This window comes from Ruminococcus bromii (genome assembly GCF_002834225.1).
GTDB classification, from domain to species: domain Bacteria; phylum Bacillota; class Clostridia; order Oscillospirales; family Acutalibacteraceae; genus Ruminococcoides; species Ruminococcoides bromii.
The window spans coordinates 115,344-173,014 of the sequence record NZ_NNSR01000026.1 but is presented as its reverse complement, the minus strand read 5'-3'; the positions used below and the strand labels follow the sequence as shown (position 1 = coordinate 173,014).

Below are 57,671 nucleotides of genomic sequence, written 5' to 3'. Positions count from 1 at the left end.
ACCGTGCATCTAACCAGCCGCTTGTTATGCGATATATTCAGGGTTCAATCGGTATTGCAAGCAACGGCTCAATTACAAACTTCAATGAAATAAGACAGGAACTTGAAACAGGCGGTGCTGTTTTTCAGTCCAATTCTAATGCTGAAATTATGGCTTATGTTATCGCAACCGAAAGATGTGTAACAGACACGCTTGAAGATGCTGTTCTTTCTTCAATGAGAAAGCTCAAGGGCGCTTACTCAACTGTAATTTGCGCACCGAGCCGTCTTATCGGCTTTCGTGATATGCACGGATTCCGTCCGCTCTGTATCGGCAAACTCAAAAACAGCTGGATTTTCACTTCAGAAAGCTGTGTTATCGACAGTCTCGGCGGTGAATTTGTCCGTGATGTTGAGCCGGGTGAAATGGTAGTAGTTGACGAAGAAGGCTTTCACAGCTACAAATTAAAGCTTTTGCCCGATAAAACATCTTTCTGCCTTTTTGAATATGTTTATATTGCAAGACCGGACAGCGTAATCAACGGTGTCTGCGTACATAATGCAAGATTCAAAGCCGGTGAACTTCTTTATGACGAGTTCCCGATTGATGCAGATATGGTGTGCGGTGTTCCCGATTCGGGACTTATTGCCGCACAGGGTTATGCAAAGGCTTCGGGTATCCCGTTCAGCACAGGTTTTGTCAAAAATAAATATATCGGCAGAACAGTAGGTTCGGGTAAAGATAAAAAGAAAAGACTTCTCAGAACAAGACTTACCGCTTTGAAGGCTAATGTTAAAGGCAAGAGAGTTGTTATTATTGATGACTCAATCGTCAGAGGTGAAACCTCAAAGCATATTGTTCGTCTTATGCGTGAGGCAGGAGCTGCCGAGGTGCATATGCTCATCAGCTCACCGCCGTTTGTATGTCCGTGCTACTTTGGTGTGGACATTCACGATAAAGAAAGTCTTATTGCAAACAAGTTGACAACAAGTGAAATCTGTGAATATATCGGTGCAGATTCACTTGGTTATCTCAGTATAAACAGTCTCAGAAAAATTGCTGAGGGTGCAAATATAGAATTCTGTGACGGTTGTTTCACGGGCAGCTATGACGCTGAAATTCCGAGAACAATCTTTGTAGATAAATACGCTAAAAAAATTAACAGAAAGTGACGGAGTGATTACAATGAACAACAGCTTTTCCGAAAGCTACAAAGCGGCAGGTGTTGATGTAACAGCAGGCTATAAGTCTGTAGAGCTTATGAAAAAGCATGTGGCACGCACAAAAATCGACGGTGTTATTTCAGGCATCGGCGGTTTCGGCGGACTTTTTGCCCCTGATTTCAAAAATATGGAAGAACCTGTACTTGTCAGCGGTACCGACGGTGTAGGCACAAAAATCAAGCTTGCTTTTCTTCTTGACAAGCATGACACAATCGGTATTGACGCAGTTGCAATGTGCGTAAACGATGTAATTTGCTGTGGAGCAAAACCTCTTTTCTTCCTCGATTATATCGCAATCGGCAAGAACTATCCCGAAAAGGTAGCTGAAATTGTATCAGGCATTGCAGAAGGCTGTGTTCAGTCCGGTTGTGCTCTTATCGGCGGTGAAACTGCAGAGCATCCGGGTCTTATGCCTGTTGACGAATATGATGTTGCAGGTTTCAGTGTTGGTATTGCAGACAAGCCAAAGATGATTGACGGTTCAAAGCTTTGCGAGGGTGATGTACTTTTAGGACTCCGTTCTTCGGGTGTTCACTCAAACGGATTTTCACTTGTCAGAAAAATCTTTGATATCAACGAGGAAACAATCAACGCCGAGTATCCTGAGCTTGACAAAACTCTCGGTGAAACATTGCTCACTCCTACAAAAATTTATGTAAAACCTCTTCTCGCTCTTATGGATAAGGTTGATGTAAAGGCTGTATCACACATCACGGGCGGCGGTTTCTATGAAAACATTCCCCGTATGCTTACAGACGGTCTTTCTGCCAAAATCAAAAAGGACAATATTCCTGTTCTTCCTATTTTCAAGCTTATGCAGAGAGTAGGTAATATCCCCGAGCACGATATGTTCAACACATTCAATATGGGTGTAGGTATGATAATTGCTGTTGCCAAGGAAGATGCAGACAAGGCTCTTGAGGTTCTTGCGGCTAACGGTGAAGACGCTGTTGTACTCGGTGAAGTAATCAGCGGTAATGACGGAGTAGTGTTTGAATAATGAAAAATATTGCAGTTCTTGTGTCGGGCGGCGGCACAAATCTTCAGGCACTTATTGACGCTCAGAACAGGGGAGAGATTAAAAACGGAAAAATCTCTCTTGTTGTGTCCTCAAATCCAAACGCTTATGCACTTGAAAGAGCAAAAAATAATTCGATTGCAACTGAGGTTATCAGGAGAAAAGACTATGACGAATTTGATGAGTATGATTCTGCTGTAACCGAGCTTTTGAAATCCAAGGATGTTGACCTTGTTGTTCTTGCGGGATTTATGACTATTCTCGGAAAGCAGTTTATTTCTGCTTTTGAAAACAGAATAATCAATATCCATCCGTCGCTTATTCCGTCATTCTGCGGCGAGGGATATTACGGACTCAGAGTTCATGAGGAGGCTCTTAACAGAGGCGTCAAGGTAACGGGTGCTACCGCACATTTTGTAAACGAAGTGTGCGACGGCGGTCCCATTATCATTCAGAAAGCCGTTGAAATTCAGAACGGTGACACACCTGAAATTCTTCAGAAAAGAGTTATGGAACAGGCTGAATGGAAGATTCTTCCAAGGGCGGTTTCGCTTTTCTGCGAAGATAAAATTATAGTAAAAGACAATAAAACCGAAATTCTTGACTAACGGAGGAAAAATATGAAACCTGTATCACTTTACAATGACATTGCTTCAACTTCATATCCGGGCAGAGGCATTGTAATCGGCAAAAGTGCAGACGGCTCAAAGGCTGTTATTGCATACTTCATTATGGGCAGAAGCGAAAACAGCAGAAACAGAGTGTTTGCAGAAACCGAGGACGGCATCAAAACTCAGGCTTTTGATCCGTCAAAGCTTGTTGATCCGTCACTTATCATCTATTCTCCCGTAAGAGTTCTCGGCAACAAAACCATCGTTACTAACGGTGACCAGACAGATACTGTTTATGATCTTATGAATGAAGGTCAGACATTTGAACAGTCCCTCACAACAAGAGAATTTGAGCCTGACGGTCCTAACTACACTCCACGAATTTCTGGTATCGTTGAGTGTGAAAACGGCAATATGAACTATGCAATGTCAATTCTCAAAAGTGCAGACGGCAATCCCGATTGCTGCGAAAGATACACATTTACATATGACAAGCCGATAAATGGTCTTGGCAGATTCATTCACACATATATGAGTGACGGCAATCCGCTTCCGAGCTTTGAGGGTGAACCTACACTCGTAGAAATCGGTAACGATGATATTGACACATTTGCCGAGAAAATCTGGAATTCTCTCAATGAGGATAACAAGGTTTCACTTTTTGTACGCTATATTGACATTGCTTCAAATAAGGCAGAGTCAAGAATTATCAATAAAAACAAGTAATTTATTTTTCGGAAAGGATGAATCCAATGAACGAACTTGCTTTAAAATACGGCTGTAACCCGAATCAGAAGCCTTCGAGAATTTTCATGCAGGACGGCAAAGATCTTCCTGTTGAGGTTCTCAACGGCAAACCCGGTTACATCAACTTTCTTGATGCATTTAACTCATGGCAGCTTGTAAAGGAACTCAAAGCGGCAACAGGTCTTCCTGCAGCTGCGTCATTCAAGCATGTAAGTCCTGCCGGTGCGGCAGTTGCAACTGAGCTTTCTGACACACTCAAGAAAATCTACTTTGTAGATGACCTTGAACTTTCTCCAATTGCAAGCGCATATGCAATGGCAAGAGGTGCAGACAGAATGTCGTCATACGGTGACTGGGTGGCTCTTTCCGATACTTGCGATGTTCAGACTGCAATCCTCCTCAAGAGAGAGGTTTCTGACGGTATTATTGCTCCTGACTATACTCCCGAGGCTCTTGAAGTCCTCAAGTCAAAAAAGAAAGGCAACTATAATGTTGTAAAAATCGACCCGAACTATGTTCCTGCTCCTATTGAGCATAAGGATGTTTTCGGTATTACATTTGAACAGGGCAGAAATGAACTCAAAATTGACGAAGAAATGCTCCTTCAGAACATTGTAACAGATAATAAGAATTTTACAGAGGATGCTAAGCGTGACCTTCTTGTTGCTCTTATCACTCTTAAATATACTCAGTCTAATTCTGTTTGCTACGCAAAGGGCGGTCAGGCAATCGGTGTAGGCGCAGGTCAGCAGTCAAGAATTCACTGCACAAGACTTGCAGGCAATAAGGCTGATATCTGGTATCTCAGACAGCATCCGAAGGTTATGAACCTTCCGTTTGTTGACAACATCCGCCGTCCTGACAGAGATAACACTATTGATGTTTACATCTCTGACGATTATGAGGATGTGCTTGCCGACGGTATATGGCAGCAGTTCTTCAAAACTAAGCCCGAACCTCTTACAAAGGAAGAGAAAAAGGCTTGGCTTGCAACATTTGACGGTGTTTCACTCGGTTCTGACGCATTCTTCCCATTCGGTGACAACATTGAAAGAGCAAAGCGTTCAGGCGTTAAGTTTGTTGCACAGCCTGGCGGTTCAATTCGTGATGATAATGTTATTGAAACCTGCAATAAGTACAATATGACAATGTCATTTACAGGTATTCGTCTTTTCCATCACTGATAGAGGTGCGGTTATGAAAATTTTAATGATTGGTTCGGGCGGCAGAGAGCACGCTTTAATTAAAAAGCTTCTTGAAAGTCCTAAATGCACAAAGCTTTATTGCGCTCCCGGCAACGGCGGTATTTCAAGAGATGCCGAGCTTGTTAATATCGGAGTTATGGATAAAGAAAATATGGTTAAGTTTGCAAAGGACAATGCAATTGACCTTGTTTTTGTAGCCCCTGATGATCCGCTTGCTGACGGTATGGTTGACGCTATGCAGGAGGCTGGAATCAGAGCATTCGGTCCTAATGCAAATGCCGCTATTATTGAGGCGTCAAAGGTTTTCTCAAAAAATCTTATGAAGAAATACGGCATACCTACTGCAAAGTATGAAGTATTCAATGACGCTCAGAAAGCAATTGACTATATAAAGAACGAAAATACCGCTCCCGTTGTTGTAAAGGCTGATGGTCTTGCACTCGGCAAGGGTGTAATTATTGCTCAATCTGTTGATGAGGCAATTGAAGCAGTCAAAGAAATTATGGAGGACAAGAAGTTTGGCGACTCAGGTAACAATATCGTTATCGAAGAGTTTCTTACAGGTCCCGAGGTTTCTGTTCTTGCATTTACAGATGGTAAGTGCGTAAAACCTATGGTCAGCTCAAAAGACCACAAGCGTGCTTTTGATAATGACGAAGGTCTTAACACAGGCGGTATGGGCACAATCAGCCCGAACCCGTATTATACAGACGAGATTGCCAAGGAATGTATGGATACAATCTTTATCCCTACAATTGAGGCGATGAATAAAGAGGGCAGACCTTTTAAGGGCTGTCTGTACTTTGGACTTATGATTACACCAAACGGTCCAAAGGTTATTGAATACAATGCCCGTTTCGGCGATCCTGAGGCTCAGGTTGTTCTTCCAAGACTTAAAACTGACCTTGTAGATATCTGTGAGGCTGTTATTGACGAAAAGCTTTCCAACCTCGATATTGAATGGGACAACGGTGCTGCAGCTTGTGTTGTTATGGCAAGCGGCGGATATCCTGTTTCATATAAAAAGGGTATAGAGATGTTCGGTCTTAATGATAACGGCGGTGTCGATGGTGCAATCGTTTATCATGCCGGCACAAAGTACGAAAACGGAAAGTTCTATACAAACGGCGGTCGAGTTCTCGGTGTTACTGCAACAGCGGATACACTTGATGAGGCACTCGAAAAGGCATATGCCGCAGTAGAAAAAATTTCCTTTGAAGGCGCTCATTACAGACACGATATCGGAAAAACTAAATAATATATTAAGAGCCACTCTTAACGAGCGGCTCTTTTTTTAGCCTGCATTTTTAATCTGCAGTCTTAATTTGTCTGAAATCATGGCAATAAATTCGCTGTTTGTGGGCTTTCCTCTGTCGTTGTGGATTGTATATCCGAAATATGAGTTCAGAACATCAATGTCGCCTCGATCCCATGCAACCTCAATTGCGTGTCTTATAGCTCTTTCAACCCGTGAAGAAGTTGTTTCGTACTTTTTGGCAACCGACGGATAGAGCTGTTTTGTCACGGCATTGATAATTTCAGGATGCTCAACAGACATAATGATTGAATCACGCAGATAGTGATAGCCTTTGATGTGAGCCGGAACTCCTATTTCATGGAGAATATCGGTCACTTTCATTTCAATTCCGAAAGCGTCAATAATTCTTCCTCTGCCAAAATTATTTTTCTTGCTCAAATCCGACAAATCGCTGATAATGCTGCTTAATTCGGAAATGTTATACGGCTTCAACACAAAATATGATGCACCAGAATTCATAATTTCACGCTCCAGAACAGGACTGTGAAAAGAGGAATATACCATAAAAACAGGTACTTTTGTGTTCTGCCTTGTGACGCTCCTCATTACTCCGATTGCGTCAAGCCTTGTCATAAATGAATCCATCAGCACAACATCAGGGTTTTCTCTTTTAATTTTATCGCACAATTCTTCTCCGTCTTTTGCGCAGAAAATAACGGAAATATTCTTACTCTGTAAGATATTAAGATTTTCCTGCGTAAATTCGGAAGCGTCATCAGTTACGATTAGTTTTATTTTGTTGTTCATTGTGATTTCCCCCAGTAATTTTTGTTGTACTAATATTACCACAAAATGGTAAAGTTGGCAATACCTTCCACAAAACTTTTTTAAAAAATTGGGAAATTCTTTTTTAATGTTGCTCTATACAATATGAAACGAACAAGTAATCATACATTTAGTGCTGATTATTGTAACATTCTGCCATATATTGTGCGAAAACGCCGTAGCCTTCTCTCGGATTGTTGAGAAAAACATGAGTAACGGCACCCACAATTTTGCCGTTTTGGACTATCGGACTGCCGCTCATACCCTGTACAATACCGCCGCAATTTTCGAGCAATCTGCTGTCGGTTATTTTTATGACAAAATTTTCATTTGATGTCATATCACGGTTGCAAATTCTTTTGATTTCAATTTCATATTCCTGCGGCGTATCTCCGACAGGCGTTGTTACCATAACAGCCTTTCCTGTTTTAACTTCATCGTCATTCGCAATCAGATATTTCTTGTTTCTTTTATAATTTTCACTCGTTAAATCTCCGAAAATTCCTAAAGGAGAGTTTACGCTCAAATTACCAAGCCGAACATCTGTAAAATATCCGCAGAAGCTGCCGGCTTTACCGCAGACGCTTTTATCAATTCCGCTGATTTGAGCCTGAACTGTTTCACCTGATTTTAACGGTAACAAAGCAGCCGTGTCACAGTCGCATATTCCGTGACCGAGTGCGGCAAAATAATTATTGCTGTCATCATAATAGGTCATAGTTCCGATGCCTGCACAGCTGTCACGAACCCACGCACCGAGGAGATATACTCCCACGGTATTTTTAATCGGTAAAACGGTTTTATTTTCGATTTTGCCGTTTCTATCAATTTCAACAGTAATTTCATTGCCGTTTGATTTTTCAATTTCAGACTTTAATTCTTCATTTGTGCTGATTTTTGTATTATTTACTTTCTTTATAATGTCGTTTACTTTAAGTCCGCCCTCTTTTGCGGGGCAAACATATTTTTCACCGTCATAGTAGCTTTCAAGCTTGATTATCATTGCTCCGTTAGCATAAAATTTAACTCCGAAAGCCTCACCGCCAATGTAAACCTCATTTTTATCATCAGCGGCATAAGGCGAAAAAGTCGAAACAGTAAATAATAATGTGAAAATCAGGGCAACTGATATAATTTCTTTAAATTTTCGCAAAAAATTCACCTTCTTTCCGTTGCCTTTATTATGATTTGCATTTATAATATAGATTAGTGCGTTGATGAAAATATTAAAAATGTTACTGGCAGAGGATTTTACGAAAAGGCGATAAACAGCCGTGCATTGTAAATTATTTTCTGAAATTATATCATTTTCTTATTATGAGGTATATATGGAAAACACAAATTCTAACCTTGTCGGTCTTACCAATTCCGAAGTTCAAAAGCGTATAGATGAAGGAAAGGTAAATATTTCAACTAATATTAAAACCAAATCAATCAAAAGAATATTTTGTGATAACATTTTTACGCTTTTCAATCTTATAAATGTAATTTTGCTTGCGGCATTGATTTTTGTGGGTTCACACAAGAATATGCTTTTTATCGGTGTTGTTATAGCAAATATAATTATAGGTATAGTTCAGGAGATTCGTTCCAAAATAAGCGTTGACAAGCTGACTATTTTGTCTGAGAAAAAAATCAATGTTCTCAGAAACGGTAAAATTGCAGAAATAAGTAAAGATGAGATTGTTCTTGATGATATTCTTGTGCTTTCAAGAGGAAGCCAGATTCCTGCCGACTGCATTGTATGCGACGGTAGCTGCAGAGTCAACGAAAGTTTGCTTACAGGCGAATCAAATCTCATTGAAAAAAATGTCGGAGATGAACTTCTTTCAGGCAGTTTTATTGCGGCAGGAAAATGCTATGCTCAGGCTGTAAAGGTCGGAGCCGATTGCTATGCCGCAAAGATAAATAACGAAGCCAAATATATTAAAAAAGTAAATTCTCAGATTATGGAGTCATTCAATTTCATTATCAAAATCTGTACATTTGTACTTTTCCCGATTGGCATTGCATTTTTTATTCGACAATTCACCCTGCCCGATGCAACATTGCAGTCTGCTGTAATCAGCACTGTTGCGTCGCTTGTCGGTATGATTCCAAAGGGAATGATTCTTCTTACAAGTTCTGTTCTTGCAGTATCAATTATCAGGCTTTCATCCAAAAAGGTGCTTGTACAAGAGATGTATTGCATTGAAACACTTGCAAGAGTTGATGTGCTATGTCTTGATAAAACGGGAACGCTTACAACAGACGAAATGACAGTAACAGGCGTTATTCCATTTGGGGCTGATGACAATAAAATCAAGAAAGCACTTTCTTCAATTGTAAAAGCGTCCGATGAACTGAATGCAACTTTGTATGCACTGCGTGACTATTCGGATTCCGTTTCACCGTATGAGTGCAGTAAATTCTGCGATTTTTCGTCCGAAACAAAATGGTCGGGTGGTACATTTGAAAACGGCAAGACCTACATAGTCGGTGCGACTGAATGTATTTTAAAAAGCAGGGAAAAGTATTCCGAGGTGTATTCTGAGATTGAAAAGATAAATCAAACCGTCAGAATCCTTGTTCTTGCCGAAAGCGATAGTGAACCGGACAAAGACTCATTGCCTGATGATTTAAAACCGCTTGCACTCATTCTTATCAAGGATAAACTTCGTGATAATGTAAATGAAACGGTAAAATATTTTAAGGAACAGGGTGTCACCTTAAAGGTAATTTCAGGCGACAGCGTTAAAACTGTTAAAAATATTGCAATTGATACAGGGATCGAGGGTGCAGAAAATGCAATTGATATGTCAACCGTGACAACAGATAAAGAGCTTGAAGATGCGGCAGAGCGTTGTAATGTGTTTGGCAGAGTAACTCCGGCTCAAAAGAAAAAGCTTGTGGTTGCCCTTAAAAAGCACGGACATTCGGTTGCTATGACAGGTGACGGAGTAAATGATGTTCTCGCACTCAAAGAGGCGGATTGCTCCGTAGCTATGGCGTCAGGCAGTGATGCCGCACGAAATGTGTCACAGCTTGTACTTGTCAATAATGATTTTGGCGCGATGCCGAGCGTTGTGGCAGAGGGCAGACGAACAATCAATAACCTTGAACGAAGCTCTGCACTCTATCTTGTAAAGACAATTTATTCGGTTATACTCTCAATTTTCTTCATATTCTTCCGCACAGGATATCCCTTTGAACCGATACAGCTTACGCTTGTAGGTGCATTAACGGTTGGATTGCCATCATTTGTTCTCGCACTTCAGCCGAATAAAGATATAGTAAAAGGTAATTTCACCGTAAATATAATAGCAAGATCACTCCCAACAGCTTTTTGTATTTCGGCAGATACAATATTACTCGCAATTTTAAAGTATATGACAGATATGCCGCAGGCACAGTTTTCAACTCTCTGCGTATATCTTACTGCATTTTCATGTATGCTGCTTGTAATCAGATTATCAATCCCGTTCAATCCGCTCAGAGCCGTTATGGTCATCGGATGTTCCGCGGGAATAATAATCGGTTCAATCTTCTTCGGCGGATTGTTCTCAATTGCACCTCTTACATTTGAAAACATCATATTGCTTGTAATCTTTGCTGTAGGCACATTTGTTGTATTTAATATATTCTACAATATAGCACAGCACTATATAGAAAAATTCAAAAAGGAAAGTCATCTTAAACTGACTGCAAAAAGAAATGCAAATAAACAAAAACGCTGAAAAATTAATCAGACAACTGAATAATCAAGGCTATGAGGCTTTTATAGTAGGCGGTTGTGTTCGTGATTATCTTCTCGGTTTGACTCCGCATGATACAGATATTTGCACAAATGCTTTGCCCGAGCAGACAAAAAAATGCTTTGAGGCTTATCATACTTTTGACACAGGTATCAAACACGGCACAATTTCCGTTGTATGCGGCGGTGAAGTCTATGAAATCACAACCTACCGTATTGACGGTGATTATTCCGATAACCGTCATCCGGACAGCGTAAGCTTTACACGAAACATAAACGAAGATTTACGACGCCGTGACTTTACGGTAAATGCAATGGCATATAACGCTGAATACGGTCTTGTCGATCCATACGGCGGTAAAAATGACCTTAAAGATAAAATTATCCGTTGTGTCGGAAATCCCGATACACGCTTTAATGAGGATGCTCTGCGAATCTTGCGGGCATTACGCTTTGCCTCTGTTTACGGATTTTCAATTGAAGAGAACACATCAAAGTCTATATTTAAAAATGCAGACTTGCTAAAAAACATTGCAACAGAGCGTGTGACTTCGGAATTTCTAAAGCTCATCTGCGGTAAGGATGCCGTAAAAATTCTTGACGCTTACCGAAAAACTATTGCTGTTATTATTCCTGAAATTACCGCTATGTTCAATTTCGATCAGAACAACATACATCATTCGTATGATTTGTGGCAACATACCCTGACTGCACTCGGTACAATTGAGCCGAATCCCATACTTCGTATGACAATGCTTCTGCATGACATCGGCAAGCCTCCTGTTAAAACCACCGACAACAGCGGTCAATCGCATTTTCAGGGACATCAGCTTGAAAGTAAAAAAATTGCAGACAAAATTCTGCACAGACTAAGATTACCGTCTGATTTTATTAACAAAACTCTTCTGCTAATTGAATATCATGATGTCCGCTTTAACGGCAGTAAAAAGCTTATGAAAAAGGTTATGAATGTACTCGGTACAGAACTTACAAAGCAGTTGTTAGAGGTCGAATACGCCGATATATCTGCCCAGTCTGAATATCAGCGAGAAGAAAAGCTCGGATATCTTGAAACGGCTAAAACACATCTTAATGAAATAATCAAAGATAACGAATGTTTTAAGCTGAGTCAGCTTGATATCAACGGTAAAGATGTGTTAAACCTTGGCGTAAAAGAGGGAAGAGATGTCGGAAATATTCTCGATTATCTGCTAATGCTTGTAGTAGATGCAAATGTTCCAAACAAAAAATCAATTCTCATATCAAAAGCCAAAGAATATATTTACGGTAATCAAATAAATAAGTAATTAAAAAAAGAGGATTTCAGCGAAAACTGAAATCCTCTGATTTTTGTTTAAAATTAAAGAACCTTTGATAAAAATTCCTTTAAACGGTCGTCCTGCGGATTATTGAAGAACTCCTGCGGATTGTTCTTTTCTTTGATAACACCGTCGTCAATAAATACAACATCGGTTGCAACTTCCTTTGCAAAGCCGATTTCGTGAGTAACAACAACCATTGTCATACCTGCCTTGGCAAGCTCTTTCATAACATCAAGAACTTCGCCGACCATTTCGGGGTCAAGCGCAGATGTCGGCTCGTCAAAGAGGAGAACATCGGGATTCATTGCAAGTGCTCTTACAATTGCTATACGCTGTTTCTGACCGCCTGAAAGCTGGTTCGGATATGCGTTTGCCTTTTCGGCAAGTCCTACTCTGTTCAAAAGATCCATAGCGTCTTTTTTAGCCTCATCTTTGCTCTTGCCAAGAAGCTTGACGGGAGCCATTGTAAGGTTGTCAATAACAGTCTTGTGGGGGAAAAGGTTAAACTGCTGAAACACCATTCCCATTTTTTGACGGTGAACATTTATATTAACCTTTGGATCCGTAATATCGGTACCCTCAAAGAAAATGTGACCGCCTGTCGGTTCTTCAAGTCTGTTAAGGCAACGGAGAAAAGTTGATTTACCCGAGCCTGACGGACCGAGAACAACAACTACATCGCCTTTAAAAATGTCAATATCAATACCTTTAAGAACCTGAATATCCTTACTGAATGATTTTTCAAGTCCTCTTACGGAGATTAATGCGTTATCTTTCACTCTTTTTCAATCTCCTTTCAAATCTTCTGAGGATGTACGAAAGCACAAGTACAATTACAAGGTAAATCAATGCAACCGTAATAAGCGGGAAGAATGCCTCGTAAGTTCTTGAACGAATCATATTACCAATATATGTGATATCTGCAAGTGCAACATAACCTGCAACCGAAGTTTCTTTGAGAAGCGTAATAATTTCATTGCCGAGTGCAGGAAGAACATTTTTAATTGCCTGCGGAAGAACGACCATTGTCATTGTCTGTCTGTTGTTAAAACCGAGTGAACGGCTTGCCTCAGTCTGTCCGATGTCAACAGCCATAATGCCCGAACGAACAATTTCTGCAACATAAGCGGCAGAGTTCATGCCAAATGCAATGATTGCGGCAAAGATACCGTTTCTTACAGATGCAAGAATAATGTAATACATAATCATCAACTGAACTACAACAGGTGTGCCTCTGATAACAGTAATGTAGATGTTGCAAATCACATTAAAGAATTTCAGAACGCAATCACCGAAGCTCCTGCATTTTCTCTTTCCAAGCTGAATATCGTGAGTAGCTCTTACAAGAGCAATGACAAAACCGATAATAACACCGATAATACCTGCAAACAATGTGATTTCAAGGGTTACAAGCAAACCGCTTAAAAGCTGCTGCCATCTGTTATCTGTGATGAATGTGTTTTTAAAGCTTTCGCCGAGATTGCCGAACAAACTGCCCGACGCACTGTCGTTTACGATAATAACCTGAGTTGTGTTTGCATATGAAGTTGAAAAGTCGATATTTTTTCTTCTCTCCGGTGTGTCGGTCATACCTGCCATACCGAAATCGTCTTTGCCTGTCTGAACAGCAGTGATAACAGAATCAAATTCCATATCATCAATAACAAGTTTTTTACCGAGCTTGTCACAGATTGCTGTAGCCATCATCGGATCAAGACCGACAATTTCACCGCCTTCAACATATTCATACGGTGGAAAAGCAGCGTTCGTAGCCATATGAAGTTCACCGTCATACTTGATATCCTTAGGTGATTCGTAGGGTACGGTATCGGTGTTGCCCTCTATGTAGTAGCTTTTGATTTTGTCCAGAACGCCCTCGTCTTTAAGCTCTGCAAGAGCTTTGTCGATTTTTTCGGTGAGTTCATGATTTTCCTTTGAAATGCAGATTGCATACTGCTCTTCTGCAAAAGGTTCATCAAGAATTTTTAGTCCTGCATTTGCTTTTACAAATTCCTTTGCCGGTTCACTGTCAATTACAACACAGTCGATTTTATTCTGTGTAAGAGCTACGATAGCGTCGGCACCCTTGCTGTAACGCATAACCTTGGTGCCGTCAGCCTCATAGTCAGATACAAAAGTATCGCCTGTTGTACCTGTCTGAACACCTACGGATGCTCCCTTGATATCATCGGCAGTCTTAATTTCCTTAACCGATGAATCACCGCATCCGGTGAACAGAAAAACAGTGGAGAACAGCATTGAAATCAGTACCAATAAAGTAACTGTCTTTTTCATTGTTTTCCTCTTTTTCTTTCTCTTAAAATATTTATTTGCAAATCTTTATCAGATTCTTGCAACGCCTGATTCAATTGCAGCCTTCTTAACAGCCTCAGCAACAGTTTTGCCGATTCTCTTGTCAAATGCCTCTGGAAGAATATAATCTGCATTAAGCTCTTCATCGCTCACGAGTGAAGCAATTGCAAAAGATGCGGCAACCTTCATTTCTTCGTTAATATCGCTTGCACGGCAGTCGAGAGCACCTCTGAAAATACCCGGAAAAGCAAGTACATTATTAATCTGGTTAGGAAAGTCACTTCTGCCTGTACCTACAACAGCCGCACCTGCCTTCTTGGCAATGTCAGGCATAATCTCAGGAGTCGGGTTAGCCATAGCAAAAAGAATAGGATCTTTAGCCATTGACTTAACCATTTCTTCGCTTACGCAACCTGCGGCAGAAATTCCGAGGAATACATCAGCACCTTTCATTGCATCTGAAAGCGAACCCTCAAGGTGAGAAAGGTTAGTAATTTCAGCCATTTCCTGTTTAACAGCGTTAAGTCTCGGATCACCCTTGCAGATAATGCCCTTACTGTCGCAAAGCGTAATGTCCTTTACACCCATATTAAGAAGGTGCTTTGCAATTGCAATACCTGCCGCACCTGCACCGTTCATAACAACCTTGATTTCGTCAAGTTTCTTGTGAACAAGCTTGAGTGAGTTGATAAGACCTGCTGCAACAATAACGGCTGTACCGTGCTGGTCGTCGTGGAAAATCGGAATATCACACTTCTCTTTGAGCTTTCTTTCAATTTCAAAGCATCTCGGAGCGGCAATATCCTCAAGATTGATTCCGCCGAATGAACCGCTGATAAGGTAAATTGCGTTTACAATTTCGTCAACATCCTTGCTCCTTACGCAAATAGGGAATGCGTCAACATCGCCGAATTCCTTAAAAAGCGCACATTTGCCCTCCATAACAGGCATACCTGCCTCAGGACCTATGTCACCAAGACCGAGAACAGCTGTACCGTCGGTCACAACGGCAACAAGGTTGTTTCTTCTTGTGAGTTCAAAAGACTTGTCATAGTCCTTCTGAATTTCAAGACACGGTTCTGCAACACCGGGAGTATAGGCAAGAGAGAGGTCTTCAGCCGAGTTAATCGGAACTCTTGAAACAACTTCAATCTTACCGTTCCACTCATAGTGTTTTTTGAGTGATTCTTTTCTGATATCCATATCGGTAACTCCTTATAATAAATTCCCTTTCATTATACCCCTAAAAAGCTGTTATATCAAGTAAAAATCACAAATTTCATTTGACTTTTGCACAAAAAAGGTATAAAATAAATGTGCGAGTGTGTTGAACAGCTGCGAGCAGCTGCCGAAAGGTACTGTGCGAGGAAAGTCCGGGCTTCACAGAGCAATAATAACGGCTAACGGCCGCCGGAGGCGACTCCAGGGATAGTGCAACAGAAAATTACCGCCATTATTATGGTAAGGATGGAAAGGTGAGGTAAGAGCTCACCGGAGGGCAGGAAACTGCTCTGCCGTGTAAACCCTATTTGAAGCAACACCGTGGTAGGACATTATGCGCTTGCTCGGCGTGTCCTTAGGAGGTGGCATCGAGCAGATTCGGTAACGGTCTGCCAAGATAGATGGCTGTTCACGACAAAACCCGGCTTACAGACACAGTCGCATATTAAGGCACCTTTTATGGGTGCTTTAATATTATTGTCGAATCTTGGTAATTTGTATAAAAATTATGTGCTTTTGCAACCTGCTGTTTTAAAGCGCTGTATTTGTGTTGCTCTTTACCGTACTTTATGTCTGAAACCTATTGAAATTGATTTAATTTATTGGTTTCAGTCGACTGATTCGACACATTGTAGAGTTTTGAAATTAATTTGAAAGGTGTGTAAAAATTTGAAAACAAAATCAAAAATACTCAGCGCAATATTGAGCGTGAGCATCCTGTCGGCAAGTCTATCTGCCTTTGTATCCGGTTCACTCGGTGTTCAGGCGGCAGAAAGCTCGCCAACCGTATCGGCTAATAAGTACAGACTCAAAGATAATATTCAGGACGGTGTAATTTTACATTGTTTTGACTGGACTTATAACGATATTAAGGCTGAATTGCCTAAAATTGCAAAAGCCGGATTTACAAGTATACAGACTTCTCCGGCACAGCCAAACGGAACAGGTACTTGGTATTGGTTATATCAGCCAATTTCATTCAGTATCGGAACAAATGGTGTCGGCACAAAGGCTGAACTTCAGTCGCTTTGTGATGAGGCAGAAAAGTACGGAATCAAGATTATTGTCGATGTTGTCGCTAACCATTTGAGAGGCGATCACAACAACATAGACGACGATTTAAAGCCATCCGAGTATTGGCATACCTTCGGCGGAGGTATTGACTGGAAAAACCGTTGGCAGGTAACACACGGCTCGATTGGTATGCCGGACATTGCAACCGAAAATCCATATGTTCAGCAAAAAGTCTGCAACTATGTTCAGGAACTCAAGTCGGTAGGCGTTGACGGACTTCGTTGGGACGCTGCAAAACACATTGGTGTTCCGAGCGAGGGCGACGATTTCTGGAAATCGGTAACACAGTACGGTCTTTATAACTACGGCGAAATTCTCGGTGGTCCCGATGACCGTTCGACAGGCAATGAAGACATTATGAAAGAGTATACCGATTATATTTCTGTCACAGACAGTAATTACGGCAAAGAACTCCGTGATTCGTTTAATTCGGGCAAAGCTCCTAATTCAAGCGGAAACTGGAGTGAAAAAGGCATTTCAAACGATAAGCTTCTTTATTGGGGTGAAAGCCATGATACATGGTCAAACAACAAAGACTGGGGCTTTTCAAATGAAATGAGCCAGAATGTTATTGACCGTGCCTATGCGGTTGCTGCAAGCCGTAATAAGGTTACTGCTCTTTATTTTTCCCGTCCTTCTTCAACCAACAAAGAAAGTATCAAAATGGGAGAAAAAGGCTCAACTCATTTCACCAGCAGAGAGGTTGCCCAAATCAATAAGTTCCATAATGCAATGGACGGCAAAGCCGATTACTACACTGTATCAGACGGTTGTTCTGTAATTACCCGTAAAGACGGCGGTGCTGTTATTGTAAAAGGCAGCGGAAGCGGCGAAGTATCGGTAGAAAACGGCGGCGGTTACGCTAAACCCGGCACATACACAGACGCTGTTTCAGGCAACACATTTACAATTACATCAAGCACCATTTCAGGTACAATAGGTTCATCAGGTATAGCTGTTGTCTATGAAGCAGAACCCGAAGAACCTTCAGCGTCGGTAACTCCGGGTTCAACAAACTACGATACTGATGAGCTCACACTTACACTCAATTTCAAGGACGCAAAAAATGCTCAGTATTCAATAGATAACGGTGAATTTGTAAACTATACAAACGGTCAGCAGATTACAATCGGCACAAACCTTCCATACGATACAGTAACCACAGTAACAGTAAAGGCAAGTGACGGCAAGACAACATCCGATCCGGAAACATATACATATACAAAAATAGACCCGAATGCCGTAAAGGTTGTTGCTTATGATAACTCATCAACAAAGTGGTCAAAGGTCAATGCATATTTCTGGAGTGATGACAATAAAGAAATGACATCATGGCCGGGCAAGAAAATGACCGACAAGGGTAATGATATTTTTGATATTGAAGTGCCTGATGGTGCAGAATATGTAATTTTCAACGATGGCAACAGTCAGACTGATGACCTCAGGATTGCGGACGGTAATAAAATTTACAGCAACGGTTCTTGGCAGAACTATTCGACTGTAAAACCTACTCAGCCGACAACAGCTCCAACCACAACTGTTCAGCCAACAACCGCATCACAGCCTGTTACAACACAGCCTGCTACAACTCAGCCTGCTACAACTCAGCCTGTTACGACTCAGCCTGCCACGACTCAGCCGGTAACTGAACCTTCAAACAGGATTCTTATCGGTGATGTTGATTTAAACGGAACAATTACAATCAGCGATTCAACAGAAGCACAAAGATATATTTCTCACATATCGACTTTAAGTGATGATGCTCTCATTGCGGCTGATGTAAACAAAGATTCTGTTATTTCGGTTAAAGATGCAACTTCAATTCAGGCTTATGTTGTTAAACTTACTGTTGAAGACTCATACTGCGGTACTTACACAGGCAATATTGAACCTACTCAGCCTGCAACAACCGTGACAGAGCCAACGACCGAACCGACTTCAATTCAGACAAAGAATTATGTTTATTTCAATAATACAGATAACTGGTCAACAGTGAATATTTATGTATGGAGTTCAACAGATTCTAATTATATGAGCTGGCCGGGTGAGGCTATGGAAAGTATTGGCAACAATACATACAGATTTGAACTTCCTGACGGCGTAGATTACGCTATATTCAATGACGGTTCAAAACAGACAGGTGATTTAAAAATCCCCGATGTGAATATGATTTACTCAAACGGACAGTGGAGTAAATACTCTGAGTAAAATTTAATAAGATTATATAAGTTATATAAGAGCCGCCCCATTGATTAAGTGCTTTTTGCCTTTTTGATTTTTCATTATATTGGGGCGGCATTATTTCTTGGTGAAATCACAATACAAAATAAACCGGCAGTAAACAATCCGATTAGTTTCTGCCGGTTTATTTATCTATTCGATTTTTCAATGATTTTTTCGGCACATTTAATGCCGTCAACTGCGGCGGAGATAATTCCGCCTGCATAGCCTGCACCTTCTCCGCACGGATACAGTCCTTCAATAAGTACACTTTCGAGTGTATCTGTTTTTCTCATTATTCTGACGGGAGAAGAGCTTCTGCTCTCAACGCCAGTCAAAACAGTGTCACCGTCATCAAAGCCGTGCAACATTCTGCCCATTTTTACAATGCCCTGAGCCATTGAAGTGCTGATATATTCGGGAAAAATTTCATTTAGATTTGAAAATTCATAATTCGGACCGATACTCGGCTTTACATCACCGAGATGTGTGGATTTTCTGTTATTAAGAAAATCGTCAACTCTTTGTATGGGCGCATTATAATTTTCACCGCCGGCAACAAATGCTTTTGATTCAAGCTTTCTCTGTAAATACATTCCGGCAAGCGGATGGTCAGATTCATAATCATCCGGGTTTATTCCTACAAGCAACGCTGAATTTGAATTTTCGGCATCTCGAGCAAATTCACTCATACCATTGGTGCAAAGTTTGTTTTCTTCGCTTGACGCATTGACAACCATGCCACCGGGACACATACAAAATGTATACACACCCCGTCCGTTATCAAGATGCGTATTAAGTTTATAATTTGCCGAGCCGAGTTTTTCGTTGCCCGCAAATCTGCCGTATTGTGCCTTATCAACTTTTTGACGAAGATGTTCAATTCTTGCTCCTACCGAGAAAGGCTTTGCCTCAATCGGCAATTTTAAATCATAAAGCATTTCAAAAGTATCCCTTGCACTGTGACCGATTGCAAGAATAACATTGTCTGTTTCTATAATTTCATCGCCGTTAGCCGTTTCAACAGTTATAGATTTCAGCTTGTTATCACTAAAAGCCATTGAAACAAGCTTTGTTTCAAACATAACCCTTCCGCCGAGTTCAATAATCTCGTTGCGGATATTTTTTATTGTGCCTTTTAGCATATCCGTTCCGATATGCGGCTTTGCGTTATAGAGAATTTCATCGGGTGCGCCGTGGCTTACAAATTCTTCAAGCACCTTGCGTTGTCTTATATCTTTTGTACCTGAATTTAGTTTGCCGTCAGAAAATGTTCCCGCACCGCCTTCGCCGAACTGAACATTTGAAGTTATGTCAAGCTTACCGCTTGTCCAGAACCTGTTCACATCAGCAGTTCGCCTGTCAACATCACGACCTCTTTCAATAAGAATTGGATTTGCACCGCTTCTTGTCAGAATAAGTGCCGCAAACAATCCAGCCGGACCTGCTCCGACAACAATGGGGGATGGCGCATTGCCAAATTTCATCTGATTATATTCATACTTTCTCGCAATTTGAGCGTTACCGCATTTTTTACATACCTTTTCCTCGTTGATATTAAGTTCAGCGTCAACGGTTGTAAGAAAGTAGATATTATCCTTTTTTCTTGCGTCAACCGATCTGCGAAAAATCTTACAGCTTTTTATGGATTTTTCTTCAATCCTCAGCTGTTTAGCCACTGCCTTGCGAACCGATTTATCATCGTAGTCAAGGCTTAAATGTATATTATTCACTCTGATCATAAATTTTCTCCTGCAATAATTCCGCCGGCAAATGCAAAATGAAGATTAAATCCTCCGCATTCACCGCAAATGTCAATCGCCTCACCGCATACAAAAAGATTTTTCACAATTTTACTCATCATAGTGTTTTCGTCAATTTCTTTGCCTAAAACACCGCCCAAAGCACATTGTGCGTGTGAAAAATCTTCTTTTCCGCTTACTGTAAATGACATCGATTTTATTGTTTTGCAAATTCCTGATACTTCGTCCTTTGAAAGCTTGGAACAAATCTTTGACAAATCAACTCGGCTGATTTTCAGAATTGCCTGTCCGATTCTCTTCTGAAAAATCCCTGTCAAAAGCTGTTCACACGGCAAATCAGAAAACAATGATATATGTTGTCTGATTATTTTAATCAGCTCATTTTCCGAATAATCGGGCAATAAATCAAGCACTATTTTGTCGTTCGGTTTAGCAAACAATGAAAGATTGAATACACAAATTCCCGACAGCGAATTCTCGGTAAATTGAATTTCGCCTGTTTCTTCCTTGATTAATCGACCGTGTTCACCGTATAACTGTGCCTTGCCCGTAACTCTTAGACCTTTTAATATTTTCAGAACATCGCTTTTAACCTTAACAGGGCATAAAGCAGGGGAGAACGAAACAACCTTGTGACCGAAATTTTTAAGATAATCAATTGCACTTGCATTTCCGCCAAGCTTAGGAGCGGCTTTTGAACCGTTTGCAATCACAAGCTTGTTACATATGAAATCGTACTTTTTCTCGCTGTCATCAGATGAAATTTTAAAACCGTTTGAAAATTTTTTTATAGAATTGACATTCTGTTCCGTGAAAACATCTATTCCGAGTGTTTCAACCTGTAAGCGCAGAACATCCAGAACAGATGCGGCGTGTTTGCTTATCGGGTAGTATCTGCCCTCGTTATCGTGAAAGCTTAAAAGACCTAAATCTTTAAAAATATTCGCCATCTCATCACCGCTGAATCTTTCAAAAATCTTCTCGCTTTGCTTTTTGAATGAACCGACATATTTATCGGGGGATATACAGTGATTTGTCAGGTTGCATCTGCCGTTGCCTGTTGACATCAGCTTTTTGCCTAATCTGTCATTTTTTTCGATTATTGCAATTTTCTTTGAACGGTCATGTTTCTTTGCTGTGATTGCACACAGAAGTCCCGATGCACCGCCGCCGATTATAATTGCGTCATATATATGTTTCTTTTCCATTTTATAAATTCACCAAAAAATAAGGGCAGCGATGTGCTGCCCAAAATTATTTACGGAGCAAAAATAAAGTTGATTCCGTTTGCTACAAGTACCGAACCGATACCCATTATAATGCCTGCGATAACAACACCGCACATAACGGCTATAACGCTTTTCTTAAATCCGAGGTCAAGAATACTTGCCGCAAGTGTTCCTGTCCATGCGCCTGTGCCGGGAAGAGGGATGCCTACGAAAAGCATAAGTGCAACAAACATTCCGTTGCCTGCTTTTGCCTCAAGTTTTCTGCCGCCTTTTTCGCCTTTTTCAAGACAGAAAGAAAAGAATCTGCCGATAAACTTCTTGTCAGAACCCCAAACAAGAACCTTTCTTGCAAAGAGGTAGATAATCGGAACCGGGAGCATATTGCCTAAAATGCAGATTACATATGTCCAAAAAAGATTTAAGTCATTTGCAACCGCAACAGGCACAGCACCTCTGATTTCTACTATCGGAACCATTGAAATAAAAAATACTATTAAATACCACATATTTGCTCCTTAGAAATTATATTTTGCCAATACCTGATAAGTATAACAGATTTAAAAGTTTTTTTCAATATTTGAGCAAGATAAAATCTTCCATAATAAAGCCTTAAAATTTGATTTATTTGTACATTATGATAAATAATTATTCAAAAGTTGACATTGACTGAATAATCTGTAAAATATATTATGGAGTGATTTGATGAAAACGAATTCCTGTTCAATGCGATTCAGAATAATTATGTTTGTTTTGACCGCGTCAGTGATTGCATTTGCGTTTATTCATTCTTCAATGCCGTCAGTTGAGTCGGCACAAGAGAGTGAAAGCGTCCTTGATTTTGTCACAGTAATTTTGAAATTTTTCGGAATCGATCCGAATCTTTCGGACCACATAATCAGAAAGATTGCTCATTTTACGGAATATACCGTTCTGGGAGCATTGCTCTGTTCATGTGCCTATTCATTTGACCGAATCAAGCCGATAAAATTTGTACCCTACACCGTTTCTATCGGACTGTTTACCTGTTTTGTTGATGAAACAATTCAGCTTGGGATTGAGGGAAGATCGGGACAGGTGAGCGATATGTGGATTGACTTTTTCGGTGTGTTGCTTGGTACGGCTGTAATGCTTGTTGCATTTTGGATTTACAGGAAGATACGAAAGATCAACTAACTATATGTATGCGAATAAGAAAGGAATCAGTATGGGAAATATGGAAAATTCAGTAAAGCCCCATGAAAACAAAATGGGAACTATGCCAATGACAAGGCTAATTCTGACAATGAGTCTGCCTGCAATTTTTTCAATGACAATTCAGGCAATGTATAATGTTGTTGACAGTATTTTTATCGGCAACTATGACGCAGACGGACTGACCGCAACTTCGCTTGCGTATCCTCTGCAAATGCTTTTGATTGCGTTTGCAGCCGGTACGGCAGTCGGTGTAAACTCGTTTGTTTCAAGAAAATTAGGTGAGAAAAATTTTGTTCAGGCAAACGACGGAGCAACTCACGGTTTTGTAACCTGTATTTTTAATTATGTAATATTTTTATTGCTCGGACTTTTTGCGGTTCGCCCGTTTATGGCAATGTACACGCAGAATGAGGCTATTCTAAATTACGGAATCCAGTATCTGACGGTTGTACTTTGCTTCTCGTTCTTTTCAATTGTACAGATTATGATTGAAAAAACGCTTCAGGCAACAGGCAATATGATATTCCCGATGTTATCCCAGCTTTTCGGTGCAATTGTAAATATTATTTTTGACCCGCTCCTGATTTTCGGTATAGGAATTTTCCCCGAACTCGGTGTTCTTGGTGCGGCAATTGCTACTGTATTCGGTCAATTCTGCGGTATGGTTTTCTGCCTTTGCATTCTTTTCTTTAAGAATAACGAAGTTAAAGTTTCGTTCAAACATTTCAAATTGAATGGTTCTACATTAAAATCTATCTATGTTGTAGGCTTTCCGTCAGTAATTATGCAGTCAATAGGTTCCGTTATGATTATCGGACTCAATGCAATTCTTGCTGTTTCGGAGGCTGCCGTTACTGTTCTCGGTATATATTATAAATTACAGAGCTTTGTATTCATGCCTTGTTTCGGACTCAATCAGGGCGTAATGCCGATTATCGGTTATAACTACGGTGCAAGAAAGAAAAAGAGAATGTATTCCGCTTTAAAGCGTGGCATCATCATTGGCGTAATTATTATGGCGGTCGGCACAATTCTTATGTGGACAATCCCCGAACAGCTTATTGCTATGTTTGGCGGCACACAGGATATTATGGATATCGGTGTCCCTGCATTCAGAATCATCAGCCTTTGCTTTATTCCTGCCGCTGCCGGCATTATCTTTACAACACTTTTTCAGGCAGTCGGAAAGGGACTGCGCAGTCTTATTATGTCATTCTGTCGTCAGCTTGTACTCATTCTTCCGATTGCGTGGGTGCTTTCTATGGTGTTTGATTATACAGCCGTATGGTATGCATTCCCGATTGCGGAATTTTTCTCGTTAATGCTTGCAATTGCATTTTTTGTCAACCTTACAAAAGGCGATTTTAAAAGACTTGACCAAAAGATTGAATGATGCAGTTAAATTTGTTCACCTCATTGCATATATTGCATTGAGGTGATTTTTTTGACAGAAAATAATGATGACAGAAATACCATTACATATGACGATGACTGGAAATCTGTTTCGTATTCGGAATACCCGAAGGTATCGGAGGAGCTTGATTCAGGTGAGGAAGATGTGAACTCTTTATCGGCTGAAAATAGTGATGAAAAGAAAAATTCTCCGAAACAGCTTGTGATAACAATTCAACTTGTGTGTTGTATTATTATAGCTCTTGCGGCTTTTTTGCTTAATTTATTCGGCGGTGAGGTCTATGCCGCAACACGGGAATGGTACTATTCAAACCTTGAAAAATCCGTTGTTTTTGATACGGGCGATAATAAAATAGATTTATCAAATCTGTTTACTGCAACAAGCGATGAAGTTTCGTCTGCTGAACATTGATTTTACGGTTTCGTATTCACTCATTTGTCTTGGGGCAATATGTGTGATACTGAACATATTTTTAGAATTTCTATGTTGCATTATGGCTGTGATTATTCATGAATGCGGTCATCTTTTTGCAATGCTCATTTGTAAATCTCCGCCTGGTAAAATCAAAATTTCGCTGTTTGAAATCAAGATTATCAACTCTTCAAGGCAGTTAAACACAACCTGTCAGAACATTTTTATAATTTTTTTCGGACCTTTAGTCAATTTCATTTGTTTTATTCTGTTTTATCTGTTATACTTATGTAATAGTGAATTTTTATTGCCGATTGCCATGGCGAATCTCTGCACAGGGCTTTTTAATATGCTGCCGGTTATGTCGCTTGACGGCGGACAGCTTATGTATGTTATTCTGTGCGGAAAATTCTCGGGAAAATCAGCCGAAAGAATTATAAATATAACTGCTCTTATAATTCTTTTTCCGCTGACGGTACTCGGCTTTACGGTCTTGCTAAATTCAAAATATAATTTTTCGCTGTTGTTTGTGTGTATATATCTCATTGCGTCACTTTTGTTCAGAAACAACGGCTACTACTGACGGAGGATTTCTATGGTCAGCAAAGAAGTTGAAAAATTACTTCTGAAGGTTCAAAAACCCGGCAGATATGTCGGCGGTGAACTCAACGAAGTAATCAAGGATAAAAAGAAAGTAGATTGCAGATTTGCCTTCTGCTTTCCCGATACCTATGAGGTAGGTATGTCCCATCTCGGAATGAAAATTCTTTACAGCCTTATGAACGCTGTGCCGTACATTTGGTGCGAAAGAGTTTTTGCCCCATGGGTTGATATGGAAGAAGAGATGATAAAACACAATATTCCGCTTTATGCGCTTGAAAGCGGAGATCCCGTGTCCGATTTTGACTTTATCGGTTTCACTCTCCAGTATGAACTCAGCTTTACAAATATGCTCAATATGCTCAGGCTTTCGGGTGTGCCGATTAAAAGCTGTGACAGAAAAGAACTTAAAAACATAGTAGTTGCAGGCGGACCGTGTGCCTGCAACCCCGAGCCGATTGCAGATTTTGTCGATATTTTCTTCATCGGTGAGGGAGAAGAGGTTGACCTTGAGGTTATTGAACTTTTCAGAAGGTGCAGAGCTGAGGGTAAATCAAAACAGGAGTTTCTAGAACTCTCATCTAAAATTGAGGGTGTATACGTTCCGGCACTCTATGATGTAACATATAACGAGGACGGCACAATCAAGTCATTCACTCCAAAAGGAGATGCTCCCGCTAAAATCCACAAGCGTATTATGCTTGATATGGACAAGTCGTTCTATCCTGATAATTTTGTAGTTCCGCTCGTTGAGATAGTTCATGACAGAGCGGTTCAGGAAATTTTCCGTGGCTGTATAAGAGGCTGCCGTTTCTGTCAGGCAGGTATGATTTACCGTCCTGTCCGTGAAAAATCTCCCGAAACTATAAATAAACAATGCAGAGCATTATGTGATAACACGGGTTACGATGAAGTTTCGCTATCTTCACTCAGTTCAAGTGACTACAGTCAGATTGTACCGTTGCTTGACAAGCTGAATGAGTGGAGCAAAGACGAAAAAGTCAGCATTTCACTTCCGTCACTGCGTGTTGACGGCTTTACAGATGACATTATGAATAAGATTAAAACCGTACGCAAGAGCGGACTTACCTTTGCTCCGGAGGCAGGCAGTCAGCGTATGCGTGATGTTATCAATAAAAATGTTCGTGAAGATGAACTTTTGCAGACTTGCACAACTGCATTTGCAGGCGGCTGGACTACGGTAAAACTCTATTTTATGATTGGTCTGCCTACCGAAACAATGGACGATGTCGCCGCAATTGCCGGCCTCGGTCAGTCTGTAGTTGATGCATATTACAAATGTCCCGACAAGCCAAAGGGCAAGTCGGTGCGTGTAACCGTGTCTGCATCCTCTTTTGTACCAAAACCGTTCACCCCGTTTCAATGGGAACCGCAGGATACAATCCCTGTTCTTCATGAAAAGCAACAGCACATCAAGGACAGTATTACAACAAGAAAAATTCAGTTTAACTATCACGATGCCGATACAAGCTACCTTGAAGCAGTATTTGCAAGAGGTGACAGAAAACTCTGTAAGGTTATGGAACTTGCATGTGAAAGAGGTTTTCATTTTGACGGTTGGAATGATTGTTTCAGTCTTGAAAGGTGGCTTGAACTCTTTGATGAATGCGGTGTTGATCCGTCATTTTATGCAAACAGACACAGAAGTTTTGATGAAATTCTTCCGTGGGATCATATCGACTACGGCGTAACTAAGGATTTCCTTATCAGAGAATGTAAAAAAGCGTACGCAGATACAACAACACCGCATTGCAGACTGAAATGCAACAACTGCGGTGCGGCTAAATACGGAAAGGGTGTGTGTTTTGAAAAGCGTAAGAATATGGTTTAAAAAAGATTTTGAATGTCGCTATATTTCGCACCTTGACCTCAATCGATGTATGCTCCGTGCATTGCACAAGAGCAAAATCCCTATCTGGCATACAGAAGGATTTAACCCACATCCGTTTGCAACATTCCCGTTGCCGCTTTCGCTCGGTTTCAGAGGTGTGAATGAATGTATGGATGTCAAGCTTGAGGATGATAACTTCCCATTTGAAAAAATTATTTCAAGACTTAACGGCTGTCTGCCAAGAGGGCTTCGTGTGTTTGATGTAACGGAACCTGTTATGAAAGCCGGAAAGATTGCTTTTGCATCATTTACAATCAAGATTTCCTGTGACAGCGAAAATTCCCATACAATATGCGAACAGTTTAAAGAACTGCTTGCAAGCGAAAGTATTGAAATTGAAAAGAAATCAAAAAAAGACATAAAAACCGTTGACATAAAACAGGGTATAAAGAGCTTTGCAGTAACCGATAAGTTCGACTTTGCAGAACTTGATGTTGTTTTGTCGGCAGGCAGTTCCGACAATGTAAACCCGAATCTGCTTATATCAGCTTTTGAAAACCGTTTTTTGGTTTCCTGTGATACCGACATCACAAGAAATGACCTCTACAACGCAGATATGGAATTATTTAGATAGGTGAATATATGTTTGAATTTACAATAAGAGAAAACGATTTTTTAAACGGATTTTTAAATTTATTGAGTGACTATGTAAATAAGTCGTATAAATTCACTATGTCGTACCTGACAAGCCCTCTTTTGTCAGATATGCGTGAGAGTGAAAGACTGGTTTTGCTTGTTGTCAATAAGTCTGTTTTTCAAAATATGTACAGCTTCATCAAGCTGAATGACAGCAATATGCAGTTTGCGTCTTTTTCGTGTCTTGAGTCAGCTGTTAATTCAATGAGGCTTTACAATATTCTTGCTATCAATCCCGATTATATGCATGAATACATCACAGGAGATAAGTTTTTGCTTGAAGTATGTGAAAACGAGCTTCTTGAAAAACAGAAGAAATATAAAAAAGGCGAAGAGGAGTTCTCATTGCGTGAGTTTTCATCGGGACTACACAGATTTAATTCCTTTGAACTGAAAAACGCCGCTGTTGCTTCACAGCTTGTTGACGGCAATATTTATCTCGGTCTTTCCTGCGGCAATGAACTCGGAGAGGATTTGCAGGATGAGGTCAGAAAGAGTATGATTGGTGCATACCTTTCGCTTTCTAAGCACAACAAAATGTTTTTTAACGGCGGTATAGACAATACACTTGAAGAGCTTGAGGACAAGCTCTATGAAAAATTTCTTGAATACATCAGAAAGTTTTCTTAATTTTATTAGTAACTTTCACATTACTTTACAATAATGTTCAATTTTCTGTCACATAAGGCAGTTATTATATGTTTGTAAGATAAAGAAATGACAAAAACAAGTCACTTTATCATAAAGTAATCAGATTACAAGAACTTTTCATAGATTTCCTCTCTAATATGTCGAAAGACACAAAGGCCGGCTGAAAAGCCGGCCTTTTTAATTACAGGTGATGTTATGAATTATTACTCTTTAAACAAATATTTAAACAATACCTTTGCCGAGAAAGTGTATAAAATTTCGCTTAACGGCAATATGACCTGTCCAAACCGTGACGGAACTCTCGGAACAAAAGGATGTATATTTTGCAGCAGGGGAGGTTCCGGAGAATTTGCCGCCGACGCACTTCTTTCAATTCATGAACAAATTCAGCAGGCAAAACATCGTATCAGAAAAAAATCAGACTGCAAAAAGTATATTGCATACTTTCAGCCGTTCACAAATACCTATGCGCCTACCGAATATCTTGAAAAAATTTTTACAGAGGCAATTTCAGAGCCCGACATTGTTGCTCTTTCAATCGCAACCCGTCCCGATTGCCTGGGAAATAATGTGTTAGGTCTTCTTGAAAAGTTGAATAAGATAAAACCTGTCTGGGTAGAACTCGGATTGCAGACAATTCACGAAAAATCGGCAGATTATATAAGAAGAATGTATCCGCTCTCTGTTTATGATTCAGCTGTAGAAAATCTTCACAAAATCGGAGTAAATGTAATTACACACCTTATTTTGGGACTTCCGAATGAATCAAAAGAGATGATGCTTGATTCCGTTAAATATGTTGGCAATAAAACGGACGGAATCAAACTGCAATTGCTGCATATTTTAAAAAATACAGATTTGTGTGATGACTATGAAAACGGAAAATTTGATGTGCTTTCAATGGGGAATTATATTGATATTCTTTGCGATTGCGTTGAAGTGTTGCCTGAAAATGTTGTAATTCACCGTTTAACAGGCGACGGCGACAAAAAGCTGCTTGTTGCACCCATGTGGAGTGCCGACAAAAAGCGTGTTTTAAATTCAATTAACCGTGAATTTGCAAAGCGTGATATAACACAGGGAAGAAAAGCAAAGTAAAAGACTCCCGAATCAATCATCGGAAGTCTTGTTTTCAATAGTTTTATCATTGTGATTTTTCTCTTTTTCAGCTTTTTTCTGAGCCGATTTTTTACCGATTGCATACGCAACAGCCAAAACAGCCAAGCATCCCGCAGTTATACCCATGCCGGCAAGGAAGAATTTTATTTGCTTATCTTTAATTGGATTGTAATCAATATATTTGTCATCGGAGGCATTAACGGTTGTAGGCTCGGTCGGGTGTTTACTTTTACCGCCCTTTCCGGTAGTACTCCGTGTACTGTTTTTATTATTATTTGATGAAATCGAAGCTCCGCCAACGGTACCCGAAGCGTGCTTATATATTCTGACGCATGATGCTGTGCAGCTTCCGACATCTATAAAATTCACACCTGAATTAACACACTGTTCAACCGTGTAATCAATATATGTTGTTCCTGTTTTAAGCGTTTTAAAGGTGAAAGACAAAATTTCACTTCCGTCAGATATATTCTGACCGTCGGAATTGAGAAAAACAACTTTAACCTTGCCGCTTTTCTTGTTGACCTGAATTTTTGAGCCGTTATTCACTGCTTTAACCTTTCTGAATTCGATATAATCGGGGTCATATGTAAATTCAAAAGTTGCGGCAGAAAGTCGATTGACGGACTTTGCGGAAAGTGCAACACTGAACAGTCTGTTAGGTTTCATATCCGCGTTCTGCATTTCAAAACTTACGCTTGTGGTTGCAAACACACTTATTAAAGATATTTGCAATACTGCTATAAAAATTAAAAGAGTAGAAAATAGTTTTTTCATAGTTTGCCACATAAAATTAAAATATTTCAAAATCTCACTTGATTTTTCTGATTTCATTTGATATAATAAACAGGTCGTTTGGAGAGATGTCCGAGTTGGCCGAAGGAGCATGATTGGAAATCATGTATACGGTGAACACCGTATCAGGGGTTCGAATCCCCTTCTCTCCGCCATATATAAAACTGAGCAAACAGCCGATGTTTAGTGTTTATCGGCTGTTTGCCTGTTTTTTTAAAAACATTTTTTTGCGTTAAAATTAGATTTTTGATTTAAAATCCAACACGAAATTATGCTATCTTTTGATTGTTCGGTTATTCCGTAATTTTCTCGTTCTCGGTGTTGCAGCCTGCTTGAACAAGTAACATTGCGAATAATGACAACGCAGTTGCCTAAATCTTCAGCATAGGTTGTTGTGCTGTCAATCATATCACATTTACAATAAAAGCAAATCATAGTTACTACCATTCAAAATTCAATATAAATAATATTCCCAACACGCTGGAAATCAGGCGTGTTTTTATTTTATCTCCGAAAAATCCGGAGCAGTATATTTTGCGTTGCCGATTAAATCTTCGGAGTATTCAAACAGTTTTTCTTTGATACAAGCTACATTTTTTATCTTACAACTGAATAATAACACCTTCAAATTTATAAGTCAATAAAAAAATTGCCGAACACGGAATGAGCGTGGGCAAGGATATACGAATCGGTCAATCAGGTATGTATGTTGAACCAAATGAAAAGAGAACCCATACTTGGCTAACGAGTAATGGGCTCCAATTGCCGTTGCCTAGTTTCAAGTATGGATTCTCTGAAATTATTAAATCACAGAATCAGGGTGAAGTCAGGTACAGCTTTAAAAAAACAGGATAACGAGAATGTCAACCTGAGCATTGACGAGGTTCTTGATTTCATTGAAAGGGAAGAAAAGCAAAAGAAAACGAAGAGAAGCACACCCACGACGGAATATTTCTCGAGTATGAAGGAAATGCGGTAGGAATTGAATACGATTTACAGCATCCATAGACTTATTTAAAGAATATATCCTCATTCTGTTGCTTTTAACGCTATTTTGTTGTATAATACATTATGTATCATTGTATAAAGGAGAAAATCTGTGTTTGGTTATTTGCAGATTCAAAAAAGTGAACTGCTTGTCCGTGAAGCCGAGGCTTATAAGGCCGTGTATTGCGGGCTTTGCAGGCAAATGGGTAAGGATTACTCCGGGCTTACAAGATTTACGCTAAGCTATGACTGTACATTTTATGCAATGTTCTTAATGTCGCTTAACCGCTCCTGCAAAGGCTTCAAAGACGGCAGATGCACCTGCAATCCGCTGAAAAAATGTAAATTTGCCACAGACGAAGGCGATGCATACGGCAAAGCTGCCGCATTTTCAATGATATCGGTTTATTACAAAATCATTGATGATATTCAGGACGGCGGATTTTTTAAAAAGCTTTTGTGCAGAATCATAAAGCCTTTCTTTTCTCATCAGAGGAAAAAGGCGGCAGATAAGTATCCCGATATGGACAAAGCGGTTTCTGATATGATGAATATGCAGTATGATGCGGAACATTCGGAAAACCCATCTGTTGATATGTCGGCTCATCCAACCGCCTTAATGCTTGCAACTCTGTTTTCGGCTGAGGCTCACGATGAAATTCAAAAAAGAGTCCTTTATGAATTTGGCTATCAGCTTGGCAGATGGATTTATCTTGTGGATGCAGCAGACGATTTAAAAAAAGATATTGAATCTAATGGGTTCAATCCGTTTGTAAATAAGAAAACAGGTGAGGTAAAATCGGCGGATTTTATTGCTGCGGTGCTTAATCAATCGCTTGCGAGGGCATATGATGCCTACAATCTTATGAATTTTACCGATTTTAAAGGAATTTTAGATAATATGATGCTTTTGGGATTTCCTGCATCACAAAACAGAGTAACAAGCAAACTTGATACGGAGGTCAATAATGAATAATCCATATGAGGTTCTCGGTGTGTCTGAAACAGCTACCGATGAAGAAGTAAAAGCAGCATACAGAAACCTTGCTAAAAAATATCATCCCGATAACTACACCGACAGCCCTCTTGCGGATGTTGCGGAGCAGAAAATGAAGGAAATTAATGAGGCATACGATATGATCAATCAGATGCGTCAGAAGGGTAAGGGTACAGGCTCAACAGGCAGTTCGTCATATAACGCAAATTCTTCAAGCTCACAGTTTTACAATGTAAGAATTTACATTCAGCGCGGACTTCTTGATCAGGCTGATCAGATTCTTGAAAACACGGCTCAGTCAATGAGAACAGCCGAATGGTACTATCTTAAAGGAATGATTGCGTACCGAAGAGGTTGGTCGGAGCAGGCATTTTCATACTTTACAACTGCCTGCAATATGGATCCGGATAATAAAGAATATCAAGCCGCTCTTAACAATATGCAAAACCAAAGAGCATATAACTACGGCGGTTACACACAGACAAACCCTAATGCAACAGGCTCGTCCTTCTGCGATGTGTGTGCAGGTATGATGTGTGCAAACTGTTTGTGTGACTGTTGCAGGATGGGATGTTAGTATGAAGAACAACGGCATCAAAAAGGGTACGATGCGTATTGCGGTTTGTGGAATTGTTGCGGCGCTTTCACTTGTTTTTATGATGATGACATCACTTATACCGATAGGAACTTATGCCTTGCCCTGCCTTGCAGGAATCCTTATTTCCTGTATAGTTGTTGAATACGGTTACGGCTGGGCAATCGGTGTGTTTTGTGTAACTGCCGTGCTTTCAACGCTTCTTGCAGGCGATAAAGAGGCTGTCATCTATTTTGCTGCACTTTTTGGTTACTATCCTATTCTCAAGGGCGCTTTTGAATTTAAAATCAAAAACAAGGTCATTCAATATATATTAAAATTTGCAGTTTTTAACGCTGCAGCTATCGGCTCGTTCTTTGCAGCAACATGGCTGTTATCAATTCCGAGCGATGAATTTACAATTTTCGGTTTCTATGTTCCGTGGATATTTTTGATTGCAGGAAATATTTTCTTTTTGCTCTATGATTACGCAATTTCTGTTTTTGTTACACAGTATGTGCGCAGATTAAGAGGAAAAATATTCGGAAATTTTCATAAGTAATTATAAATCAGAGAAGTTTTGAGAAGGTGGACTCAAATGAAAAAACAAAAACTATTTGTACGCATAGTCTGTATAGTCCTTGTGGTTCTTATGGCAGTATCGGTAGGTGCTGTTGCAATAACTGCATTTTCGGCTAATGCGGCTCAATCAACCGAGGAGGTTTCCGCAAGCGTATCAGCAGGCGCATCAGGCTATATAAATGCGTCGTATGTAAATCTGAGAAGCGGTGCAGGCACAAAATATTCGGTTGTCACATGTATGGCAAAGAACACAAAATTTACTTTTGTTAACGGAAAGCTCTATAACTCAAAGTGGTACAAAATCAAGCTTAAATCAAATTCAAAGACAGGCTATGTTACAAAGGAATATGTTGCCGTAAGTTCTTCGGCAACGGCTTCAAATGTATCGGGTTATGTTTCCGATGATTATGTTAATCTGAGAAGCGGTGCCGGTACAAATTATTCTGTTGTCAGTTGCCTGAGAAAGAACACTAAGCTTACTTTTGTAAGCACTTCACTCTACAACTCCGCCTGGTATAAGGTTAAGGTTACTTCAACTGCTAAAACAGGTTACATAAAAAAAGACTATGTAAAAATGAACAGTTCAACCCAACCTGCAACAAAGGCAACACAACCCGCAACAAAGGCAACCAAACCTGTAACTCAGCCGACTGCGTCAGCGTCAACTGTAAGTGGTTATATAACAGACGATTATGTAAATCTCAGAAGCGGTGCCGGTACAAATTATTCTGTTGTCAGTTGCCTGAGAAAAAACACAAAATTTACATTTCTAAGCACATCGCTATACAACTCTAGCTGGTATAAAATTAAAGTAACTTCAACCTCTAAGACAGGTTACATAAAGAAAGATTATGTAAAGAAGGTCAGTCAGACACATCCTACAACGACACATCCTACAACGACTCATCCTACAACGACTCAGCCTACAACCGCAAAACCGTCAACAGGTTCGTCTGTTAAACTTTCCGTATCAAGCAAATCAATTTTCACAGGCAACAGATTTGCAATTACTGCAACAGCGTCGGGAAAGGTTTCTTGGTCAAGCTCAAATAAAGGCGTTGCAACCGTTGACTCTCGTGGTATTGTAACAGCCAAGAAAGCAGGCTCTGCAAAAATCACAGCTAAGTGCGGTTCACATTCTGCGGTCTGCAAAATTACAGTCAAGTCAGGTTCAAAGGTTAATATTTCAAACAGCAATGTAAATCTTCCGTGGCAGAAGTCAATGCTTTTAAAATCAAGTACAGGTGGTGTAACATGGTCAAGCTCTAATACTAAAATTGCCAAAGTTAAGAACGGTGTTGTTGATACTGTGGGGAAGGGCTATGTAACAATCACTGCCTCAACATCATACGGTGCGGCCACCTGTCTTATCCATGTTATGCCGAGGGAAAGCGTGCGTTTCTGCTATGCGTCACCAAACTCCGCTCCGCTCAATTCAACCGTTAGCTTTAAGGCTATTACCGACACAGACAGGGTAGGCGTGTATTTTGTTGTTACAAACGGCTCTACATCATATAAAGTTACTGCAAAAAACAAGGTTAAGGACGGTAATTCCTACATATGGACAGGTACTCAAAAGCTTTCAAAGTCAGGTAAATGGTCTGTAAAGGCATACTCAAAGTTTAAAACCGAATCGAAATATTACACCACAAAAGGCGGCGGTGCGGGTGAGGTGTTTGTAACCTCAACAACCAATAAAACAACAGCCGCTTGCGGCGAACGCAGAGCCAGTGACGAAGTAATTAAGCTTATTGCAAACTATGAGGGATTTTTGTCAAAGGTTACGGCAGACAGCATCACAACCGACCCTACACTCGGTTACGGCAAGGTTGTAATCTCTGGAGAGCAGTTCTACAATAACATTACAACAAATCAGGCTTATGCTTATCTTTGTCAAACCGTAAACAAGGGCGGATATACTACAACAACAAATTCTTTTCTTATAAATAACGGCGTAAAATTCAATCAACAGCAGTTTGACGCACTCGTTTGCTTTGCTTATAATGTTGGCAGCGGAGTGTTCTATAACGACTCGGAGCTTCGGGCTGTTCTTCTTAACACAGGTTCAAGCGGAACAATAAAAGCCGGTGCGTCGGGAAGTGTAAGCGCGTCCGATGTAAACCTCAGAAGTGGTGCCGGAACAAATTATTCTGTTGTTACCCGTATGAACAACGGAACAAAGCTTACCTTTGTTGACGGCAAGCTTCATAATAAAAACTGGTATAAGGTTAAGCTCTCAAATGGAAAAAAAGGATATATACACAAAGACTATGTTACTGTGTCCGGCGGTTCAAGGAATTTGAATAATGTGAACAAGCAGAAGCTCGTCAACGCACTTTTACAGTATCATCATGCGGCAGGCTCCTGTTATTGGGGACTTTTGTACAGAAGAGTTGACGAGGTGGAAACATTCCTCTACGGCGATTATGACCGTGACGGTCAGCACAATTATCACAAGTTCCATTTCTCATGTTACTCAAACCCGAGTTTCGGTATCTGATATTAATTTTTGCAAAGAAGGTCTTAAAATGAAAAAAATAGGTTTCATAGGCGCAGGCAATATGGCAACAGCCATTATAAAAGGTCTTATGGCACAAAACGATGGCAAGGCTGATTTTATCAATGCTTTTGATGTAAGCGAAGAAAAGTGTGCCGCTATGAAAAATATGGGTGCAAATGTAATGACATCTGCCGATGAAATAGCAAAGAACAGTTCAATTGTTGTTCTTGCAGTCAAGCCGCAGAATTATCCCGAGGTTCTTGAGTCCCTCAAAAACAGCATTACAACAGCCAAAACCGTGGTATCAATTGCCGCAGGCATATCTATTGCATATGTAAGAAAAGGTCTTGAATGTGACTGCCCTGTTGTAAGGGTTATGCCTAATACGCCTCTCTTGCTCAAAAAGGGTGCAACAGCACTTTGTCCGTCTGACAATATAAGTGAAGATGACAAAAAGATTGTTTATAATATGTTTGCAGGCAGTGGCATTTGCGAATATATCGACGAAAGTCATATGAATGAAATCATTGCGGTAAACGGCAGCAGTCCGGCATATATTTATCTTTTTGCCAAAGCTATGGCTGACTACGCAAAGAATTGCGGAATCGACTATAACAAGGCTATGAATCTTGTTTGCGCAACACTTGAGGGCTCGGCAGCAATGCTTCGTGAGAGCGGCGAACCTGTTGAAACTCTTATTGACAGAGTTTGTTCAAAAGGCGGCACTACAATTGCCGCAATGGATAAGCTTAAAGAACACGGCTTTTATGAGGCTGTTCTTGACGGTATGGACGCTTGTACAAAGAGGGCAGAGGAGCTTGGTAAATAATCCCTGCCAATAACATAAAACGGATATGTTCCTCATATATTTTAACGGACAACCAACGAGAGGAATGTGTTTTATGAAAAGCATTGTGTTTTCTTTTAAAAAGCGTTATTTTTTTCGCAGACCAAAGGGAATTTCACCGTCAGATGTTCGATATTTTATAAGACGGTATGCAGTTGAGCTTATCTTTGTTTCGGCATTTCTTGCAGGGCTTGTTTTCGGTTCGATTTATGCTTCAAAAGCCGACTTTCAGATGCTTAATTCACTTGATTTTCTTTTTACAACCAATCTTGATGCAAGACTTGCACAGAATGCTGTCGGCACTTTTTGTGCCTGCTTTGCGTCTGATTTTATATTTCTCACGGTTGTATTCCTTTTGGGACTTGCACCGTGGGGAATCCCATTTTTACCGTTTGTTTCGGCGTTTAAAGGCTTTGGAACCGGACTGACAGCGGCTTATCTTATGGTTACATATTCATTTAAGGGTGCGGGCTTTTATCTGCTCGTGGTGCTTCCCGGAACATTTTTGTTCAGCCTTGCACTCGTAAAGCTGTCTGCATCTGCTTTTGTGATTTCAAAGCAGATGTTCTTTAGCTTAATCGGTCATTCTCATCAAGTTAATTCTTTAAAAAATGAGGTGATTGATTATTGTTCCAAATCTGTTTCGGCACTTATAATGACTTTTTGTTCAGCTTTGCTTGACACGGCATTATGGTGCTTGTTTTCCGGAACATTTAATTTCTGATTTTGGAGGGCGCTATGGCATCAGAGAAGAACGCTGTAGCTTTGACAGGATTTTTCTCGTCATTGTTTCACAATTTACCAAAACTTTTGTTCACAAATCTGCTTTTTGCAGTTCCTTTTGCAGTTATATTCGGAATTTTCTATTTAATAAACATCTTAACCGGATTGAACTCAATGTTCATCTATTTTCTCACGGTGATTCCGCTTTTTCCGTTTTATGCCGGCGTTACTCAGGTTACTTCCCATATGGTAAGGGGAGAGGAAAATGTTGATATTTTGCCGAATTTTATTGGAGGAATAAAAGAAAACTGGCTCAGATTTCTTGTTCACGGAATCGTTATGTATGCCGCTGTGTTTATCAGCTATTATTCAATCGTCCTTTATCTCGGACTCGGTTCAAAAAACGGAATGTTTTATGTTCCTCTTGCTTTATGTATTCTGATTGCTGTTTTCTTTTTGTTTATGTTTTTTTATGTATCTCCTATGACGGTCACATTTGACATTTCAATGAAAGATATTTATAAAAACAGCGCACTTATGACATTCGGCGAGCTTAAACATAATCTGTTTGCAGTATTTGGAATTTTGATTCTGTTCCTTGTTTGCTCAACCGTGCTTATGTGCAGCTTTACTCCGGTACTGCTCATCATTTTCACAATTGTTCTTGCATTGTTCATTGTTCCGTCAATTTTATCTTTTATAATCAATTCTGCAGTTTATAAGAATATGTATTCAATGATTGTTGATAGGGATTCAAAAAGCAAAACAATTGATAAGAAAATGGAGAACAGACGCAAAGGTCAATTTCGTGATGACGAAGAAGAACCTGTTGCAGAAGATTATTCGGATCTTGAAATAGACGAATCTGCTGACGGTGATGAATTTATTTTCTATCACGGAAAAATGATGAAAAGAAGCTATCTGATAAAACTTAAAAAAGAAGCTGAAGAAAGGAAGAATTTAAAATGAGCGGAAGACACGCTGCTAATAGTTCAAAAAAACCGTTGATAATAGTTATTTGTGCTGTTGTACTTGTTGCATTGATAGCCGGTGCAGTCATCCTGTTTATGAATTTTTCAGGTAAGAATGATAATTCTGCAACAACAGTACCGACATCGGCTATTTCCACAACCGCTGTTAATACAGACCCAACACAGAATATTTCTGATTCTGCGTCCGAACCCACACAGCCTGCAGCCGAATCAGGTGTGACTTCTCAAGAGCCGACAGAACAGGGATTTACTTCAGAATCTTCTGATAATGACAGTGAAATTGTTGTTCCTACTATAAGCGGTGAAGAGCAAAAGCCAAAGTTCAGCGCCACCCTCGTTCCGTATTATGCAAAAGATGAAAATTCATCCGAAGAGGTATCTTTGAGGGACCTTTTCGGTTCGGCATATTCAGGCGGCGGCTTCACTTTTAACGAGGACGGAACTTTCATTGACGGTATTACAAATACCTCGGCAAATTCGGGTGCGTATATTGTTGAGGGCGATAACATAATAATTACATATTCAAACGATAAGAATGTAATTGCCGCCGTAACCGAGTGGAACGGTAATGTTCCTAAAGAATTTACAGTAAACTTTGGTGGTATTACTGTATCGTTCAAGTAATTATCGGTGAGAATATGAGCAGAAAATCTGTAAAAAAGCCTGATTACGCAAAATTTGAGGCTAACAGGGCTGTAAAAAAGAAGAATAAGAAAAAGAAAACAACAGCAATCGTTTCATCGGTTATTGCCGCCTGCATATTTATCATTGCGGCAATCGTTGCCGTTAATGTGCTTTCACCGTCAGTAACCGCCGAGCTTACCTCATCTGCATGGATTCCCGAAGGTGCTAAGAATGCGAGCGGTGATGAGGTTGAAATGAGTGAGGTTTACAACACAAATTACAGCGCTTATCAGGGTTCTATGTCATTTTCCGATGACGGCACTTTTACTTTATGGCTTTCGCCGGGAAGTCCGGATGACGGAACTCACAGCGGAAAATATACCGTGTCAGCTTCGGACAAAGTTAATTTGTCATTTGACAACGGAACAAATACTGCAGCCGCACTCAAGCAAAGCAACGGTAAAATCACTGCTGTTGTGCTTAAATATAACGACTACGAAATCACATTTGTAAAACAGTAAATATCTTAAAAGCAAAAAAAGATATACGGTAAAATTTCTGCCGTATATCTTTTTGTTTTGCCTATATTCTGTCAAACAGACTTAGCTGTTCGGTTTTGCTTTCAAACTTATGCAAATATGAAAACACATTTTCAACTCCGAACATAATTCCGTGTTTTCTGCAAACTTCTGAAATCCTGTTCATCAAAACATTATTGTTACTGCTTGTAAGCTGATATAAATTTCCGTATGTATAAATGTACCGTTCTTTCATATTCGGAAAGTGTCTGTCAAGCCGGCTGTAAAAATATTCTCTGTCACCGTCACGCAGAGTAAGCCCTATTCCAAAGCATATTATTCCACGAACCTTTGCATCAATGCAATACTTTAAAAGTCCGTCGATATTTTCTTTCGTATCATTTATAAACGGTAAAAACGGAGAAAACCACACAACACTTGGAATACCGTTTTCGTGAAATACCTTGAGCGTTTCAAATCTTTCTTTAGTAACGGAAACATTCGGTTCAATTATTCTGCAAAGGCTTTCGTCTGCCGTTGTAAGCGTCATCTGCAACACAGCCTTGCTTTTATCGTTTATGCTCTTAAGCAGGTCAATATTCCTCATAACAGATGCCGATTTTGTATGTACGGTTACACCGAATCCGTAGCGGTCGATTATTTCAAGACATCTTCGTGTCAGTTTCAGTTCTTTTTCAAGAGGAATGTACGGATCGCTCATCGCACCCGTTCCAATCATACATTTTCTGCGTTTTCTTTTTAAAGCGTTTTCGAGCAATTCCGGGGCATTTTCTTTCACCTCAATATCTTCAAATCGGTGATTCATCTGATAGCATTTACTGCGTGCATCACAATAAATGCATCCGTGTTGACATCCTCTGTAAATGTTCATGCCGTTTGTGGCAGACAAAATTCCTTTTGCTTTGACCTTATGCATATAATCCTCCGCTCATTGCTTGGCATCGACAAACCACCTGTTTTCCTCCAAAAACAAATATCGTTCTTTGCCGAGGATATGGCAGGTGTAGCGTATTCCCGCACCGCCTGCTTTGAGAGACGCCGCATACCGCACATCGGAAATTCTGTCAATGCGGTATCTTCTTCCGTCATCCCACACAATATATTCGGGAATAAGATCTCCGTCACAATCAAATGTGGCAGTAACTTTAACATACTTTTTCATAGCTTGTTACCTCTTTTCAAATTTGAGCAACGCTCACGATTTGATTATAAATATCCGACAGGATGAATTGTGTGATCCTCTTTTGGATTAAAATCCGAAAGTTCCTTGTCATTAAGCAGAACCGCAGGGCGCACAGCATAATTGCCGAATCGCTTTTTCAACATATCAAGTGTTTTGTCAAGCCGCTCATTCTGAATGAGTCGCTTTTCATCAACTAAAAAACTTATTTGATGAGGCTGATCATCGTGAATAAAATCTGTGACGCTTACGCCGATACTTCTCAGCGGCTTTTCCATTTTATAACTTTTTATAAAAAGTTCCGTTGCGGCTTTTGTAATTTTCTTTGTAAGATTCGTGTGTGCCTCCATTGTATGCTGTCTTTTTAATGTCGTCAGTTCATTGTCACGAATATAAATACAAACCGTTTTTGCCATAAATCCCTGTTCACGCATTCTTCTGCAAACACTGTCACACAAAACGAATATAACCTGTTTTACATCGTTAAAGGTTACCATATCTTTCGGAGTTGTGGTTGAGTTACCGATTGACTTTACCTCGCTGTTTTCGTTCATATGGGCAACAGGGGAAGAATCATATCCGTTTGCAAAGCCGTAAATCAGGTCGCCCCATTTTCCAAGATATGACCGCAACAGCGTAACATCGGCAGTTGCAATATCTCCAATCGTATAAATGCCGATAGATTCAAGCTTTCTGCCCGTTGCTCTGCCAACATACAAAAGGTCTTTTGCAGGACAGTTCCACACAATGTCTCTGTAATTTTCCCGTGTGATTTCCGTTATAGCGTCAGGCTTTTTATAGTCACTTCCGAATTTGGCAAAAATTTTATTAAAGCTGACTCCGATGCTTACGGTGATTCCGAGTTCCTGCTTTATACGGCGATTAATTTCGAGTGCAATCTCTTTGCCGCTCATATTCTTATTGTCGGTAACATCAAGCCATGCCTCGTCAAGTCCGAACGGCTCGATTTTGTCGGTGTATTCGCTGTAAATTCTCCTTGCCATTTTTGAAAATCGCTTGTACAAATCAAAGTGGGGAGGAACGGTTATGAGGTCGGGACATTTCTGCTTTGCCTGCCAGATTGCCTCGCCTGTTTTTATATTGTACTTCTTCGCAATCTCATTTTTAGCAAGAATAATTCCGTGCCGATTTTCCGCATCACCGCTCACGGCAACAGGTTTGTTCCTGATTTCGGGATGATGCAAACATTCAACGCTCGCATAAAATCCGTTGCAGTCGCTGTGAAGAATAACCCTGTCTTTTTTATATTTGCTTTTGTCAACGGCACAATTAATATTCACAACGCATCACCTCGAACATTTGTTTTTATTTAATTATAGAACACTTGTTCTATAAAGTCAAGCGTAAATAGTTAAAACGGTAGTCAAAAACGAAAAAGAAAAATGTAAAAATTTTTTGATTTGCAAGGCTACGCACTACATATTGATTACAGCTGTGTAACTGTCATTTACAAAAACAAGATATTGTGGTAGAATTTACAATGTTGAATTATGTAAAACTGTCGGATATTACAGATGTTTGTCCGAAGGCTATTTTGTATCGGAGGTTTTATTGATGGAAGCTTACAAAAAGGAATTCATTGAATTTATGGTTGATTGTCAGGTTCTCAAATTTGGCGATTTTGTTACAAAGAGCGGAAGAAAAACTCCTTTCTTCGTAAACACAGGTTTCTACAGAACAGGCGCTCAGCTCCGCCGTCTTGGTCAGTATTATGCAGAAGCTATCAACAACAAGTTCGGTCTTGGTTTTGATGTTCTTTTCGGACCTGCATACAAGGGCATTCCGCTTTCTGTTGCCGCAACTATCGCAATCAGCGAAAAATACGGTCAGGATATCCGTTATTGCTCAAACAGAAAAGAAGTTAAGGATCACGGTGACAAGGGTATTCTTCTCGGCAGTCCTATCAATGACGGTGACAAGGTTGTTATCATCGAAGATGTTACAACAGCAGGCACATCAATTGAAGAAACTCTCCCGATTATCAAGGCTCAGGGCGATGTAAACCCAATCGGTCTTGTCGTTTCCGTTGACCGTATGGAGCGTGGTAAGGGTACAAAGAGCGCACTTTCCGAGATTGAAGAGAAGTACGGCCTTAAAACAACCGCAATCGTAACAATGGCTGAGGTTGTTGAACACCTTTACAACAAAGAATATAAGGGCAAGGTTGTTATTGATGACAAGCTCAAAGCCGCTATTGACGCTTATTATGAGCAGTACGGTGTGAAGGAATAATCGTATAAATAATCAGTCGGGGCGGTTTTATCCGCCCCAAAGTTTGATAAAAACTGTTTTGCGGTGGGGATAATATGGCACGGACAACTGACAATGAACACAGCGGTCATCGTGAAAGAATGCGTAAAAAGTTCATAGAAAACGGATTTGATGTGTTTGAAACTCACGAGGCTCTTGAAATGTTCCTTTACTATGCTATTCCGAGAAAGGACACAAATCCTCTTGCGCACCGTCTGCTTGACCGTTATATCACTGTCGGCGGAGTGTGTGACGCTCCGATTGACGAGCTTATGAAGGAATTTGGTCTGTCTGAAAATGCCGCCGCATTGCTCAAAATGTTGCCCGAAATGGCAAGGCTTTATACCGAATCAAAGATGTCGCATGATAATATCATCGACTATGAAAATCTCGGTAAAATATTTAAAGCAAAATTTATCGGTCGAACAAACGAATGTGTCGCTCTCATGCTCGGTGATGCAAAGGGCAAGATGATTTATTTTGATATAATTTCAAAAGGTTCACTCAATTCATCCGATATGCCCGTCAGAAAAATTGTTGATTTGTCACTTCGTCACAATGCCAAAACTGCGTTTATAGCACATAATCATCCCAGCGGAACGGCTCTGCCCTCGGGAAGCGACCTTGACACAACAATAGTTTTGAAGAGTACGCTTGCAACTGTCGGAGTTGAGCTTATCGACCATTTCATAATAACCGATGATGATTATGTTTCTCTCCGTGAAAGCAGGCTTGCTGGGAACATCTTCTATTATGAAAAGTAATAATGTTCCTTAAAAGAAATATTTGACAATTTAAAACAGCTGTTCTATAATTAAAATCGAAATTTTGTTCGGATATGTTTTCTGTTACAGGACTTTTGTAATAAAGAGCCTTGTAACAGGAAACATAATAAAAAAATCCGTATTTGGAATGTGATGTGTATTATGGAATTTAAACTTCATTCAAAATATCAGCCGACAGGCGACCAGCCGCAGACAATCGAAAAGCTTGTAAACAGTATAAATGCAGGCAACCGTGAACAGACGCTCCTCGGTGTAACGGGTTCGGGTAAAACTTTTACAATGGCAAATGTTATTCAGAAGGTTCAAAGACCGACACTTGTGCTTGCACACAACAAAACTCTTGCGGCTCAGCTTTGCAGTGAGTTCAAAGAGTTCTTTCCGGAAAATGCGGTTGAATATTTTGTGTCATACTACGATTACTATCAGCCTGAGGCATATGTTGCACAGACGGATACTTATATTGAAAAAGACAGTTCAATCAATGACGAGATTGATAAACTCCGCCACAGCGCAACTCTTGCACTTTCCGAAAGACGAGATGTAATTATTGTTGCCTCGGTTTCTTGCATATACAGCCTGGGCGATCCTATTGACTACCGTAATATGGTAATCTCACTTCGTCCGGGAATGGAAAAGTCCCGTGATGAGCTCGTAAAAAAGCTTGTTGAACTGCAGTATGAACGCAATGATGTAAGCTTTACCCGTAATAAATTCAGGGTTCGTGGTGATGTGGTTGAAATTTTCCCTGCCGCATCAAACGATTCTATAATCCGTGTCGAATTTTTCGGAGATGAAATTGACAGAATTTCCGAAATCAATCCGCTTACGGGCGAACTCAAAGCGATTCTGAAACATGCCGCAATCTATCCTGCGTCACACTACATTGTGTCGGGAGATAAGATGAAAAAGGCTCTTGCGGAAATTGATAGGGAGCTTGAGGAAAGACTTGCATATTTCCGTGAAAACGGAAAGCTCCTTGAGGCACAACGGCTTGAACAGCGTACAAGGTACGATATGGAAATGCTGCAGGAAATCGGGTTTTGTACGGGCATTGAGAACTATTCAAGAATAATGTCGGGCAGAGCGCCAGGCTCATCGCCTTACACGCTTTTAAGCTATTTCCCCGATGATTTTCTGCTCTTTGTTGATGAGTCCCATGTAACGCTTCCACAGGTACGGGGGATGTTTGCGGGTGACTATGCAAGAAAAAAGAGCCTTATTGACTACGGTTTCAGACTTCCGTCTGCACTTGATAACCGTCCGCTCAACTTTGACGAATTCTATTCAAAAATAAATCAGGTTGTTTATGTAAGCGCAACGCCAGGCGATTTTGAGCTTGAAAAATCGGCTGTTGTTGCAGAGCAGATTATCAGACCTACAGGACTTCTTGATCCTGAAATTTCGGTAAGACCTACCGAAGGTCAGCTTGACGACCTTGTGTCCGAAATCAATATCCGTACAGCCAAAAATCAAAGAACACTTGTCACAACCCTTACCAAGAAAATGGCGGAAGACCTTACCGCATATCTTGAAAAGCTGGGTATCAGGGTTCGTTATATGCACCACGACATTGATACCGTTGAAAGAATGGAGATTGTCCGTGATTTAAGACTCGGAGAATTTGATGTTCTTGTCGGAATCAACCTTCTGCGTGAAGGACTTGATATTCCCGAGGTTTCTCTTGTTGCCGTACTTGACGCCGACAAAGAGGGATTTCTCCGTTCAACCCGTTCGCTTATTCAGATTGCCGGCAGAGCCGCACGAAACAGCGAGGGTACGGTTATTATGTATGCCGACAGCGTAACACCGTCAATGAAGGTTGCAATAGCTGAAACACAGCGCCGCCGTGAAATTCAGAATAAATATAATGTTGAGCACGGCATCGTTCCAAAGACTATTGTCAAAAAGGTCAGCGATATACTTGAAATTTCTACTCACGATGACAGTGAATTTAAAAATACAAAAAAGCTTTCAAAGGCACAAAAACAACAGTTGACAGAAAAACTGACAAAGGAAATGAAAGCTGCCGCAAAGTTGCTTGAATTTGAACACGCCGCATATCTGCGTGACAAAATCAAAAAACTGCGTGGTGAAAAATGATAAAGGAAGAGTAAAATGCCAAGAAAGAAAACCACCGATTATGATAATACCAGTATCACAACGCTAAAGGGTGCCGACCGTGTCCGCAAGCGTCCTGCCGTAATTTTCGGCTCGGACGGTATTGACGGCTGTCAGCACTCCGTGTTTGAGATTCTTTCAAACTCAATAGACGAGGCGAGAGAGGGTTACGGTAAAAAAATCACAGTTACACGCTATTCCGACGGCTCAATTGAGGTTGAAGATCACGGCAGAGGAATTCCCGTTGACTACAACGAAAACGAAAAGCGCTACAACTGGGAACTGGTTTTCTGCGAACTCTATGCCGGCGGTAAGTATAATAACAACGAGGGTGAAAGCTACGAATTTTCCCTTGGTATGAACGGTCTCGGTCTTTGTTCAACCCAGTACAGCTCCGAGTATATGGATGTTGATATCCGCCGTGACGGCTACCGATACACTCTCCGCTTTGAAAAAGGCGAGATTGTCGGCAAGCTCAAAAAAGAACCGTACAGCAAAAAGGATACGGGTACAAAAATTCATTGGAAACCCGACCTCGAAGTCTTTACGGATATAGACATTCAGCCCGAATATTTTCTTGACATAATGAAAAGACAGGCTATTGTCAACGCAGGAATTGAATTTGTTTTCCGCAATCAAAACGGCAAAAGCTTTGATACAACAAGCTATAACTATGTAAACGGTATTGTTGACCATGTTGCCGAGGTAGTCGGTGAAAACGGACTCAGCTCAATTCAGCATTGGGAAACCGAGGTTAAAACCCGTGACCGTGACGATAAGCCTGAATATAAGTGCAAAATGGATATTTCGGTTGCATTTTCAAATAAAGTGCATCTCACCGAATACTACCACAACTCAAGCTGGCTTGAACACGGCGGCGCTCCCGATAAGGCGGTGCGGAATGCCTTTGTTTACCAGATTGACAGCTACTTAAAACAGAATAATAAATATAACAAAACCGAAAGCAAAATTAAATATGATGATGTTGAGGACAGCCTTGTGTGCGTTATTTCGTCTTTTTCAAGTGTTTCATCATATGAAAACCAGACCAAAAAGGCGGTTACAAACAAGGGTATTCAGGACGCTATGACTGCATTTCTCCGTCAGAGTCTTGAAGTCTATTTTATTGAAAATCCGCTTGAGGCAGAAAAAATTTGCGAACAGGTGCTTATCAATAAGCGCAGCCGTGAAAATGCTGAGAAAACACGACTTAATATAAAGAAGAAGCTTTCGGGCAATCTTGACATAACAAACCGTGTTGCAAAATTTGTCGATTGCAGAAGTAAAGACACGGAACAGCGTGAACTGTTCATAGTAGAGGGTGATTCTGCTCTCGGTGCCTGTAAACAGGCAAGGAACCCCGATTTTCAGGCAATTATGCCAATCAGAGGTAAAATACTTAACTGCCTTAAAGCCGACTACGGTAAGATTTTTAAGAGCGAAATCATTACCGATTTGCTCAAGGTTCTCGGTTGCGGTGTTGAGGTTAAGTCAAAAGCCAACAAGAATCTTTCAAGCTTTGATATGAACGCACTTCGTTGGAGCAAAATTATTCTCTGCACCGATGCCGATGTTGACGGATTCCAGATCAGAACACTTTTACTTACCATGCTTTACAGACTTACACCTACACTCATTGAAGAAGGCAAGGTGTTTATTGCCGAATCGCCTCTTTATGAGATTACATCCAAAAACGATGTATATTTTGCATACGATGAGGTTGAAAAGGATAAGTTCATTGAACAGCTCGGCAAGGAGAAATTCACAATTCAGCGTTCAAAAGGTCTCGGCGAAAACGAACCCGATATGATGAACCTTACCACAATGAATCCCGAGTCACGCAGACTTATCAAGGTTCTTCCTGCCGATGCAGAACAGACAGCGGAAATTTTTGATGTTCTTCTCGGTGACAATCTTCAGGGAAGAAAAGATTATATAGTAGAACACGGCAACGAATATATTGACCAGCTTGATGTAAGCTGATTGGAGGTGGAAATAAATGGCGAAAAAATCTTCAAAGACTCCCCGTAGAACTTCACCGTCAAAAACTCACGGTGTAATCAACGGTGCGGGTGAAGTAGTGGAACAGCCAATCGTTTCCACTATCAGAGAGAACTATATGCCGTATGCAATGAGCGTAATTCTCTCCCGTGCAATTCCGGAAATTGACGGATTCAAGCCGTCGCACAGAAAGCTCCTGTATATGATGTACAAAATGGGACTTCTGAACGGCGGAAGAACAAAATCGGCAAACATTGTCGGTGCAACAATGAAGCTCAATCCTCACGGCGACTCTGCAATTTATGACACAATGGTTCGTCTTTCAAGGGGCTATGAGGCGCTTTTGCATCCGTATGTAGACTCAAAGGGTAACTTCGGTAAATTCTACAGCCGTGACATGGCGTGGGCGGCATCCCGTTATACTGAGGCAAAGCTTGACGCAATCTGCAATGAGCTGTTTCGTGATATAGACAAAGATACCGTAGATTTTGTAGATAACTACGATAATACAATGAAAGAACCGTCACTTTTGCCAGTTGCTTTTCCGTCTGTACTTGTAAACGCAAACACAGGTATTGCCGTTGGTATGGCGTCAAATATCTGTTCATTCAATCTGCGTGAAATCTGCGAAACAACAGCGGCACTTATCCGTGATCCCGACCATGATATAAAGTCAACTCTGCCGGCCCCTGATTTTACAGGCGGTTGTCAGATTATCTATGATGAAAATGTCATCAATCAAGTCTATGAAACAGGCAGAGGAAGTATCAAACTCCGTGCAAAGTATGTCTATGACAAGTCTGCAAACTGTATAGATATACTTTCAATCCCGGCTACAACAACTTGTGAGGTTATCATTGAAAAGGTAATCGACCTTGTAAAGCAGGGTAAAGTCAAGGAAATTTCCGATATTCGTGATGAAACAGGTATTGACGGACTTAAAATTACAATTGACCTCAAGCGTGGCATTGATGCCGACAAGCTTATGACAAAGCTTTACCGCTTTACAACACTCGAAGATTCCTATGCCTGCAATTTCAATGTGCTTATCGCAGGTGTTCCGAGAGTTCTCGGTGTAAAGGCGTTGCTTGAAGAATGGATTGCTTTCAGAATTGAGTGCGTCAGAAGAAGAACATATTTTGACCGCAACAAAAAAGCTGACAAGCTTCATCTTTTAAGAGGTCTTGAAAAAATTCTTCTCGATATTGACAAGGCAGTAAAGATTGTCCGTGAAACCGATGAAGAATCCGAGGTTGTGCCAAACCTTATGATTGGATTCGGAATTGACGAAATACAGGCTGAATATGTTGCCGAAATAAAACTTCGTCACCTTAACCGTGAATACATTTTAAAGCGTACAAAAGACCTTGAAGACCTTGAAAAGGAGATTGCCGAGCTTGACGAAATTTTAAAAAGCAAGGCAAGAATCAAGACCATCATTGTCAAAGAACTCAAATCAATTGCCGAGAAATACGGTCAGCCGAGAAAGAGTATCATAATCTATGACGATGTTGCAAGGTATGAGGAAGAGACAGTCGAGATTCCCGATTATCCTGTTAATCTTTTCTTTACAAAAGAGGGATATTTCAAAAAGATTACTCCGCAGTCGCTCAGAATGAGCGGTGAACAAAAGCTCAAAGACGGTGACGAAATCATTCAGGAGCTTGAGTTCACAAACAACTGCGACCTTTTGTTCTTTACAGATAAGTGTCAGGTGTATAAGGCAAAGGCTGACGATTTTGCACAGACAAAGGCAAGCGTCCTCGGTGATTATGTTGCCGCAAAGCTTGGTTTTGACGAAGGCGAAAATGCTGTGAAAATGGTTGTTACAAAAGATTACAAGGGTATGCTGCTCTTTGCTTTTGAAAACGGCAAGGCCGCAAAAGTTCCGCTTGAATCCTACGCAACAAAAACTAACCGTAAAAAGCTCACGGGCGCATATTCCGACAAATCTCCGCTTGTCGGACTTCTATATATGCCTGAGGATGAAGAGGTACTCTTCAAGGCGTCATCAGGAAATATGCTCCTCGTTCACACGGGCCTACTTGCCCTTAAAACCACCCGTTCAACACAGGGTGTTGCCGTTCTCAAACCAAAAAAAGGTCACAGACTTTTCAGCGTAGAACGCTATAAAGAGGGTACTTTTACAAATCCAAAGCGGTACAGAACAGCCTCGCTTCCTGCAAGAGGTGCGTTGCCTGTGAGCGATGATTCAAAAAACGAACAGCTTTCCCTGATTTAAGCTTAAAAAAATAAATAAAAATCTTGTAATATCTCTTGAAAAAGCTGTGTTTATGTGGTATTATAAAACAGTTATTAAAGCAGAATTTGTTTTATTCGTATTTATTAAAATGAAAGGAAGATAAAAATGAGCATTTGGGGCATTATTTTAGGCGTATTGCTCGCAATCGTATCTGTTGCCATTATCGTTGTGATTATCCTTCAGGAGGGTAATCAGCAGGGTATCGGTGCCGTAACAGGTGTTGCTGACTCTTATTTCTCAAAGAATAAGGCTCGTTCAATTGATGCGTTCCTCTCACGCTGGACAAAAGTATTTGCTGCTGTATTTGTTATTTTTGTAATTGCACTTAATGTGCTTTCAAAATTCGGTGTGCTGTAAGCATATAAACCGAACAATCAGCATAAAATTAACCGTCGGATAGTCCGACGGTTTTATTTTTTATGTGGAGTTGTTTAAAATGCCGTGGTGGGGAATATGTCTGATTATTTTTTCAACCTTTCTGATTTTTGCAGTCCTGCATTATATCGGGAAAAGCAAGCATCCGTTCAAGCGTTCGGCACTTTCAATGGTAATTGGGACGCTTACCCTCTTTGCCGTAAATCTGACAGGGACATTTACAGGTGTAACTTTGCCGATAAGCGCTCTGTCGCTTTTAGTTTCTGCAATAGGCGGAATACCGGGAGTGACACTAATGCTCGGTCTTAATCTTTTTTTCTGAATAATCACAGAAGGGGCGGTCACATCGACAGCCCCTTAATTGTTTGTATGAAATTTTATACAATGCCGTAAAGTTCCTCAAGAGCCTCACCGACGGTTTCTTTGTCTTTGGTCAGGAGCGCAAGCATAATTTTGTACGCTTTTTTCGGATTGTCAAGAAAATTCTTCTTTAAAATAAGCGCTTGTTCCATTTCGGGAGCGTAGATATCCAGCTTCATAAGTTCCATATCTCCGCCGGATACGGAACATTCAACAGTAAAACCGTTGTCATTCTTCGTAATATTAACTTTGTTTTCAATTTCTTTTTTCTTTTCCGCAAGCAGCTTAACCGCACACGCATACGCTTTTTCTTTAATTGTATAGGCAACAGTACTGTCAAGCTGTTTCGCAATTTCAGCACCGTTTTTTGTAAGAGAATATGTTTTGTGCTCATCATCGGCAGGAATGAGATTTCCGTTCATCACAAGATCGTCAAACGCAGAGCTTGTTTCAAAATAATTGGCAAGTCCCTGCTTAAGAATTGCCTGTATGACGATTCCTTTGTCCATATTTTCTTTTACAGAATTATATAAATAACATATCAAAGTTTTAATTTCATTTTTGCTTCTCATTCCACCAAGGTTTATACCCTCATCAAATGTATCGAAAGCCATAAAATCACCTGCTTTTGCTGATAAATTCATAATACAGCGCAATTTGAGCTTAAATCAGTTCAAATTTCTGTTCACATAAATTATAGCACAACATCCATACAAAAGCAAAGATGTAGCGAATATTTATTTTATTCAGAATTTTAAGCAAACTGTATTATAATTACTAATACAAATCTTGACAAATATTGTTTTAAAATAGTATAATAAAAGTGCAAAAAGGTAAAGTAAGTTTATGATTCCTATGTAAGCACTATTGTTCGGAAGGATATTGTAAAATGATAAAAATCAGCGAAGATAAAATTAAATTTAAAAGAAAAATTTACAAACAGAAAGAAATTTATTACATTACATATAAAAAATACTGGGACGGTGGTTTTGATAATGACGCCTCGTTATCAGATAAGGCGGATTTTTACCGTGTCGCAAATTTATTCAGTGATGCAATTAAAAAGATAGTTTCCGCTTTAAATGATTATATCGTAATCGGTAATAATTTTTCGCAAAAAGAATGTCTGTTTGAAAGTTGGACGGATATGAAAAGCTATGATTGCTATAACAATCTCAGAAGTTATATAAAAAAGAATAAAAGTTACGAACTCAAATGTTCCGAAGATGATTTGATTATAGACTGTATCGTAGAAAATAACTTCAGGTATCTCGCTTGTATAGATTTGTATCTTCCGAACAGTAAGGTCATTTTGCAACCGACCTGCCATTCCGAACTTTTTATATACGCAGAGGACTACAATAAAATTCTGCCTGTATTGAAAGAAGTTACAGATAACTCAGAACTTGTGTTGTCAAAAAATGCCTTTGATTGGAAATGAGGGAGAAGTATGAAAAAATCATTTGAATATATTATTAAAATTTCCGAAACTGAATTTTACGATAAACTCAAAAAGCATACTGCTTTTAATTGCAGTTCTTCTTCATACGATAATGGATATGAATTTTACTGTGATAACCCTAATAATATTACTGATTTAAAAGTTACATCTACATCACTACTTTCCCGTGAGGGCATATTAGCTCCATTAATAAAAATTCAAACAAAACAGCTTGACGAAAACCTTAAAGTAAATTTGACTTTGCAATCAAACAAAATATATTACTTTTTGGCTGTTTTATTTTCTTTGGCGGGAGTATTATTTGGTTTGATTACATACTTTAGTCTTGTAAATTTGTGCCTTGCAATAATCATTTCAATTGTATTTATTTTGATTATTAATTTTGCTTTTTTTATAGTTGCAAAAAGTAAAATCACTGATGCAAAAGAACGATTTGAAAGCATGATGATTTTTAACGGTCATTACTGCTGAAATTATTCACGCTTCTTTGTTATATGTTCCAAATTCGCCGACAAAGCCGCATAATTTGTTGCATATTGGATTTTTTATAGTTATAATTGAATTGTTAAAATTATAATATCTGTTTTTGATTTTAGAAGTATGGTATGCTGATGAAATATTTTAATGATATTTGCTGTAATATAGACTTATCAAAATTTGGTGTTTAAGGAGATAGTTATGAAAACCAAATTAAATTGCTATTATATTCTGAATACCCTTTTATTAATAAGCGGTATTGCTTTTGATTCCATATTGTTCTTGCATCCGTTTTTTATTTCTGTTGCAATGAAAATTATTATTGCAACAGTATTGTGCGTTGTGGTGATTTTAGATGTATTTGTTTGTAAACAATTACTGTCTGAGGGTAGTCCAAAAATGCCGAAAACGGAGTCGATTTTTGTATCTGTTCTTACATTTGTTTTGTTAATATCACAAAGTATTTATCTGACAATTATTACACTTATGGGTGCAAATGAAATATTAGGTACGATAAAAGCTATTCATTATGTTGTGTTAATTTCAATAATTTTGTTAGTTGCAACTCGACTGCATAATAAGTACATAACTAAAAAACACACTTTAGCTTTTGGTATTGATATTATAGCAATTGTGATGTGTCTAATCATTTTTGCAAATTGCGTTTTGTGTCTTATAAACGGGAATGATTTGTTTAGTTATATTGCGATTAATGAGTATAACAAATTGAACTCTTAATGAGGTGATATTATGACGAATTTCAAAGAATTAAAAAATAAAATCAAACACGGAGATTTTCAGTTTGTATATGACGAACTTAAAAAATCCGACTTTGAATATACACTTGAGAACATTGAAAAAGAATTTTCATCGGTTGATAACCGAGATATGTTCTGTTATCTTCTTTATGTGGTTTCAAATGAGAATACACCCAAGCATACAATTCTGTTGTGTGATTATCTAATGTATTCAGGTACATTTTTCTACAATCGTGAAACAGTGATTAAATATTTGCTCGACAATTGCCTTGTTAAAAGCGGCAATGATATCACGCTGATTGAGTGGATTTTGTCAATGTATGAATACAACCCCGATTCACCGTATAATGAGAAAGAAATTGCAAATTTCAATTGCATTTACGATTCTTTAAAATGATGGTGTTAACTATGAAAAATTTCAATTACAAAAATATTAAGTCGGTAGAAAAAATTCATTTACTTTTGTTGTTATTCATTGTAATGTCTACGATAATTAATTTTATTGTAAACTTGATGAGTTGTACCGAAAACATCTTTTTGACAAGTCTGTGTTTGCCGATTCAGTTTGTGTCAAGGTTTGTTGTAAGTCATAACCCTTTTGAAATTTCAGTTTCAATTGTTTTAATAGCTGTAACTTTAATTATGCTATTTTGGCTGTTTAAAATGTATTCATCGGATAACATGAAAAAGTGGCTTGCAAGCGGTATAACGGCAATTTGGTGCTTGCTAATCGGCTCAATTATACCTATTTTGCTTGATTCCGATTTAATCGGTCAATCTGTAAATAATCTCACATATGAAGAAAAAGCAAACGAACTTCTTTTGTGCGTATGGTTCGGAATTGCTTGCTCCATTTTCTGCGGAATTCTCTTTTTTATTCAAATTTCAAAGTATGCAAAATTTATGGATAGGAAATATGATAACCCTATGAAGGCTGTTGCATATGCAGAAAAGAAAAATAAAAAGGAATATTACCATACCTTGAAAAAGCCTTTGATTTTGCCGACTGTTTATGCAATTATTCCGCCGATTACCTGTAGTTTTCTAATATATTTTGGTGTCAAGTCTGCATTCCTCATTTGTTTTATTTATGTGTGTTTAGGTATAGGTATAGTGTATCATACGGCATACAATATTTCTGATTTTATAAAATCGGAAAATCAAAACATAAAAGTAACGTCAATACAAAATTATAAATGCAAACTAATTGTAATGCATATACTGCTGATGTTGTTGTACTGCATTTCATTGGTGATAATATTACTTTGTATTTAAAATATCGAAATCAGATAGGAAGTATACTATGGGAGATTGCCTTAAAAATTTATTTGTGCAACAATTTGATTCGTTTATGGCAGAGACGGAGAAGATGATTTTTCATTAAGCCGTTTGTCAGGTGAGAAATATATTGCCACTTATCCATGACTATGAGTATTCATACTACATTACAAAATACATAAAATCAGCAAATCCAAACAAACAGGCTGATGAATTTTTAAAATATTATGAAGAAAATTTTTAGTGTTGTCAAAAAGATACTGAAATATATTGAAAATGATAATGAGTGTTTTTATGTTTAAAAAAGTTGTTTGTACAATAGTGAGTACTTTATGTATCCTTTTTTTATTATCTGCCTGTGATCCTTCGATTGATGATTATGAATCTTATAAAAATCTTAAAGTAGGAGAACATTTTTCGGTTAACCGTGATGGATATGCAGTCAAAATAAACGATACGCTTCTTGTTTGGCACAACCTTGCTGATGGCGAAAAGGATTGTGTTAAAGTCATTGATAAAAATATGGTTGACTCAAGCGGAATGATAGAAGGTGAGGATGTTCTGAACGGTTCAAAAGAACTTCTTGCTGATAAAATTAAGGATTGCTATTCTTCAAATGATTATGTTATAATGGAGTTGTTAAACAATGATACCATTATTCTGGTCGATTGCAATAACAATTTCAAATATTCTAAATTTGATAATTTGAAAAGCACAGGAATTGATTACAGTAAATTTAATCACATATCAATCGGCTGATTATTTTTTTCGGAAAGAAATTTCTTATGAATAAATACTATTACATCATAAATTTGTTTGATTCAATAGACAGATTGTTTTTAAATACCTATAGTACCCCTGCATACTTTCTGTCAAAAATCAGTTTTGTTATCATATAAAATTAGTTTTTAATAGGAGGAATAGTTTTGAAAAAGTTTAAAGCTATATGTGAATCGGTGAGTTATTTTTTTATTTTTTCATTTACACCAATAATATGTGCATTAATAATTTCATTTATATATGTATGCTTTAGTAAAATAAATTTAAATCTCCCTCAAATGTCAACCTATGTTATGGAGATAATTGCTTGTTCATTAATTATGATTATTTTTTATTTTATTCTAAAAGTAAAGAGACATAATTTTGTTGATAGTATAAAACTAAATAAAATAACTCTGCATTCGGCATTGCCTTTTATTCTTTTAGGATTATCAGTATATTTTATTTTTATAATTCTATTAAATTGTATACCATTCTTTCAGGGAGAAGATACTGTTTCAAATACAAATGATTTGCACAAATCAGTCAATGGAATAAATGTAGTTTTTTTGTTTGTAGCCAAGAGTATATTAGCTCCAATTGTAGAGGAGGTTACATTTCGCGGCTTAATCTATTCAAAACTAAAATTGGCTTTTCCAATATGGGTATCATCACTTTTAGTTTCGTTGACTTTTGGTGTTATTCATTTTTCATCATCTATATTCACAGTATTGTCAGCAATTTTATTGAGTTTGATTTTTAATTACCTTGTTGATAAATATAATTCAATAGTACCTGGTATACTAATACATTCAGCTTATAATTTTACAGTTACATTTATACGATATAATATTAGATATTTTGATTTTGCGACATATGAAATTCCGATTATGGTCGTTTCAATTCTAACTTTTATCTTTTCTATAATATGTATTATTTTTAACACTAAGAAATTAAGTAGTAATTAGGGGTGAGAAGCAAGTGAAATTAAAAATACTTGGTCCTGTGTCAAGATTTAGCACAAAATAAAATGAGAAGTTCTGCCAACTAAGATGAGTTTTTTTGTCGTGACATAATGAATTCCTCCTCTTTTTTATTATACAACACTTAAAGGGGATATCTCATTTTGTTTTGTACTATTTAGATGCTAACACTAAGATAAAATGAAAGACAATATAAAGATAAATCAAACAAAGCTGAAAAATTTATGAGGTGATACGATGTATTCTGAATTATTAAAAGCTTTTCAAAGCAATAAAAATTGCAGTTTTTACGCAGATGATGAATGTGACAAGTTTATTTACGGCAAGATTATTGCACTTAACGAAGATGAGGTTGCAATTCAAATGTACAATACAGACGGAACTTGTGACGGTGTAATTGTAAAAATAGTATCTGATTTCTTCAGAATCGAGTATGATTCAAAATATAATCAAAAAATGGAGAAACTGATTGAAACGGATACTTTTGAAGACAGCGTTGAAATTGACAGTAACGCTGTATTTGATTCTGCAATAAAATCCGCAATCATTAAAAACTTCATAGTAAGTATAGAATTGCTGCACAGCGGTAATGAGAATATCACGGGATTACCGTTGTCGCTGGAAAACGGAATTTGCACCGTCAGACAGATAGATGATTACGGTTGTGATGACGGAGTAACTTCGTTTGTATTCAATACCGCAACGCAAATTACAATCAATGCAAAGTATGAAAAATTACTTTCAAGCTTAATGAACAAGTGAT

General features: G+C 39.2%; 55 protein-coding genes, 1 tRNA gene and 1 other RNA gene (1 of these 57 only partly in view). 44 read left to right on the top strand and 13 right to left on the bottom strand.

Translation table 11 applies throughout. The features are described 5' to 3' along the window. The 6 genes in view from purF to purD are tightly spaced (at most 26 nt apart) and all read left to right on the top strand, a layout consistent with a single transcriptional unit that may run on beyond the window. Positions 1-1,151: the 3' portion of an amidophosphoribosyltransferase gene (gene purF / locus RBATCC27255_RS02310; protein ID WP_101028556.1), read on the top strand. The gene continues 304 nt to the left of window position 1, outside the view; only the last 1,151 of its 1,455 coding nucleotides appear in the window; its start codon lies beyond the left edge, outside the window; it ends in the stop codon at positions 1,149-1,151. Positions 1,152-1,164: 13 nt separating this feature from the next. Next, positions 1,165-2,202 (top strand): phosphoribosylformylglycinamidine cyclo-ligase, encoded by a 1,038-nt coding sequence (gene purM, locus RBATCC27255_RS02305; RefSeq protein ID WP_101028555.1) that lies wholly within the window; start codon positions 1,165-1,167, stop codon positions 2,200-2,202. Beyond that, complete coding sequence (gene purN / locus RBATCC27255_RS02300; RefSeq protein ID WP_015523913.1) at positions 2,202-2,828, top strand: phosphoribosylglycinamide formyltransferase; 627 nt, start codon at positions 2,202-2,204, stop codon at positions 2,826-2,828. Before purM ends, purN begins: the two co-directional genes overlap by 1 nt. A 12-nt stretch (positions 2,829-2,840) precedes the next feature. Then, on the top strand, positions 2,841-3,557 hold the full coding sequence (locus tag RBATCC27255_RS02295) for an IMP cyclohydrolase (RefSeq protein ID WP_101028554.1): 717 nt from the start codon (positions 2,841-2,843) through the stop codon (positions 3,555-3,557). Positions 3,558-3,583: 26 nt separating this feature from the next. Continuing rightward, positions 3,584-4,762 (top strand): phosphoribosylaminoimidazolecarboxamide formyltransferase, encoded by a 1,179-nt coding sequence (locus RBATCC27255_RS02290; protein WP_101028553.1) that lies wholly within the window; start codon positions 3,584-3,586, stop codon positions 4,760-4,762. Positions 4,763-4,775: 13 nt separating this feature from the next. Continuing rightward, on the top strand, positions 4,776-6,041 hold the full coding sequence (gene purD, locus RBATCC27255_RS02285) for a phosphoribosylamine--glycine ligase (RefSeq protein WP_101028552.1): 1,266 nt from the start codon (positions 4,776-4,778) through the stop codon (positions 6,039-6,041). Positions 6,042-6,077: 36 nt separating this feature from the next. Here the strand turns inward: purD and spo0A are convergent, their stop codons facing one another. Together spo0A and spoIVB are read right to left on the bottom strand one after the other, a co-directional pair. Next, the gene (gene spo0A, locus RBATCC27255_RS02280) at positions 6,078-6,848 is read right to left on the bottom strand and encodes a sporulation transcription factor Spo0A (RefSeq protein ID WP_101028551.1); all 771 of its coding nucleotides are present in this window, start codon (positions 6,846-6,848) and stop codon (positions 6,078-6,080) included. 148 nt (positions 6,849-6,996) lie between these two features. Further along, the gene (gene spoIVB / locus RBATCC27255_RS02275; RefSeq protein WP_169923210.1) at positions 6,997-8,019 is read right to left on the bottom strand and encodes a SpoIVB peptidase; all 1,023 of its coding nucleotides are present in this window, start codon (positions 8,017-8,019) and stop codon (positions 6,997-6,999) included. A gap of 175 nt (positions 8,020-8,194) precedes the next feature. On the opposite strand from spoIVB, the gene RBATCC27255_RS02270 reads away from it, so the two are divergent. Together RBATCC27255_RS02270 and RBATCC27255_RS02265 are read left to right on the top strand one after the other, a co-directional pair. Further along, positions 8,195-10,582 (top strand): HAD-IC family P-type ATPase, encoded by a 2,388-nt coding sequence (locus RBATCC27255_RS02270; protein WP_101028549.1) that lies wholly within the window; start codon positions 8,195-8,197, stop codon positions 10,580-10,582. Further along, positions 10,560-11,906: a CCA tRNA nucleotidyltransferase gene (locus RBATCC27255_RS02265; RefSeq protein ID WP_101028548.1), complete on the top strand. Its 1,347-nt coding sequence runs from the start codon at positions 10,560-10,562 to the stop codon at positions 11,904-11,906. The genes RBATCC27255_RS02270 and RBATCC27255_RS02265 overlap by 23 nt, the downstream gene beginning before the upstream one ends. A 53-nt stretch (positions 11,907-11,959) precedes the next feature. Here RBATCC27255_RS02265 and RBATCC27255_RS02260 read toward each other — a convergent pair whose 3' ends face one another. Genes RBATCC27255_RS02260 through RBATCC27255_RS02250 form a run of 3 tightly spaced genes read right to left on the bottom strand, consistent with a single transcriptional unit; the run spans position 11,960 to position 15,437 of the window. Further along, on the bottom strand, positions 11,960-12,700 hold the full coding sequence (locus tag RBATCC27255_RS02260; protein WP_101028547.1) for an amino acid ABC transporter ATP-binding protein: 741 nt from the start codon (positions 12,698-12,700) through the stop codon (positions 11,960-11,962). Further along, entirely contained in the window at positions 12,690-14,216 is a 1,527-nt protein-coding gene (locus RBATCC27255_RS02255) for an ABC transporter substrate-binding protein/permease (protein WP_101028546.1), read from the bottom strand. The genes RBATCC27255_RS02260 and RBATCC27255_RS02255 overlap by 11 nt, the downstream gene beginning before the upstream one ends. 48 nt (positions 14,217-14,264) lie before the next feature. Beyond that, positions 14,265-15,437, bottom strand: coding sequence for an NAD(P)-dependent malic enzyme (locus RBATCC27255_RS02250; protein WP_101028545.1), 1,173 nt, complete (start codon positions 15,435-15,437; stop codon positions 14,265-14,267). 116 nt (positions 15,438-15,553) lie between these two features. Here RBATCC27255_RS02250 and rnpB point away from each other — a divergent pair. Together rnpB and RBATCC27255_RS02240 are read left to right on the top strand one after the other, a co-directional pair. Further along, positions 15,554-15,900, top strand: an RNA gene (gene rnpB / locus RBATCC27255_RS02245) — RNase P RNA component class A. A 224-nt stretch (positions 15,901-16,124) separates the two neighbouring features. Further along, on the top strand, positions 16,125-18,737 hold the full coding sequence (locus RBATCC27255_RS02240) for a starch-binding protein (protein ID WP_169923209.1): 2,613 nt from the start codon (positions 16,125-16,127) through the stop codon (positions 18,735-18,737). 161 nt (positions 18,738-18,898) lie between these two features. Here RBATCC27255_RS02240 and RBATCC27255_RS02235 read toward each other — a convergent pair whose 3' ends face one another. The 3 genes from RBATCC27255_RS02235 to RBATCC27255_RS02225 are packed head-to-tail and all read right to left on the bottom strand — an operon-like array spanning position 18,899 to position 22,247. Beyond that, a complete protein-coding gene (locus RBATCC27255_RS02235) occupies positions 18,899-20,491 on the bottom strand; it encodes an NAD(P)/FAD-dependent oxidoreductase (protein WP_101028543.1) in 1,593 nt (530 codons plus the stop codon). Then, positions 20,488-21,720 (bottom strand): aminoacetone oxidase family FAD-binding enzyme, encoded by a 1,233-nt coding sequence (locus RBATCC27255_RS02230; RefSeq protein WP_101028542.1) that lies wholly within the window; start codon positions 21,718-21,720, stop codon positions 20,488-20,490. The genes RBATCC27255_RS02235 and RBATCC27255_RS02230 overlap by 4 nt, the downstream gene beginning before the upstream one ends. A gap of 50 nt (positions 21,721-21,770) precedes the next feature. Further along, positions 21,771-22,247, bottom strand: a complete 477-nt coding sequence (locus tag RBATCC27255_RS02225; RefSeq protein WP_021883034.1) for a COG2426 family protein — start codon at positions 22,245-22,247, stop codon at positions 21,771-21,773. A 217-nt stretch (positions 22,248-22,464) separates the two neighbouring features. Between RBATCC27255_RS02225 and RBATCC27255_RS02220 the strand changes: the two genes are divergently transcribed. The 8 genes from RBATCC27255_RS02220 (at position 22,465) to mnmL (ending at position 29,657) form a co-directional block, all read left to right on the top strand. Continuing rightward, positions 22,465-22,914, top strand: a complete 450-nt coding sequence (locus RBATCC27255_RS02220; protein WP_046432120.1) for a VanZ family protein — start codon at positions 22,465-22,467, stop codon at positions 22,912-22,914. Positions 22,915-22,918: 4 nt separating this feature from the next. Further along, positions 22,919-24,328: an MATE family efflux transporter gene (locus RBATCC27255_RS02215; RefSeq protein ID WP_242958536.1), complete on the top strand. Its 1,410-nt coding sequence runs from the start codon at positions 22,919-22,921 to the stop codon at positions 24,326-24,328. A 51-nt stretch (positions 24,329-24,379) separates the two neighbouring features. Further along, positions 24,380-24,760, top strand: a complete 381-nt coding sequence (locus RBATCC27255_RS02210) for a hypothetical protein (protein WP_101028539.1) — start codon at positions 24,380-24,382, stop codon at positions 24,758-24,760. Continuing rightward, positions 24,735-25,343, top strand: a complete 609-nt coding sequence (locus tag RBATCC27255_RS10625; RefSeq protein ID WP_341458188.1) for a site-2 protease family protein — start codon at positions 24,735-24,737, stop codon at positions 25,341-25,343. The genes RBATCC27255_RS02210 and RBATCC27255_RS10625 overlap by 26 nt, the downstream gene beginning before the upstream one ends. 12 nt (positions 25,344-25,355) lie before the next feature. After that, complete coding sequence (locus tag RBATCC27255_RS02200) at positions 25,356-27,212, top strand: TIGR03960 family B12-binding radical SAM protein (protein ID WP_101028537.1); 1,857 nt, start codon at positions 25,356-25,358, stop codon at positions 27,210-27,212. Further along, positions 27,187-27,846: a TIGR03936 family radical SAM-associated protein gene (locus RBATCC27255_RS02195; RefSeq protein WP_169923207.1), complete on the top strand. Its 660-nt coding sequence runs from the start codon at positions 27,187-27,189 to the stop codon at positions 27,844-27,846. Before RBATCC27255_RS02200 ends, RBATCC27255_RS02195 begins: the two co-directional genes overlap by 26 nt. Before the next feature lie 8 nt (positions 27,847-27,854). Then, the gene (locus tag RBATCC27255_RS02190; RefSeq protein WP_101028535.1) at positions 27,855-28,538 is read left to right on the top strand and encodes a hypothetical protein; all 684 of its coding nucleotides are present in this window, start codon (positions 27,855-27,857) and stop codon (positions 28,536-28,538) included. Positions 28,539-28,754: 216 nt separating this feature from the next. Next, positions 28,755-29,657, top strand: a complete 903-nt coding sequence (mnmL, locus tag RBATCC27255_RS02185; protein WP_101028534.1) for a tRNA modification radical SAM protein MnmL/YtqA — start codon at positions 28,755-28,757, stop codon at positions 29,655-29,657. Between the two features lie 12 nt (positions 29,658-29,669). On the opposite strand, the gene RBATCC27255_RS02180 is transcribed toward mnmL, so the two are convergent. Then, complete coding sequence (locus RBATCC27255_RS02180; protein WP_101028533.1) at positions 29,670-30,362, bottom strand: cohesin domain-containing protein; 693 nt, start codon at positions 30,360-30,362, stop codon at positions 29,670-29,672. A gap of 173 nt (positions 30,363-30,535) precedes the next feature. Here RBATCC27255_RS02180 and RBATCC27255_RS02175 point away from each other — a divergent pair. From RBATCC27255_RS02175 to RBATCC27255_RS02125, 11 genes are all read left to right on the top strand, one after another. Further along, positions 30,536-30,628 (top strand) — tRNA-Ser (locus RBATCC27255_RS02175). A 596-nt stretch (positions 30,629-31,224) separates the two neighbouring features. After that, positions 31,225-31,452 (top strand): hypothetical protein, encoded by a 228-nt coding sequence (locus RBATCC27255_RS02170; RefSeq protein ID WP_101028532.1) that lies wholly within the window; start codon positions 31,225-31,227, stop codon positions 31,450-31,452. Between the two features lie 120 nt (positions 31,453-31,572). Next, positions 31,573-32,436, top strand: a complete 864-nt coding sequence (locus tag RBATCC27255_RS02165; RefSeq protein WP_101028531.1) for a DUF5685 family protein — start codon at positions 31,573-31,575, stop codon at positions 32,434-32,436. Beyond that, positions 32,429-33,034, top strand: a complete 606-nt coding sequence (locus tag RBATCC27255_RS02160) for a J domain-containing protein (protein WP_101028530.1) — start codon at positions 32,429-32,431, stop codon at positions 33,032-33,034. The genes RBATCC27255_RS02165 and RBATCC27255_RS02160 overlap by 8 nt, the downstream gene beginning before the upstream one ends. A gap of 1 nt (position 33,035) precedes the next feature. Next, complete coding sequence (locus RBATCC27255_RS02155) at positions 33,036-33,593, top strand: hypothetical protein (protein WP_101028529.1); 558 nt, start codon at positions 33,036-33,038, stop codon at positions 33,591-33,593. A gap of 36 nt (positions 33,594-33,629) precedes the next feature. Then, entirely contained in the window at positions 33,630-36,113 is a 2,484-nt protein-coding gene (locus tag RBATCC27255_RS02150; RefSeq protein ID WP_101028528.1) for an SH3 domain-containing protein, read from the top strand. A 28-nt stretch (positions 36,114-36,141) separates the two neighbouring features. Further along, on the top strand, positions 36,142-36,942 hold the full coding sequence (gene proC / locus RBATCC27255_RS02145; RefSeq protein ID WP_101028527.1) for a pyrroline-5-carboxylate reductase: 801 nt from the start codon (positions 36,142-36,144) through the stop codon (positions 36,940-36,942). 73 nt (positions 36,943-37,015) lie between these two features. After that, the gene (locus RBATCC27255_RS02140) at positions 37,016-37,684 is read left to right on the top strand and encodes a stage II sporulation protein M (protein ID WP_169923206.1); all 669 of its coding nucleotides are present in this window, start codon (positions 37,016-37,018) and stop codon (positions 37,682-37,684) included. Between the two features lie 14 nt (positions 37,685-37,698). Then, positions 37,699-38,652: a DUF624 domain-containing protein gene (locus RBATCC27255_RS02135; protein WP_101028525.1), complete on the top strand. Its 954-nt coding sequence runs from the start codon at positions 37,699-37,701 to the stop codon at positions 38,650-38,652. Further along, positions 38,649-39,299, top strand: a complete 651-nt coding sequence (locus RBATCC27255_RS02130) for a flagellar basal body-associated FliL family protein (RefSeq protein ID WP_101028524.1) — start codon at positions 38,649-38,651, stop codon at positions 39,297-39,299. The genes RBATCC27255_RS02135 and RBATCC27255_RS02130 overlap by 4 nt, the downstream gene beginning before the upstream one ends. A gap of 14 nt (positions 39,300-39,313) precedes the next feature. Continuing rightward, entirely contained in the window at positions 39,314-39,820 is a 507-nt protein-coding gene (locus tag RBATCC27255_RS02125) for a hypothetical protein (protein WP_101028523.1), read from the top strand. Positions 39,821-39,881: 61 nt separating this feature from the next. Here RBATCC27255_RS02125 and RBATCC27255_RS02120 read toward each other — a convergent pair whose 3' ends face one another. From RBATCC27255_RS02120 to dinB, 3 genes are read right to left on the bottom strand one after another with little or no spacing between them, the layout of a single operon-like run. Beyond that, complete coding sequence (locus RBATCC27255_RS02120) at positions 39,882-40,754, bottom strand: SPL family radical SAM protein (RefSeq protein ID WP_101028522.1); 873 nt, start codon at positions 40,752-40,754, stop codon at positions 39,882-39,884. 12 nt (positions 40,755-40,766) lie between these two features. Next, the gene (locus tag RBATCC27255_RS02115) at positions 40,767-41,000 is read right to left on the bottom strand and encodes a hypothetical protein (protein ID WP_101028521.1); all 234 of its coding nucleotides are present in this window, start codon (positions 40,998-41,000) and stop codon (positions 40,767-40,769) included. Positions 41,001-41,044: 44 nt separating this feature from the next. After that, the gene (gene dinB, locus RBATCC27255_RS02110) at positions 41,045-42,319 is read right to left on the bottom strand and encodes a DNA polymerase IV (RefSeq protein ID WP_242958535.1); all 1,275 of its coding nucleotides are present in this window, start codon (positions 42,317-42,319) and stop codon (positions 41,045-41,047) included. A gap of 274 nt (positions 42,320-42,593) precedes the next feature. Here dinB and pyrE point away from each other — a divergent pair, with 274 nt between their 5' ends. From pyrE to RBATCC27255_RS02075, 7 genes are all read left to right on the top strand, one after another. Continuing rightward, a complete protein-coding gene (pyrE, locus tag RBATCC27255_RS02105) occupies positions 42,594-43,271 on the top strand; it encodes an orotate phosphoribosyltransferase (protein WP_101028520.1) in 678 nt (225 codons plus the stop codon). A 74-nt stretch (positions 43,272-43,345) separates the two neighbouring features. Next, positions 43,346-44,053, top strand: a complete 708-nt coding sequence (locus RBATCC27255_RS02100) for a JAB domain-containing protein (protein WP_015523692.1) — start codon at positions 43,346-43,348, stop codon at positions 44,051-44,053. 162 nt (positions 44,054-44,215) lie between these two features. Further along, positions 44,216-46,174 (top strand): excinuclease ABC subunit UvrB, encoded by a 1,959-nt coding sequence (uvrB, locus tag RBATCC27255_RS02095; protein WP_101028519.1) that lies wholly within the window; start codon positions 44,216-44,218, stop codon positions 46,172-46,174. A 15-nt stretch (positions 46,175-46,189) separates the two neighbouring features. Next, a complete protein-coding gene (locus RBATCC27255_RS02090; RefSeq protein ID WP_101028518.1) occupies positions 46,190-48,175 on the top strand; it encodes a DNA gyrase/topoisomerase IV subunit B in 1,986 nt (661 codons plus the stop codon). 16 nt (positions 48,176-48,191) lie between these two features. After that, positions 48,192-50,435 (top strand): DNA gyrase/topoisomerase IV subunit A, encoded by a 2,244-nt coding sequence (locus tag RBATCC27255_RS02085; RefSeq protein ID WP_101028517.1) that lies wholly within the window; start codon positions 48,192-48,194, stop codon positions 50,433-50,435. Between the two features lie 126 nt (positions 50,436-50,561). Further along, entirely contained in the window at positions 50,562-50,813 is a 252-nt protein-coding gene (gene secG, locus RBATCC27255_RS02080; RefSeq protein ID WP_101028516.1) for a preprotein translocase subunit SecG, read from the top strand. Positions 50,814-50,877: 64 nt separating this feature from the next. After that, positions 50,878-51,153 (top strand): pro-sigmaK processing inhibitor BofA family protein, encoded by a 276-nt coding sequence (locus RBATCC27255_RS02075; RefSeq protein ID WP_242958534.1) that lies wholly within the window; start codon positions 50,878-50,880, stop codon positions 51,151-51,153. Between the two features lie 55 nt (positions 51,154-51,208). Here the strand turns inward: RBATCC27255_RS02075 and RBATCC27255_RS02070 are convergent, their stop codons facing one another. Beyond that, complete coding sequence (locus RBATCC27255_RS02070; RefSeq protein WP_169923205.1) at positions 51,209-51,805, bottom strand: DUF4364 family protein; 597 nt, start codon at positions 51,803-51,805, stop codon at positions 51,209-51,211. 275 nt (positions 51,806-52,080) lie between these two features. On the opposite strand from RBATCC27255_RS02070, the gene RBATCC27255_RS02065 reads away from it, so the two are divergent. The 8 genes from RBATCC27255_RS02065 (at position 52,081) to RBATCC27255_RS02030 (ending at position 57,670) form a co-directional block, all read left to right on the top strand. Further along, positions 52,081-52,632, top strand: a complete 552-nt coding sequence (locus tag RBATCC27255_RS02065; RefSeq protein ID WP_101028513.1) for a hypothetical protein — start codon at positions 52,081-52,083, stop codon at positions 52,630-52,632. Between the two features lie 9 nt (positions 52,633-52,641). After that, the gene (locus RBATCC27255_RS02060) at positions 52,642-53,124 is read left to right on the top strand and encodes a hypothetical protein (protein WP_101028512.1); all 483 of its coding nucleotides are present in this window, start codon (positions 52,642-52,644) and stop codon (positions 53,122-53,124) included. Positions 53,125-53,331: 207 nt separating this feature from the next. Next, on the top strand, positions 53,332-53,868 hold the full coding sequence (locus tag RBATCC27255_RS02055) for a hypothetical protein (RefSeq protein WP_101028511.1): 537 nt from the start codon (positions 53,332-53,334) through the stop codon (positions 53,866-53,868). A gap of 12 nt (positions 53,869-53,880) precedes the next feature. Continuing rightward, positions 53,881-54,285 (top strand): hypothetical protein, encoded by a 405-nt coding sequence (locus tag RBATCC27255_RS02050; protein ID WP_101028510.1) that lies wholly within the window; start codon positions 53,881-53,883, stop codon positions 54,283-54,285. Between the two features lie 266 nt (positions 54,286-54,551). Continuing rightward, entirely contained in the window at positions 54,552-55,163 is a 612-nt protein-coding gene (locus tag RBATCC27255_RS02045) for a hypothetical protein (RefSeq protein WP_147337672.1), read from the top strand. 297 nt (positions 55,164-55,460) lie between these two features. Then, a complete protein-coding gene (locus RBATCC27255_RS02040) occupies positions 55,461-55,925 on the top strand; it encodes a hypothetical protein (protein ID WP_101028508.1) in 465 nt (154 codons plus the stop codon). A 167-nt stretch (positions 55,926-56,092) separates the two neighbouring features. Continuing rightward, complete coding sequence (locus tag RBATCC27255_RS02035; protein WP_101028507.1) at positions 56,093-56,893, top strand: CPBP family intramembrane glutamic endopeptidase; 801 nt, start codon at positions 56,093-56,095, stop codon at positions 56,891-56,893. A 252-nt stretch (positions 56,894-57,145) separates the two neighbouring features. Then, complete coding sequence (locus RBATCC27255_RS02030; protein WP_101028506.1) at positions 57,146-57,670, top strand: hypothetical protein; 525 nt, start codon at positions 57,146-57,148, stop codon at positions 57,668-57,670. The last annotated feature ends 1 nt before the right edge of the window (position 57,671 follow it).

Bases quoted from the DNA above. Each gene is read 5' to 3' on its own strand.
- purM (WP_101028555.1), top strand. From the start codon at position 1,165: ATGAACAACAGCTTTTCCGAAAGCTACAAAGCGGCAGGTGTTGATGTA.
- purN (WP_015523913.1), top strand. From the start codon at position 2,202: ATGAAAAATATTGCAGTTCTTGTGTCGGGCGGCGGCACAAATCTTCAG.
- RBATCC27255_RS02295 (WP_101028554.1), top strand. From the start codon at position 2,841: ATGAAACCTGTATCACTTTACAATGACATTGCTTCAACTTCATATCCG.
- RBATCC27255_RS02290 (WP_101028553.1), top strand. From the start codon at position 3,584: ATGAACGAACTTGCTTTAAAATACGGCTGTAACCCGAATCAGAAGCCT.
- purD (WP_101028552.1), top strand. From the start codon at position 4,776: ATGAAAATTTTAATGATTGGTTCGGGCGGCAGAGAGCACGCTTTAATT.
- spo0A (WP_101028551.1), bottom strand. From the start codon at position 6,848: ATGAACAACAAAATAAAACTAATCGTAACTGATGACGCTTCCGAATTT.
- RBATCC27255_RS02270 (WP_101028549.1), top strand. From the start codon at position 8,195: ATGGAAAACACAAATTCTAACCTTGTCGGTCTTACCAATTCCGAAGTT.
- RBATCC27255_RS02265 (WP_101028548.1), top strand. From the start codon at position 10,560: ATGCAAATAAACAAAAACGCTGAAAAATTAATCAGACAACTGAATAAT.
- RBATCC27255_RS02255 (WP_101028546.1), bottom strand. From the start codon at position 14,216: ATGAAAAAGACAGTTACTTTATTGGTACTGATTTCAATGCTGTTCTCC.
- RBATCC27255_RS02250 (WP_101028545.1), bottom strand. From the start codon at position 15,437: ATGGATATCAGAAAAGAATCACTCAAAAAACACTATGAGTGGAACGGT.
- RBATCC27255_RS02235 (WP_101028543.1), bottom strand. From the start codon at position 20,491: ATGATCAGAGTGAATAATATACATTTAAGCCTTGACTACGATGATAAA.
- RBATCC27255_RS02230 (WP_101028542.1), bottom strand. From the start codon at position 21,720: ATGGAAAAGAAACATATATATGACGCAATTATAATCGGCGGCGGTGCA.
- RBATCC27255_RS02225 (WP_021883034.1), bottom strand. From the start codon at position 22,247: ATGTGGTATTTAATAGTATTTTTTATTTCAATGGTTCCGATAGTAGAA.
- RBATCC27255_RS02220 (WP_046432120.1), top strand. From the start codon at position 22,465: ATGCGATTCAGAATAATTATGTTTGTTTTGACCGCGTCAGTGATTGCA.
- RBATCC27255_RS02215 (WP_242958536.1), top strand. From the start codon at position 22,919: ATGTATGCGAATAAGAAAGGAATCAGTATGGGAAATATGGAAAATTCA.
- RBATCC27255_RS10625 (WP_341458188.1), top strand. From the start codon at position 24,735: ATGAAGTTTCGTCTGCTGAACATTGATTTTACGGTTTCGTATTCACTC.
- RBATCC27255_RS02200 (WP_101028537.1), top strand. From the start codon at position 25,356: ATGGTCAGCAAAGAAGTTGAAAAATTACTTCTGAAGGTTCAAAAACCC.
- RBATCC27255_RS02190 (WP_101028535.1), top strand. From the start codon at position 27,855: ATGTTTGAATTTACAATAAGAGAAAACGATTTTTTAAACGGATTTTTA.
- mnmL (WP_101028534.1), top strand. From the start codon at position 28,755: ATGAATTATTACTCTTTAAACAAATATTTAAACAATACCTTTGCCGAG.
- RBATCC27255_RS02180 (WP_101028533.1), bottom strand. From the start codon at position 30,362: ATGCAGAACGCGGATATGAAACCTAACAGACTGTTCAGTGTTGCACTT.
- RBATCC27255_RS02170 (WP_101028532.1), top strand. From the start codon at position 31,225: ATGGGCTCCAATTGCCGTTGCCTAGTTTCAAGTATGGATTCTCTGAAA.
- RBATCC27255_RS02160 (WP_101028530.1), top strand. From the start codon at position 32,429: ATGAATAATCCATATGAGGTTCTCGGTGTGTCTGAAACAGCTACCGAT.
- RBATCC27255_RS02155 (WP_101028529.1), top strand. From the start codon at position 33,036: ATGAAGAACAACGGCATCAAAAAGGGTACGATGCGTATTGCGGTTTGT.
- RBATCC27255_RS02150 (WP_101028528.1), top strand. From the start codon at position 33,630: ATGAAAAAACAAAAACTATTTGTACGCATAGTCTGTATAGTCCTTGTG.
- proC (WP_101028527.1), top strand. From the start codon at position 36,142: ATGAAAAAAATAGGTTTCATAGGCGCAGGCAATATGGCAACAGCCATT.
- RBATCC27255_RS02140 (WP_169923206.1), top strand. From the start codon at position 37,016: ATGAAAAGCATTGTGTTTTCTTTTAAAAAGCGTTATTTTTTTCGCAGA.
- RBATCC27255_RS02135 (WP_101028525.1), top strand. From the start codon at position 37,699: ATGGCATCAGAGAAGAACGCTGTAGCTTTGACAGGATTTTTCTCGTCA.
- RBATCC27255_RS02130 (WP_101028524.1), top strand. From the start codon at position 38,649: ATGAGCGGAAGACACGCTGCTAATAGTTCAAAAAAACCGTTGATAATA.
- RBATCC27255_RS02125 (WP_101028523.1), top strand. From the start codon at position 39,314: ATGAGCAGAAAATCTGTAAAAAAGCCTGATTACGCAAAATTTGAGGCT.
- RBATCC27255_RS02120 (WP_101028522.1), bottom strand. From the start codon at position 40,754: ATGCATAAGGTCAAAGCAAAAGGAATTTTGTCTGCCACAAACGGCATG.
- RBATCC27255_RS02115 (WP_101028521.1), bottom strand. From the start codon at position 41,000: ATGAAAAAGTATGTTAAAGTTACTGCCACATTTGATTGTGACGGAGAT.
- pyrE (WP_101028520.1), top strand. From the start codon at position 42,594: ATGGAAGCTTACAAAAAGGAATTCATTGAATTTATGGTTGATTGTCAG.
- RBATCC27255_RS02100 (WP_015523692.1), top strand. From the start codon at position 43,346: ATGGCACGGACAACTGACAATGAACACAGCGGTCATCGTGAAAGAATG.
- uvrB (WP_101028519.1), top strand. From the start codon at position 44,216: ATGGAATTTAAACTTCATTCAAAATATCAGCCGACAGGCGACCAGCCG.
- RBATCC27255_RS02090 (WP_101028518.1), top strand. From the start codon at position 46,190: ATGCCAAGAAAGAAAACCACCGATTATGATAATACCAGTATCACAACG.
- RBATCC27255_RS02085 (WP_101028517.1), top strand. From the start codon at position 48,192: ATGGCGAAAAAATCTTCAAAGACTCCCCGTAGAACTTCACCGTCAAAA.
- secG (WP_101028516.1), top strand. From the start codon at position 50,562: ATGAGCATTTGGGGCATTATTTTAGGCGTATTGCTCGCAATCGTATCT.
- RBATCC27255_RS02070 (WP_169923205.1), bottom strand. From the start codon at position 51,805: ATGGCTTTCGATACATTTGATGAGGGTATAAACCTTGGTGGAATGAGA.
- RBATCC27255_RS02065 (WP_101028513.1), top strand. From the start codon at position 52,081: ATGATAAAAATCAGCGAAGATAAAATTAAATTTAAAAGAAAAATTTAC.
- RBATCC27255_RS02060 (WP_101028512.1), top strand. From the start codon at position 52,642: ATGAAAAAATCATTTGAATATATTATTAAAATTTCCGAAACTGAATTT.
- RBATCC27255_RS02055 (WP_101028511.1), top strand. From the start codon at position 53,332: ATGAAAACCAAATTAAATTGCTATTATATTCTGAATACCCTTTTATTA.
- RBATCC27255_RS02050 (WP_101028510.1), top strand. From the start codon at position 53,881: ATGACGAATTTCAAAGAATTAAAAAATAAAATCAAACACGGAGATTTT.
- RBATCC27255_RS02045 (WP_147337672.1), top strand. From the start codon at position 54,552: ATGTATTCATCGGATAACATGAAAAAGTGGCTTGCAAGCGGTATAACG.
- RBATCC27255_RS02040 (WP_101028508.1), top strand. From the start codon at position 55,461: ATGTTTAAAAAAGTTGTTTGTACAATAGTGAGTACTTTATGTATCCTT.
- RBATCC27255_RS02030 (WP_101028506.1), top strand. From the start codon at position 57,146: ATGTATTCTGAATTATTAAAAGCTTTTCAAAGCAATAAAAATTGCAGT.